General features: G+C 69.6%; 49 protein-coding genes, 2 pseudogenes and 1 riboswitch (1 of these 52 running past the window's edge). Of the genes and pseudogenes, 22 read left to right on the top strand and 29 right to left on the bottom strand.

Going from position 1 to position 57,311, the window contains the following annotated elements:
* A protein-coding gene (gene trpS, locus QMK30_RS21520; RefSeq protein WP_283519910.1) for a tryptophan--tRNA ligase crosses the window boundary here: on the bottom strand, nucleotides 1-523 show its 5' portion. 491 nt of this gene lie to the left of the window's left edge; 523 of the gene's 1,014 nt are visible here — the first part of the coding sequence; its start codon is at nucleotides 521-523; its stop codon lies off the left edge, out of view.
* Between the two features lie 230 nt (nucleotides 524-753).
* On the opposite strand from trpS, the gene QMK30_RS21515 reads away from it, so the two are divergent.
* Nucleotides 754-1,524: a hypothetical protein gene (locus tag QMK30_RS21515; protein WP_283519909.1), complete on the top strand. Its 771-nt coding sequence runs from the start codon at nucleotides 754-756 to the stop codon at nucleotides 1,522-1,524.
* A 134-nt stretch (nucleotides 1,525-1,658) separates the two neighbouring features.
* Nucleotides 1,659-2,867 (top strand): ornithine--oxo-acid transaminase, encoded by a 1,209-nt coding sequence (gene rocD / locus QMK30_RS21510; protein ID WP_283519973.1) that lies wholly within the window; start codon nucleotides 1,659-1,661, stop codon nucleotides 2,865-2,867.
* Between the two features lie 169 nt (nucleotides 2,868-3,036).
* Here the strand turns inward: rocD and QMK30_RS21505 are convergent, their stop codons facing one another.
* Complete coding sequence (locus QMK30_RS21505; protein WP_283519908.1) at nucleotides 3,037-4,233, bottom strand: glutathionylspermidine synthase family protein; 1,197 nt, start codon at nucleotides 4,231-4,233, stop codon at nucleotides 3,037-3,039.
* A gap of 26 nt (nucleotides 4,234-4,259) precedes the next feature.
* Complete coding sequence (locus QMK30_RS21500) at nucleotides 4,260-4,538, bottom strand: hypothetical protein (RefSeq protein ID WP_283519907.1); 279 nt, start codon at nucleotides 4,536-4,538, stop codon at nucleotides 4,260-4,262.
* 127 nt (nucleotides 4,539-4,665) lie between these two features.
* Between QMK30_RS21500 and QMK30_RS21495 the strand changes: the two genes are divergently transcribed.
* The 3 genes and pseudogenes from QMK30_RS21495 to QMK30_RS21485 all read left to right on the top strand — a co-directional run.
* Nucleotides 4,666-5,532, top strand: a complete 867-nt coding sequence (locus tag QMK30_RS21495; RefSeq protein WP_283519972.1) for a DMT family transporter — start codon at nucleotides 4,666-4,668, stop codon at nucleotides 5,530-5,532.
* 216 nt (nucleotides 5,533-5,748) lie between these two features.
* Nucleotides 5,749-6,159 (top strand): STAS domain-containing protein, encoded by a 411-nt coding sequence (locus QMK30_RS21490; RefSeq protein WP_283519906.1) that lies wholly within the window; start codon nucleotides 5,749-5,751, stop codon nucleotides 6,157-6,159.
* 23 nt (nucleotides 6,160-6,182) lie between these two features.
* Nucleotides 6,183-6,308, top strand: a pseudogene (locus tag QMK30_RS21485) (carboxymuconolactone decarboxylase family protein); the annotation flags it as partial.
* A 64-nt stretch (nucleotides 6,309-6,372) separates the two neighbouring features.
* On the opposite strand, the gene QMK30_RS21480 reads toward QMK30_RS21485, so the two are convergent.
* The 7 genes from QMK30_RS21480 to QMK30_RS21450 all read right to left on the bottom strand — a co-directional run bounded on the left by QMK30_RS21480 (nucleotide 6,373) and on the right by QMK30_RS21450 (nucleotide 14,817).
* Nucleotides 6,373-7,329, bottom strand: coding sequence for a glycine betaine ABC transporter substrate-binding protein (locus QMK30_RS21480; protein WP_283519905.1), 957 nt, complete (start codon nucleotides 7,327-7,329; stop codon nucleotides 6,373-6,375).
* Between the two features lie 78 nt (nucleotides 7,330-7,407).
* Nucleotides 7,408-9,435: an ABC transporter permease gene (locus tag QMK30_RS21475; RefSeq protein WP_283519904.1), complete on the bottom strand. Its 2,028-nt coding sequence runs from the start codon at nucleotides 9,433-9,435 to the stop codon at nucleotides 7,408-7,410.
* Entirely contained in the window at nucleotides 9,432-10,544 is a 1,113-nt protein-coding gene (locus QMK30_RS21470; protein WP_283519971.1) for a quaternary amine ABC transporter ATP-binding protein, read from the bottom strand. The genes QMK30_RS21475 and QMK30_RS21470 overlap by 4 nt, the downstream gene beginning before the upstream one ends.
* Before the next feature lie 98 nt (nucleotides 10,545-10,642).
* Nucleotides 10,643-12,175, bottom strand: a complete 1,533-nt coding sequence (locus tag QMK30_RS21465; protein ID WP_283519903.1) for a GMC family oxidoreductase — start codon at nucleotides 12,173-12,175, stop codon at nucleotides 10,643-10,645.
* A 147-nt stretch (nucleotides 12,176-12,322) separates the two neighbouring features.
* Nucleotides 12,323-13,825, bottom strand: a complete 1,503-nt coding sequence (locus QMK30_RS21460; RefSeq protein WP_283519902.1) for an aldehyde dehydrogenase family protein — start codon at nucleotides 13,823-13,825, stop codon at nucleotides 12,323-12,325.
* A 186-nt stretch (nucleotides 13,826-14,011) separates the two neighbouring features.
* Complete coding sequence (locus tag QMK30_RS21455; protein ID WP_283519901.1) at nucleotides 14,012-14,572, bottom strand: hypothetical protein; 561 nt, start codon at nucleotides 14,570-14,572, stop codon at nucleotides 14,012-14,014.
* The gene (locus tag QMK30_RS21450) at nucleotides 14,569-14,817 is read right to left on the bottom strand and encodes a helix-turn-helix transcriptional regulator (protein WP_283519900.1); all 249 of its coding nucleotides are present in this window, start codon (nucleotides 14,815-14,817) and stop codon (nucleotides 14,569-14,571) included. The genes QMK30_RS21455 and QMK30_RS21450 overlap by 4 nt, the downstream gene beginning before the upstream one ends.
* A 415-nt stretch (nucleotides 14,818-15,232) precedes the next feature.
* On the opposite strand from QMK30_RS21450, the gene QMK30_RS21445 reads away from it, so the two are divergent.
* From QMK30_RS21445 to QMK30_RS21425, 5 genes are all read left to right on the top strand, one after another.
* The gene (locus tag QMK30_RS21445; protein WP_283519899.1) at nucleotides 15,233-15,448 is read left to right on the top strand and encodes a hypothetical protein; all 216 of its coding nucleotides are present in this window, start codon (nucleotides 15,233-15,235) and stop codon (nucleotides 15,446-15,448) included.
* Between the two features lie 109 nt (nucleotides 15,449-15,557).
* Nucleotides 15,558-16,001, top strand: coding sequence for a hypothetical protein (locus QMK30_RS21440; RefSeq protein WP_283519898.1), 444 nt, complete (start codon nucleotides 15,558-15,560; stop codon nucleotides 15,999-16,001).
* 7 nt (nucleotides 16,002-16,008) lie between these two features.
* Entirely contained in the window at nucleotides 16,009-17,835 is a 1,827-nt protein-coding gene (locus QMK30_RS21435; protein ID WP_283519897.1) for an alpha/beta hydrolase, read from the top strand.
* Between the two features lie 12 nt (nucleotides 17,836-17,847).
* Entirely contained in the window at nucleotides 17,848-18,378 is a 531-nt protein-coding gene (locus QMK30_RS21430) for a hypothetical protein (protein ID WP_283519896.1), read from the top strand.
* A 482-nt stretch (nucleotides 18,379-18,860) separates the two neighbouring features.
* Nucleotides 18,861-19,391 carry a hypothetical protein gene (locus QMK30_RS21425; RefSeq protein ID WP_283519895.1) on the top strand — a complete coding sequence of 177 codons (531 nt, stop codon included), beginning with the start codon at nucleotides 18,861-18,863 and terminating at the stop codon, nucleotides 19,389-19,391.
* A gap of 91 nt (nucleotides 19,392-19,482) precedes the next feature.
* On the opposite strand, the gene QMK30_RS38845 is transcribed toward QMK30_RS21425, so the two are convergent.
* Complete coding sequence (locus QMK30_RS38845) at nucleotides 19,483-19,632, bottom strand: hypothetical protein (RefSeq protein WP_502963189.1); 150 nt, start codon at nucleotides 19,630-19,632, stop codon at nucleotides 19,483-19,485.
* 15 nt (nucleotides 19,633-19,647) lie between these two features.
* Complete coding sequence (locus QMK30_RS21415) at nucleotides 19,648-19,962, bottom strand: DUF6415 family natural product biosynthesis protein (protein ID WP_283519894.1); 315 nt, start codon at nucleotides 19,960-19,962, stop codon at nucleotides 19,648-19,650.
* Between the two features lie 107 nt (nucleotides 19,963-20,069).
* Between QMK30_RS21415 and QMK30_RS21410 the strand changes: the two genes are divergently transcribed.
* From QMK30_RS21410 to QMK30_RS21400, 3 genes are all read left to right on the top strand, one after another.
* Nucleotides 20,070-20,924: a helix-turn-helix domain-containing protein gene (locus QMK30_RS21410; protein WP_283519893.1), complete on the top strand. Its 855-nt coding sequence runs from the start codon at nucleotides 20,070-20,072 to the stop codon at nucleotides 20,922-20,924.
* Nucleotides 20,921-21,178 carry a DUF397 domain-containing protein gene (locus tag QMK30_RS21405; protein ID WP_283519892.1) on the top strand — a complete coding sequence of 86 codons (258 nt, stop codon included), beginning with the start codon at nucleotides 20,921-20,923 and terminating at the stop codon, nucleotides 21,176-21,178. Before QMK30_RS21410 ends, QMK30_RS21405 begins: the two co-directional genes overlap by 4 nt.
* 324 nt (nucleotides 21,179-21,502) lie before the next feature.
* The gene (locus QMK30_RS21400; protein WP_283519891.1) at nucleotides 21,503-22,300 is read left to right on the top strand and encodes a helix-turn-helix domain-containing protein; all 798 of its coding nucleotides are present in this window, start codon (nucleotides 21,503-21,505) and stop codon (nucleotides 22,298-22,300) included.
* Nucleotides 22,301-22,396: 96 nt separating this feature from the next.
* Here QMK30_RS21400 and QMK30_RS21395 read toward each other — a convergent pair whose 3' ends face one another.
* The 6 genes from QMK30_RS21395 to QMK30_RS21370 form a co-directional block, all read right to left on the bottom strand.
* Nucleotides 22,397-23,386: a malate dehydrogenase gene (locus QMK30_RS21395; RefSeq protein ID WP_283519890.1), complete on the bottom strand. Its 990-nt coding sequence runs from the start codon at nucleotides 23,384-23,386 to the stop codon at nucleotides 22,397-22,399.
* Between the two features lie 356 nt (nucleotides 23,387-23,742).
* Nucleotides 23,743-24,924: a helix-turn-helix domain-containing protein gene (locus tag QMK30_RS21390; RefSeq protein WP_283519889.1), complete on the bottom strand. Its 1,182-nt coding sequence runs from the start codon at nucleotides 24,922-24,924 to the stop codon at nucleotides 23,743-23,745.
* A 499-nt stretch (nucleotides 24,925-25,423) separates the two neighbouring features.
* Nucleotides 25,424-25,804 (bottom strand): VOC family protein, encoded by a 381-nt coding sequence (locus QMK30_RS21385; RefSeq protein WP_283519888.1) that lies wholly within the window; start codon nucleotides 25,802-25,804, stop codon nucleotides 25,424-25,426.
* A gap of 169 nt (nucleotides 25,805-25,973) precedes the next feature.
* Nucleotides 25,974-27,191: an NADP-dependent isocitrate dehydrogenase gene (locus QMK30_RS21380; RefSeq protein ID WP_283519887.1), complete on the bottom strand. Its 1,218-nt coding sequence runs from the start codon at nucleotides 27,189-27,191 to the stop codon at nucleotides 25,974-25,976.
* A gap of 272 nt (nucleotides 27,192-27,463) precedes the next feature.
* The gene (locus tag QMK30_RS21375; RefSeq protein WP_283519886.1) at nucleotides 27,464-28,354 is read right to left on the bottom strand and encodes a DUF3017 domain-containing protein; all 891 of its coding nucleotides are present in this window, start codon (nucleotides 28,352-28,354) and stop codon (nucleotides 27,464-27,466) included.
* A gap of 6 nt (nucleotides 28,355-28,360) precedes the next feature.
* On the bottom strand, nucleotides 28,361-29,230 hold the full coding sequence (locus QMK30_RS21370; protein ID WP_283519885.1) for a bifunctional methylenetetrahydrofolate dehydrogenase/methenyltetrahydrofolate cyclohydrolase: 870 nt from the start codon (nucleotides 29,228-29,230) through the stop codon (nucleotides 28,361-28,363).
* A 241-nt stretch (nucleotides 29,231-29,471) separates the two neighbouring features.
* Here QMK30_RS21370 and QMK30_RS21365 point away from each other — a divergent pair, with 241 nt between their 5' ends.
* Nucleotides 29,472-30,206, top strand: coding sequence for an RDD family protein (locus QMK30_RS21365; RefSeq protein ID WP_283519884.1), 735 nt, complete (start codon nucleotides 29,472-29,474; stop codon nucleotides 30,204-30,206).
* A 125-nt stretch (nucleotides 30,207-30,331) separates the two neighbouring features.
* Here the strand turns inward: QMK30_RS21365 and purH are convergent, their stop codons facing one another.
* Together purH and purN are read right to left on the bottom strand one after the other, a co-directional pair.
* Entirely contained in the window at nucleotides 30,332-31,891 is a 1,560-nt protein-coding gene (gene purH / locus QMK30_RS21360) for a bifunctional phosphoribosylaminoimidazolecarboxamide formyltransferase/IMP cyclohydrolase (protein WP_283519883.1), read from the bottom strand.
* Nucleotides 31,888-32,532 (bottom strand): phosphoribosylglycinamide formyltransferase, encoded by a 645-nt coding sequence (purN, locus tag QMK30_RS21355; RefSeq protein WP_283519882.1) that lies wholly within the window; start codon nucleotides 32,530-32,532, stop codon nucleotides 31,888-31,890. The genes purH and purN overlap by 4 nt, the downstream gene beginning before the upstream one ends.
* Nucleotides 32,533-32,794: 262 nt before the next feature.
* On the opposite strand from purN, the gene QMK30_RS21350 reads away from it, so the two are divergent.
* Nucleotides 32,795-33,694: a hypothetical protein gene (locus tag QMK30_RS21350; RefSeq protein ID WP_283519881.1), complete on the top strand. Its 900-nt coding sequence runs from the start codon at nucleotides 32,795-32,797 to the stop codon at nucleotides 33,692-33,694.
* A 112-nt stretch (nucleotides 33,695-33,806) separates the two neighbouring features.
* Here QMK30_RS21350 and QMK30_RS21345 read toward each other — a convergent pair whose 3' ends face one another.
* Nucleotides 33,807-35,717, bottom strand: a complete 1,911-nt coding sequence (locus QMK30_RS21345) for a cell division protein PerM (protein ID WP_283519880.1) — start codon at nucleotides 35,715-35,717, stop codon at nucleotides 33,807-33,809.
* Between the two features lie 125 nt (nucleotides 35,718-35,842).
* Here QMK30_RS21345 and QMK30_RS38515 point away from each other — a divergent pair.
* Both QMK30_RS38515 and QMK30_RS21340 read left to right on the top strand, forming a co-directional pair.
* Nucleotides 35,843-36,043: pseudogene (locus QMK30_RS38515) on the top strand (helix-turn-helix transcriptional regulator); the annotation flags it as partial.
* A 243-nt stretch (nucleotides 36,044-36,286) separates the two neighbouring features.
* Entirely contained in the window at nucleotides 36,287-37,159 is an 873-nt protein-coding gene (locus QMK30_RS21340; RefSeq protein ID WP_349362104.1) for a sigma factor-like helix-turn-helix DNA-binding protein, read from the top strand.
* Nucleotides 37,160-37,325: 166 nt separating this feature from the next.
* On the opposite strand, the gene sucD is transcribed toward QMK30_RS21340, so the two are convergent.
* The 6 genes from sucD to QMK30_RS21310 all read right to left on the bottom strand — a co-directional run bounded on the left by sucD (nucleotide 37,326) and on the right by QMK30_RS21310 (nucleotide 45,353).
* The gene (sucD, locus tag QMK30_RS21335) at nucleotides 37,326-38,210 is read right to left on the bottom strand and encodes a succinate--CoA ligase subunit alpha (RefSeq protein ID WP_283519878.1); all 885 of its coding nucleotides are present in this window, start codon (nucleotides 38,208-38,210) and stop codon (nucleotides 37,326-37,328) included.
* 21 nt (nucleotides 38,211-38,231) lie between these two features.
* Nucleotides 38,232-39,410: an ADP-forming succinate--CoA ligase subunit beta gene (gene sucC / locus QMK30_RS21330; protein ID WP_283519877.1), complete on the bottom strand. Its 1,179-nt coding sequence runs from the start codon at nucleotides 39,408-39,410 to the stop codon at nucleotides 38,232-38,234.
* A gap of 263 nt (nucleotides 39,411-39,673) precedes the next feature.
* Nucleotides 39,674-40,885 carry a VWA domain-containing protein gene (locus QMK30_RS21325; protein ID WP_283519970.1) on the bottom strand — a complete coding sequence of 404 codons (1,212 nt, stop codon included), beginning with the start codon at nucleotides 40,883-40,885 and terminating at the stop codon, nucleotides 39,674-39,676.
* A 125-nt stretch (nucleotides 40,886-41,010) separates the two neighbouring features.
* Nucleotides 41,011-43,722, bottom strand: coding sequence for a DUF5682 family protein (locus tag QMK30_RS21320; protein ID WP_502963188.1), 2,712 nt, complete (start codon nucleotides 43,720-43,722; stop codon nucleotides 41,011-41,013).
* Nucleotides 43,701-44,822: an ATP-binding protein gene (locus tag QMK30_RS21315; RefSeq protein ID WP_283519876.1), complete on the bottom strand. Its 1,122-nt coding sequence runs from the start codon at nucleotides 44,820-44,822 to the stop codon at nucleotides 43,701-43,703. Before QMK30_RS21315 ends, QMK30_RS21320 begins: the two co-directional genes overlap by 22 nt.
* A 102-nt stretch (nucleotides 44,823-44,924) precedes the next feature.
* Nucleotides 44,925-45,353 carry a hypothetical protein gene (locus QMK30_RS21310; RefSeq protein ID WP_283519875.1) on the bottom strand — a complete coding sequence of 143 codons (429 nt, stop codon included), beginning with the start codon at nucleotides 45,351-45,353 and terminating at the stop codon, nucleotides 44,925-44,927.
* 133 nt (nucleotides 45,354-45,486) lie between these two features.
* Here QMK30_RS21310 and QMK30_RS21305 point away from each other — a divergent pair, with 133 nt between their 5' ends.
* Nucleotides 45,487-47,238 carry a DUF5691 domain-containing protein gene (locus tag QMK30_RS21305; RefSeq protein ID WP_283519874.1) on the top strand — a complete coding sequence of 584 codons (1,752 nt, stop codon included), beginning with the start codon at nucleotides 45,487-45,489 and terminating at the stop codon, nucleotides 47,236-47,238.
* A 347-nt stretch (nucleotides 47,239-47,585) separates the two neighbouring features.
* On the opposite strand, the gene icmB is transcribed toward QMK30_RS21305, so the two are convergent.
* Entirely contained in the window at nucleotides 47,586-47,999 is a 414-nt protein-coding gene (icmB, locus tag QMK30_RS21300) for a coenzyme B12-dependent isobutyryl CoA mutase small subunit (protein WP_283519873.1), read from the bottom strand.
* Nucleotides 48,000-48,351: 352 nt separating this feature from the next.
* Here icmB and QMK30_RS21295 point away from each other — a divergent pair, with 352 nt between their 5' ends.
* Both QMK30_RS21295 and QMK30_RS21290 read left to right on the top strand, forming a co-directional pair.
* On the top strand, nucleotides 48,352-49,200 hold the full coding sequence (locus QMK30_RS21295; RefSeq protein ID WP_283519872.1) for an alpha/beta hydrolase: 849 nt from the start codon (nucleotides 48,352-48,354) through the stop codon (nucleotides 49,198-49,200).
* 276 nt (nucleotides 49,201-49,476) lie between these two features.
* The gene (locus tag QMK30_RS21290; protein WP_283519871.1) at nucleotides 49,477-51,054 is read left to right on the top strand and encodes a M23 family metallopeptidase; all 1,578 of its coding nucleotides are present in this window, start codon (nucleotides 49,477-49,479) and stop codon (nucleotides 51,052-51,054) included.
* A 350-nt stretch (nucleotides 51,055-51,404) separates the two neighbouring features.
* Here QMK30_RS21290 and pcrA read toward each other — a convergent pair whose 3' ends face one another.
* The gene (pcrA, locus tag QMK30_RS21285; protein WP_283519870.1) at nucleotides 51,405-53,894 is read right to left on the bottom strand and encodes a DNA helicase PcrA; all 2,490 of its coding nucleotides are present in this window, start codon (nucleotides 53,892-53,894) and stop codon (nucleotides 51,405-51,407) included.
* Nucleotides 53,895-54,166: 272 nt separating this feature from the next.
* Nucleotides 54,167-54,329: riboswitch (cyclic di-AMP (ydaO/yuaA leader) on the top strand.
* Nucleotides 54,330-54,337: 8 nt separating this feature from the next.
* Between pcrA and QMK30_RS21280 the strand changes: the two genes are divergently transcribed.
* Entirely contained in the window at nucleotides 54,338-55,549 is a 1,212-nt protein-coding gene (locus QMK30_RS21280) for a C40 family peptidase (RefSeq protein ID WP_283519869.1), read from the top strand.
* 583 nt (nucleotides 55,550-56,132) lie between these two features.
* Complete coding sequence (locus QMK30_RS21275; protein WP_283519868.1) at nucleotides 56,133-57,188, top strand: C40 family peptidase; 1,056 nt, start codon at nucleotides 56,133-56,135, stop codon at nucleotides 57,186-57,188.
* Nucleotides 57,189-57,311: the final 123 nt, after the last annotated feature.

The following is a 57,311-nucleotide window of genomic DNA, read 5'->3' as shown; positions in this document are numbered from 1 at the left end:
TCTCGCCGAAGCGGCCGTTGAAGCGCTCGGCGAGGTCGCGGGTCAGCTCGATGTGCTGGCGCTGGTCCTCGCCGACCGGGACCTGATCGGCCTGGTAGAGCAGGATGTCCGCGACCTGGAGGATCGGGTACGTGAAGAGGCCGACGGTGGCGCGGTCGCTGCCCTGCTTGGCGGCCTTGTCCTTGAACTGCGTCATGCGCGAGGCCTCACCGAAACCGGCGATGCAGTTCATGACCCAGCCGAGCTGGGCGTGCTCGGGGACCTGGCTCTGGACGAACAGCGTGCAGCGGTCCGGATCGAGCCCGGCGGCCAGCAGCTGGGCGACCGCGAGCCTGGTGTTGGCGCGCAGCTCGGCGGGGTCCTGCGGAATGGTGATCGCGTGCAGGTCGACCACCATGTAGAAGGCGTCGTGGGATTCCTGCAACGCCACCCACTGGCGCACGGCGCCCAGGTAGTTGCCGAGGTGGAACGAACCTGCGGTGGGCTGGATGCCGGAGAGCACACGAGGACGATCAGAGGCCATGAACCCATTCTCTCAGGTGCGGAACCCGGCTCTGCTCTCGGTGCCCGCCGCACATGGTCGCGAATGAGACGAGAAACACAGCGGGCCCGGTCCGCCCGGTGGCACCGAGCGCCCGGCAGGAGCGGTTTCCGGCAATGGAGTGCGATACGCGACACTCGCGCGGCCCGGACGGTGTACCAACGGGGTCACGGCCGTGCGGGCAGTCCGCACGGGCGTCCGATGGGGGGAACATGCGACTGTTACGACGACTGGCCGTCGCCTGCGGGGCCGCGCTCGCGACGGCGCTGCTGTGCGCACCACCGGCAGCGGCGGCCGACCCGACCAGCCTCCTGCTGACCTCGCCCGTCAGCGGCGAGGCGCACGCGGTCCACCGGTCGAGCGGCACGTACGCGGAGTTGGAGAAGCACCTGGGCACCGGGGAGCCCGGCGGGGTGCCGAAGCGCCCGCCGGTCGTCGACAAACCGGCCGACGAGGGCGGGACATGGCGCAGGATCACGGTCACCTGGCTGGTGCACGACGTGTCCGTGTGGCGGGTCGACCGGATCCATGTGCCGAAGTCCGGCGGGCCGGTCTGGGTCAGCACGGTGACGGACTCCGGCTCCCCGGCCGTGGAGCGCTGGCACCTGGCCGACGCCCCGGCGCGGCTCCACTCCCTGCTGGGCAGGCTCGGCGTCCTGGGCAGGGCGAAGGGCGACCCGGCGGCCACCGGCAACTACGTGGGCGAGGCGGACCACCCGCCGGACTTCGCCTCCCCCGGGGTGCCGGGACCGGCCGCGGTCGCCCCGGGGGACCCCGCGCCCGTCCCGGGGCCTCCGTCGTCCGCGTCGCCCGCCGCCACCGCGCCGGCCGGGTCCGGCGGCGGTACGAGCCGCTGGTGGGCGGTGCCGGGGCTGGCGGCCGGGATCCTGACGGGGCTCGCCGGTGCCACCCTGTTCCGGCGCAGGCGGGCCCCCCGGGGGTCGGGCCCGCCGGAGCCGCGCGGTCAACTCATCGACCTCTGAACGCGGAGAGCCGCGGAACCGGCGGTCGGGCGCGCCACGCCACAAGGTTTCTTCGCCGTCCGAGCGAGCGACGATAGAAAGGGGCACCATCCATGCCCCTCACCGGATGGATTGTCTCGACGATCGGAGACCCCGTGTCGACCACCACTGCTGCCATCGCCTCCGCGGAAGCGCACAGCGCGCACAACTACCACCCCCTGCCCATCGTCGTCGCCTCGGCGGAGGGTGCCTGGATGACCGACATCGAGGGCCGCCGCTACCTCGACATGCTCGCCGGGTACTCGGCGCTCAACTTCGGTCACGGCAACCGCCGTCTGATCGACGCGGCCAAGGCCCAGCTGGACAGAGTCACGCTGACCTCCCGCGCCTTCCACCACGACCGGTTCGCCGACTTCTGTACGCAGCTCGCCGAGTTGTGCGGCATGGAGATGGTGCTCCCGATGAACACCGGTGCGGAGGCGGTGGAGACGGCCGTGAAGACCGCCCGCAAGTGGGGATACCGGATCAAGGGCGTGCCGGACGGCCGGGCCAAGATCATTGTGGCGGGCGGCAATTTCCACGGCCGTACGACCACCATCGTCAGCTTCTCGACCGATCCCGAGGCGCGGGCCGACTTCGGCCCGTACACACCGGGCTTCGAGATCGTCCCGTACGGGGACCTGACGGCGCTCGACGCGGCGATGACCGAGAACACCGTGGCCGTCCTGCTTGAGCCGATCCAGGGCGAGGCCGGGGTGCTCGTGCCGCCTGCCGGGTATCTCGCGGGCGTGCGGGAGCTGACGCGTGCGCGCAACGTGCTCTTCGTCGCGGACGAGATCCAGTCGGGGCTCGGCAGGACGGGCCGGACCTTCGCCTGCGAGCACGAGGACGTCGTGCCGGACATGTATCTGCTGGGCAAGGCGCTGGGCGGCGGGGTCGTGCCGGTGTCCGCCGTGGTGTCGTCGGCCGAGGTGCTCGGCGTGTACCGGCCGGGCGAGCACGGTTCGACCTTCGGCGGGAACCCGCTGGCCTGCGCGGTCGCGCTGGAGGTCGTGGCGATGCTGCGCACCGGCGAGTTCCAGCAGCGCGCCACCGAGCTCGGCGACCACCTCCACCACGAGCTGGGGCTGCTGGTCGGCGGCGGCGCGGTCGACGCGGTGCGCGGCCGGGGGCTGTGGGCGGGCATCGACATCGTCCCGTCGCACGGCACCGGCCGGCAGATCTCCGAGCGGCTGATGGGGCGGGGTGTGCTGGCCAAGGACACCCATGGGTCGACGATCCGGATCGCCCCGCCGCTGGTGATCAGCAAGGAGGACCTGGACTGGGGCCTCGACCAGCTCAAGGGGGTACTGGCCCAGCAGTGACGGGCTCCCAGGGGGTGTCCGGCCGATCTCCGTGGGTGAAGGAGCGGGGGCTGGTGCGTGGAGCCGCGAGGCGCAGGAGGGAGTCGACGCGGAGCGTCGGCGACCGACGACAACGCCGCGGATGTGCGTGCCGGACCCCGCGACGCCACGGAGACCGGCCGGACACCCCCTAGAGGATCACATGCGGGAGAAAGCGGGCGTACTCGTCCGTGATCAGGCCCGCCGACTCCCGGATGCCGAGCCCCGCCGCCTCACTCTCGACGACCCACGCGCCGAGCACCACGCGGTTGCCGTCGAAGTCGGGCAGCGGGGCCAACTCCTGGTAGCAGACGGGTGCGTCGGTCACCGCGCGGGCGACCGGCGCCCAGCCCGCCTCGTGGATCGTGACGCCCGCGCCCTCCCGGCCGAGCAGTGGCTTGGCGACGTACCCGGGACCGTCGGTCGCGGCCAGCTCGCGCGGGCCGTCGAGATACGCGGCGAGCAGGTTCGGGTGGCCGGGGTAGAGCTCCCAAAGGATCGCCAGGAGCGCCTTGTTGGAGAGCAGCATCTTCCAGGCCGGCTCGATCCAGCAGGTGGCGCCGGTGCCGCCGCCGTTGTCGAGGGTGCTCAGGACGTGCGGCCCGAAGCGGTCGGTGGTCAGCCACTCCCAGGGGTAGAGCTTGAAGCAGCTGCGGATGAAGCGCAGCTTCTCGTCGACGAAGCGGCGCGACAGCCGGTCCCAGCCGATCCGTTCGACGGACAGTGCCTCGGTGGTGATCCCGGCCTGTTGGGCGGTCTCGCGCAGATACGCGACCGTCATCAGGTCCTCGCCCAGCTCGTCGCCGTCCGAGTGGACGAAGTACAGCGGGCCAGGCGGCAGCAGCGGGGCCTGCCGCTTCCACGCGTCGACGAGCCGCTCGTGCAGGGAGTTCCACTGGTCGGCGCCGGGGAAGCGCTCCTCCATCCAGAACCACTGCGGGCTGGCCGCCTCCACCAGCGAGGTGGGGGTGTCCGCGTTGTACTCCAGCATCTTGGCCGGGCCCGTGCCGTCGTAGCGCAGGTCGAACCGGCCGTATAGGGAGGGGAGTTCGGCGCGCCTGCGCCAGGCCTCGGAGATCCGTGAGACGAGTCGCGGGTCGGTGATGCCGAGGTCGGCGAAGCGGCTGCGCTCGACGATGTGCGCGGCGGCGGCCAGGCACATGGTGTGCAGTTCCTCGACGACCTCCTCCATCGCCTCGACCTCGGGCAGCGAGAACTCGTAGTACGCGCTCTCGTCCCAGTACGGGCGCAGCGAGCCGTCCGGGTAGCGGGTCAGGGGGTAGATGCAGCCCTGTTCCTCGACGGTCTGCTGCCAGCCGGGGCGCGGTTCGATCGTGTGGCGCTTCATCGCTCCGCGATCCGTTCCGTGATCCGTCAGCCGCCGCTGGAGCCGGAGGACCCGAAGCCGCCGCTGTCGACCGCCGACTTGTCGAAGCTGCCGTCGGAGACCTTGCCGCTGCTGACGCGGCCCCCGTAGTAGTGCGTGCCGTTCCCGTCGTCGTCGCACTCGTAGTCGGGCAGGACCTCGTGAGTGACCCGGTGCACGCACCGCTCGTCCGGCTCCGAACCACAGGCCGTGAGGGTCGCCGCGAGGACCCCCATGCCGCCGAGCAGCACCGTGCCCGACCTCATTTTGCGCCGTGTTGCCGCCATGTCCTGGCCCCTACCCCGTTGTTCGAACAAACTCTCCAGACCGTCGGACAGACTAGATGGCCCGATACCGCTGCCGGAACCCGGTGCACGATCCCTCCCCAACTAGAGTCCCTTTGTGCTCCTTGGGATGTTTTGCGCGCTCTGTTCAGCCGTCTGCATCGGCACCGCCTCGGTCCTCCAGGCCGTCGCGGCCCGCGCCGCGCAGCCCGGCACCGGCAGCGGCGTCGACGTGACCCTGCTGCTGCGCGCCCTGCGCCAGTGGCGGTACGTCGCCGGGCTCGCCCTCGACCTGATCGGCTTCGTCCTCCAGATCCTCGCACTGCTCACCATCCCGATCTACGCCGTCGAGGCGGCCCAGGCCGGCAGCCTCGCCGTCACGGCGGTGGTCGCCGCCCGCGTGCTGGGAATCCCCCTCAGCCGCACCGAGTGGGGCGCGGTCGCGGTGGTCTGTGCGGGCCTGGCGATGCTCGGGCTCTCCTCGGGCCCGGAGGGCACGGAGAACGGTCCGAGCGCGCTGCCGTACGCCCTGCTCGGCGTCGCGTGCGCGGTGGTCGTCACGGGCGCGCTGGCGGGGCGGCTCCGCGACCCGGCCCGGTCGCTGGTCCTCGGCTTCGGCGCCGGGACCGGTTTCGGGGTGGTGTCGGTTTCGGTGCGGCTGATCGACGATCCGGCGCCGGAGGTGCTGTTCGCCAACCCCGCCCTGTACGCACTGCTGCTCGGCGGCGGCGCGGCGTTCCTGCTGTTCACCTCGGCGCTCCAGCGCGGCTCGGTGACCACCGCGACGGCCGGTCTGGTGATCGGCGAGACACTCGGCCCCGCCGTCGTGGGGGTGGTCTGGCTCGGTGACCGTACGCGCGAGGGCCTGGCCTGGGTGGCGGTGCTCGGTTTCGCGGTGGCGGTGGCGGGCGCGCTGGCCCTGGCGCGGTTCGGTGCGGCGCCGGTCGCAGCGGCGGCCGACAACGAGACCGAGAAGGGGGCCGGGACCACCTGTTAAACCTCTGAGGGGTCGCTGCCGAAAAAAGTTTCAGCGGCCGGGAACCCGGCGGAGTGGTTGACCGTTCATATTTATGTAGGCTTTCAGACCTGCACCCACAGACTGCCCCGGTCGGTCCCCCCGTCCGGCCGGGGCTCCCCCGTTTGCTCCCGTCCGAGAGAGTGATCAACGGCCCGCGCCGGTACCCGCGCGCCACGTTTCCTCGTTGCAGACGGCGTGAACACTGCGAGCCCGTCCCACATACTGCCCACCCTCACCCGGACCGTTTCCGGCCCTCGTGACGACGCCGCTACGAGCGGCCAGACGCAGATCGTGACCGCTTGCCGCACGCACGGGGACACCCTGGTGATTGCCCTCCAGGGCGAGATCGACCGCTTCACCGCCGCTCCCCTGCACGCGCTGCTGACCTCCGCGGCCGCGTTCGGGCACACCCGTCTCGTCATTGACGCGACCCGCATCACATTCTGCGACTGCGGCTTCCTCAACGCCGTGCTCGGCTGGCGGCGCCGGGGCCGCAGGCTGTGCCTCGCGGCCTGCTCCCCCGCCGTGGAGCGGCTGCTGAACGCCGTCCACGCCACCGGCGACCGCCTCGCCAGGACCGCCACACTGGAGGAAGCGCTGATGTAGAGGCCCGCGGGACGCCATCCCCGCACTTCGACGAGACCGAGCTGGCCCAACTGATCTCCGTGATCATGGTCATCAACTCCTGGAACCGCATCGCGGTGACCACCCGCATGGTCCCGGACCACTACACGCCGGGCGCGGCCAAGGCCTGACGCAAGGGTGCCGGGCACCCCGTCCTGGGGCGCCCGGCACCTGCTGTTCGCTACGCGTCGCGCACTACTTCTTGGGGAGCCAGGCCTCCCAGACGGCCTTGTTCTCCTTGACCCACTTCTCGGCCGCGGCCGGGCCGGTCAGCTTGTCCTTGGCGATCGCCTTGGCGACGACGTTCTGCTGGTCGGTCGTCCACTTGAAGTTCTTCAGGAACTCGGCGGAGTCACCGCCGTCCTTCGCGAAGTCCGCGTTCAGGTACTTCTGCAGCGGGGTGTCGGCGTAGGCGCAGTCCGTCTTGGTGTCCGGGGCGTTGCAGCCTTCCTTGAACTCCGGCAGCTTCACCTCGACCAGGTCGATGTCGGCGTTCAGCCACTGCGGCTCCCACCAGTAGGTGATGAACGGCTTCTTGTCCTGGTACTTCTGCTGGATTTCCTTGATCTGGGCGGCCTCGTTGCCGGTCTCCTTGATGTGGAGATCAAGCTTGAGGTTCTTGATGAGGGGCTCGTCGTACGTCGTGTACGACGGAGCCGCGCCCAGGAACTCGCCCTTGCCCTCGCCACTGCCGGCGGTCGAGAAGTCCTTGGCGAGCTTGTTGATGCCCTTCCAGGTCTTGATCTCCGGGTGGGCGTCCGCGTAGTACTTCGGCACGAACCAGCCGATGTGGCCCTCGACGCCGAGGTCGCCGCCCTTGACGACGGTCTTCTTCTCGTCCAGGTAGAGCTGGGCCTTCTTGGGCGAGCCGCCCCAGTCCTCCATGATCGCGTCGGCCTTGCCGTTGTTCAGCGCGTCCCACGCGACCGGCTCGTCCAGCTGGAGGAGCTTGACCTTGACGTCCAGCTCCTTCTCCATGATCACCTTGGCGACCTCGGCGTTGGCGCGGGCGCCGACCCAGGAAGGCACGGTGAGGGTGACCTCGTCGGACGCCTCCTTCTTGGTGTCCGCGGCGCAGGAGCTGAGGGCGAGCATGCCGAGGATGCCGACTCCGGCGACGGAGGTGTTGCGTATCCGCTTGCTGAGCTTCACGAGAACGACTTCTTTCGTTGACAGAAGATCTGAGAGAAACGACAGAAACTGTGGGAGGCCGAAGCCTGTGGGGCCTGATCAGACCTGGTCGCGCGCCTTCGCGGCGGCGCCGGTCTGGGTGATCCGGTCGAGCAGCAGGCCGAGGCAGACGATCGCGAGACCGGCCGTCATGCCGAGCCCCAGATCACCCTTGGCGAGGCCCTTGACCACGTCGACGCCGAGCGCGCCGCCGCCGATCATGCCGCCGATGACCACGAGCGCGAGGACCAGGACAACGCCCTGGTTGACGGCGAGCTGCAGTGCGGGCCGGGCCAGCGGCAGCTGCACCTGGAAGAGCTGCTGACGCGTATTGGCGCCGAGCGAGCGCGCCGCTTCGAGCGCCGCCGGGTCGACCTGCTTGATCCCCTGCGCGGTGATGCGTACGACGGCGGGCAGTGCGTACACCACCGCCGCGCCGATGGCGGCCGTACGGCCGCCGCTGAACAGGGCGATCATCGGAATCAGATAGATGAACTGCGGCATCGTCTGCATGATGTCGAGCACCGGCCTGATGAGCCGCTCCGCGCGCTCCACGCGCGCGGCCAGCACACCGATCGCGAAGCCGAGCAGCAGCGTCACCACGAGCGCGGCGATCACCTGCGAGAGCGTGTCCATCGAGCGGGTCCACAGACCCATCGCGCCGATGGCGCCCAGCGATGCCACGACGGTGATGGCGGCCCGCCAGCGGCCCGCGAGGAAGCCCAGGACACCGGCGACCAGCACCAGCGACCACCACGGGGTGGTCTGGAGCAGGTCGCGCACCGGGTTGATCACCCAGCTGGCGAAGCCTTCGGACCAGGTGAGGGTGCCACCCAGGACGGGGACGCCGGAGCCGAGTTCGTCCTCGATGAAGTCGACCACGGTGTTGACCGGGCCACTGATCGCGACGACCCAGCCCTCGGGCCACTCCTGCTTGTCGAGGGCCCGGCCGAGCAGGGCGCCGCCGACCGTGACGGCCGCCAGGACCGGCCAGAGAATCCACGGGGTCTTCCGCTCGGCGGCCGACGGGTCGTCCAGTTGTTCACCTGCCGCCGCGGTTGTCCGGTCCAGCCAGACGGCGATCAGGACGACGGCGATACCGGCAGGCAGGGCGAGTCCGACATCGACCGTGGACAGCGCGGTGAAGATTTCGTCGCCGAGCCCCTCCGCGCCGATCATCGACGCGAGGACGACCATCGACAGACACATCATGATCGTCTGGTTGAGGCCGAGCAGCATCTGCTTGCGGGCCAGCGGCAGCCGCGCCGTCAGCAGCTGCTGACGGGCGTTCGCGCCGAGCGAGGCGGATGCTTCCAGCGCGGCGGCGTCCGCGCCGCGCAGGCCCAGCGAGGTGAGGCGGGCCATCGGCGGGGCGGCGTAGATCACTGTCGCGACGAACACCGACGGGGTGCCGATGTCGAAGAGCAGCACGAAGGGCAGCAGGTACGAGAAGGCCGGCAGCACCTGCATGGTGTCGAACACCGGGCGCAGCAGGCGCTCGCAGCGGTCGGACAGTCCGGCGGCGAGGCCGAGCAGCGCTCCGACGACGGCCGCGGCGGTCACCGTGACGATCATCAGGGCCAGCGTTTCCATCGCCGGTTCCCACATGCCGAGCAGGCCGATCGCCAGGAAGGTGCCGAGCGCGGTGCCCGCGGTGCGCAGTGCGCGGCGGCGCAGTCCGGCGCCTCCCGCGTACCAGGCGACCAGTACGGCGGCGACGGTCACACCGATGAAGCCGAGGCCTTCGAGCAGGCTGAGCACACCGTCGACGGAGCCCTCGGCCGCGTTGCTGATGTGCAGCAGGAAGTAGAGGAAGAGCGGGTGGGTGGTCCGGTTGTCGACCAGCCAGCGGTTCAGGTCGTCGAGCGGGGAGCGGATGTCGACCGTGAGGTCGGCGGGCCACGCTCCGCCGCCGGACGTCACGACGGCGCTGACGACCGCGACGAGGAGGACGGCGAGCAGCAGCATCGCCCGGGGGTTCCCGGCGATCCTGGCCAGCGGGCCAGGGGCGCCCTTCTCGGTATCGAGCGTGTCGGGCACGTCGGGCGCGTCGCGCTTGTCGAGGACGGAATTCGGGGCGGCACTCATACGGCCGCCACCTCCTTGTCCTGGGTATCGCCGTTCGCCGTGTCGTCGATACCGGCGACGACGGCGAGCAGCCGCTCGTGATCCACGACGCCGATGGTGCGCCCGGCGTCGACCACGCGGCAGTGGCCGCCACTGCGGGCGACGGCCTCGATCGCGTTGACGACGAGCGTGTCGGGGGTCAGCGCGGCGCCGGTCTCGGCCTCGCCGGCCTCGGCGGGCCGCATCGCGCGGCGTACGGAGATGACCTGCTCGCGCGGGACGTCGCGGACGAAGTCGCTTACGTAGTCGTCGGCCGGGTTGGAGACGATCTCCTCCGGCGTGCCGAGCTGCACGATGGCGCCGTTGCGCATCAGGGCGATGCGGTCGCCGAGGCGCAGTGCCTCGTTCAGGTCGTGGGTGATGAAGACCATCGTGCGGCCCTCTTCGCGGTGCAGGCGCATGACTTCTTCCTGCATGTCCCGCCGGATCAGCGGGTCGAGCGCACTGAACGGTTCGTCGAAGAGGAGCACTTCGGGGTCGACGGCGAGGGCGCGGGCGAGGCCGACGCGCTGCTGCTGGCCGCCGGACAGCTGTCCGGGCCTGCGCAGCTCCATGCCTTCGAGGCCGACCTTGGTGACGATCTCCTGGGCCCTGGCGCGGCGCTCGGTGCGGCCGACGCCCTGGATCTCCAGGCCGTACGCGACATTGTCGAGGACGGTGCGGTGCGGCAGCAGCCCGAAGTGCTGGAAGACCATCGCGGCGCGGTGCTTGCGCAGTTCACGCAGCCGGTTCTTGTCCATGCCGATCACGTCCTCGCCGTCGAAGGCGAGGGATCCGGCGGTGGGCTCGATGAGCCGGGTCAGGCAGCGTACGAGCGTGGACTTGCCCGAGCCGGAGAGGCCCATGACGACGAAAACCTCGCCCTTCCGCACATCGAAGCTCACGTCGCGCACGGCGGCGGTGCAGCCGGTGCGCGCGGTGAGCTCTTCGGCGGGCAGTGCGGCGAGCTCTTCGTCGCCGGGTATGCGGTCGGCCTTCGGGCCGAACACCTTCCACAGATTGCGTACGGAGAAGACCGGTTCGGCGGCGTTCGCCTCGGTGTTCGTCGCGGCGCTCCTGTCGTCGTTCATGCCGTCGGCCGGGTTGTCACTCGTTCCGTCGTTCGTTCCGTCGTTCATGCCGTCGTTCATGCCGTCGATTATTTCGGTGCTCTTCTTGAGGTCGGTCATCACGCATCACCTCCCGGTGCAGTGGTTCCAGCAAGCATTTCGGCGCACTTCTCCCCGACCATGAGGACCCCGATCATCGGGTTCACAGAGGGCATCGTGGGGAAGACGGATGCGTCGGCGATACGGATGCCTTCGAGGCCGCGAATTTTCAAGTCCGGCGTCACTACGGCCAGTTCATCACCGGAAGCACCCATTCGGCAGGTCCCTGCCGGGTGGTACACGGTGTGCGCGACCTTGCGCGCGTACTCGCTGATGTCCTCGTCGGACGTGACGTCGGGCCCCGGGCAGACCTCGCGCTTGAGCCAGTGGGCCAGCGGCTCGGACTTGGCGATCTCCCGGGCGATCTTGATGCCGTCGACCAGCGTCCGGCCGTCGTAGTCGTCCTCGTCCGTGAAGTAGCGGAAGTCCAGCGCGGGCTTGTCGGCCGGGTCCGCGCTGGTGAGGAAGAGCCGGCCGCGGCTGCGCGGCTTGGGGATGTTCGGGGTCATCGACACCCCGTGCGGGGGGCGTTCGTAGCCCAGGCGCTCCGGGTTGTCGGTGAACGGGATTTGGTAGAAGTGGAACATCAGGTCCGGGCCCTCGGACTCGGGGTCCCTGCGCACGAACAGACCCGCGTCGGAGTCCATCGCGGAGTTCTCCGGGATCGGCCCGTCCGTCTCCCAGACGATGACCGACTCGGGGTGGTCGAGCAGGTTCTCGCCGACGCCCGGCAGGTCGACGACCACGGGGATGCCGAGCGCTTCGAGGTCGGCGCGGGGGCCGATGCCGGAGTGCATGAGCAGCCGCGGGGTGTCCACCGCGCCCGCGCAGACCAGGACTTCGCGGCTGGCCTCGACGAGGATTTCCTCGCCGTCCTTGGTCCTGACGTGCACACCGGTGGCCCGGCCGCCGTCGAGCTCCAGCTTGTACGCCCAGGTCTCCAGCATGATGTGGAGGTTCGGCCGGTCCAGGAACGGGTGCAGGTACGCGACCGACGCGGACGAGCGCTTGTTGTTCTCCGGGTGGTACGCGAGGTCGAAGAAGCCGACGCCCTCGTGGAAGGGCTTCTTGTTGAAGCCCTCGATACGCGGCACGTCGAGCGCGGCCTGCGCCGCGTCGACGAAGTCGCGGGCGATGGCGTTACGGTCCTTCTCGTCGACCGGCACGATGTTGTTGCGCAGCTTGTGGAAGTACGGGCCCATGGCCTCGGCGTCCCAGCCGTCGGCCCCGGCCGCCGCCCACTCGTCCCAGTCGGAGGGCAGCGGCTGGAAGGCGATGAGGGTGTTGTGCGAGGAGCAGCCGCCCAGCACGCGGGCGCGGCTGTGCCGGATGTGGGAGTTGCCGCGGGGCTGCTCGGTGGTGGGGTAGTCGTAGTCGAGCTCCCCGCCGAGCAGGCCCATCCAGCGGCGCAGGGTGAGGACTTCCGGACGGTCGACGTCGGAAGGACCGCCCTCGATGACGGCGACGCGGACGGAGGGGTCCTCGGTGAGACGGGATGCGATCACCGATCCTGCGGTGCCGCCCCCGACGACGACGTAGTCGTATACGGGCATGGGTTGCTGCTCCTCTTTTCGTGCGGCCACGGTTACGGCCGGTCCAGCGTGTTCAGCGCGCCCCAGCAAAATTCAGCCCGTCCGGCGTTTGAGGACCGGGGCCTGGGGCGGAGCCCCAGTTCGGGAAGGGGCGGGTAGGGGAAAAACTCAGCCCGCAAACCACCGCACCGGCTGCGGATTCAGGTTCTGATAGATGTGCTTCGCCTCTCGGTACTCCGCGAGCCCTGCAGGACCCAGCTCGCGCCCCACACCCGACTTGCCGAAGCCGCCCCACTCCGCCTGCGGCAGGTAGGGGTGGAAGTCGTTGATCCACACCGTGCCGTGCCGCAGCCGTCCCGCGACGCGACGCGCGCGCCCCGCGTCCGCCGTCCACACGCCGCCGGCCAGACCGTACTCGGTGTCGTTGGCGAGCGTGACGGCCTCGTCCTCGGTGCGGAAGGTCTCCACCGTCAGGACGGGGCCGAAGACCTCCTCGCGTACGACGCGCATCTCGCGGTGGCACTGGTCGAGGACGGTCGGCGCGTAGAAGTAGCCCTCGGCGGGGCGTACGTCGGACGGCTCGGGGCGGGCGCCGCCGGAGCGGAGCACCGCGCCTTCCTCCAGGGCGGAGGCGACGTACATCTCGGTCTTCGCCAGCTGCTGCGCGGAGACGAGAGGGCCGCACTCGACGCCGTCGGCGGTGCCGCGGCCGAGGCGGACCCTGGATGCGCGCCGTGCGAGTTCGGCGACGAAGCGCTCGCGCACCGACTCCTCGATGATGAGGCGCGAGCCGGCCGAGCAGACCTGGCCGCTGTGGATGAAGGCGGCGTTCAGTGCCTGGTCGACGGCGGTGTCGAAGCCCTCTTCGGTGGCGCAGGCGTCGGCGAAGACGACGTTGGGGTTCTTGCCGCCGAGTTCGAGGGCGACCTTCTTCACGGTGACGGCCGCGGCCTGCATCACCTTGGTGCCGCTGGTGAGTCCGCCGGTGAACGACACGAGGTCGACGTCGGGGTGCTCGGACATCCGCGCGCCCACGGGGTCGCCCGCGCCGGTCACGATGTTGGCGACACCGGCCGGAAGACCGGCTTCGACCAGCAGCTCAATGAGCGCGACGGTCGTCAGCGGGGTGATCTCGCTGGGCTTGATCACAAAAGTATTGCCTGCGGCCAGAGCCGGGGCAATCTTCCAACTGGCCTGCAACAGCGGATAGTTCCAGGGGGCGATCAGCGAACAGACACCGACCGGTTCGTGTACGACGACGCTGTGGATCTCGGGAGATCCGGCGTCCACCACCCGCCCGCCGCTCTCGTTCATCACAAGGTCGGCGAAGTAGTTGAAGGCGTCGCTCACGCAGTCGACGTCGACCCGGCCCTCTTCGAGGGTCTTTCCGGCGTCGCGGCTCTCCAGGAGACCTATTTCCTCACGGTCCCGCTGGAGCAGCTCGGCGACACGGCGCAGCAGCGCGGCACGCTCGGCCACCGGGGTGCGGGGCCACTCGCCCTCGTCGAACGCCGTACGGGCGGCTGCCACCGCGGCATCGACGTCCGCGACCCCGCCTTCGGCGACAACGGCGAACGGCATGGCGTCCGCGGGGTCGAGGATGTCACGCGTGGCGCCGGAGGCGGCTGCTTGCCACTTCCCGCCCACATGGATGGTCTTTTGTGCCGACACGTCGTGTTTAGCCTTCCGTTCCCGATTTATTCCCGGCTGGTTCCTGACTGGCAAGAACCAGCAACCCGGGCCCCTCCCCCGAGGGGCGGAAACCATGCGTAACTCGTGGCTGAAAGTGCCCCGCATCACGCGGCATTACGGAACTTAAGTATCAGATAAGGACGAATTGATCCGCTATCGAAGTCGTCACAGACTGTCATTTTCCTCACCGGGCTCGTCCTCCACCCGCAGTCCCGCCACCCAAAGCGGCAACAGGAAGTGCAGGACGAGGAGGGAGATCAGCACGGGCGCGACGAGCGCCTCGACCCGCAGGTCCCCGAGCCAGCCGGCCGCTCCGGTACCGAGGGCGGCGACCAGCAGCACCCCTGTCATCAGGCGGTGCGAGCGGGCGTGGACATGGTCACGCTCGGCGAGCTGACGCTCGTCCAGGACATGGCGGCGCAGCTCCAGGAGGCCACGGGTCGCACTGTTGAGCACACCGGTCGCGAGGACCCAGGGGAACAGCGCCACGACCATGGTGACGAGCGCCCACATCCGGTCGTCGAAGACCATCGCGAGCCAGGACGCCACCATGACGACGGACAGCACGGCATGGACCCCGACGACGGCCCTCCGACGCGCGGCGGTGGCATGCATGGACTTCGCCTCTTCGCGGTTCATCAGCGCGAACATGGCCCGGTCGTAGCGCACACCCCGCGCCGCCCGCCCGTCCGACTGCCCGTCCGCCCGCTGCTCCATAGCCCTCATGACTGCTTCCTCCCGTAGACCTCGTCGGTGAGCGATCGCATCGGCCGCAGGGAGAACAGCGCCTCCGCCGGCAGCTCGAAGAACTCGGCGATCTTCAGGGCGAGATCGAGGCTCGGGTTGTACTGCCCGCGCTCGATGTACCCGATGGTCTGGTAATGCGCCCCGACAGCCTCGGCGAGGGCCTGACGGGACACCTTGCGCTCCGCCCGGACCATCGCCAGCCTGTTGTGCACCTGCTCGCTCATGTATAAGAAGTACTACATTCCACAGCGGGAGTGCAACCAGAGTGGCTGTCATAGTGAGTCGGCTGAGGGTGTGGGGGTCGGGTCCGGGACCCTTCGGACCCCGTAAGTGCGCCGACCCGAATCGTGCCGACTCTGCCGTGGATCGTGGATGACGGCTTGTGGGCACTGATCGAGCCACTGCTGGCACCTGGCCACAGCGACCGCCGGGGCCGAAGCCGGTGGACGACCGGCGGCACCCGCGAAATCCACGGCGCCTACGTCTCGTTGGGCGGCGCCGTGTGGGGCGCCGAAGCAGCTGGGAAGATTGCAGGGTTGGCGTCACCGTCGCCGCCGCACTGGCCGCCTCCGGCGCGCTGACCTCTACGACCGCGGCCGAATCCGTGCCCCATGCTGACCGAGTGCTCTCCCCGATGGTGTGCACACCGAGATCCCGAACAACTCGTCCTACGCGAACGACTTGACGTCGGGCATCGACGAATCCCCCGCGACGACCTCGAACTTCGCGGACCTCGCCGGCAGCATCAACGAGACCGGGAAGAACTTCCTTGGTTCAGGTGGACGGCACACGGCTGACATCCCGCACAGTCCCTCGATGACCACGAGCGAAGCCCCAACCGTCAACCAGAACTAACGCAGCGGGCACGCCCGAGGACGCCGTATCGTACGTGTCGATCATCGCAACGTTGCGTTAGCACACGCATGTGGTCGGGTGGCGCAGCACGGAGAACGGGGAGGCACGCATGGCATGGGAGGAGTGGGAGCAGCTCAAGGCCGCGACAGCCGAGCAGCACACCACACGAATACAACTGAACCAGGCTGAGCCCGACTTTGGGGGCGACACCGGAACTCTGCTGTCGAACAAGGCGGCCTGGGCCAAGGCGGGCCAGGACATCGGCTCGTTGCAAGAGGGCATAGGCAAGGCGCTCGGGAAGCTCTCCGACGGCCAGAACGGCTTGGGAGCGGACACTGGTTGCCAGACTGCGGGCGCCCAGAGGGAAGTTCACGGATCCTGGGAGAGCTACGTCAAGAGCGTGAACCGACGGTGCGGACAGCTCGCGAGTCTGCTGGAGAAGATCGGCAACGACCAACTGAAGACCGACGAAGCGATCATGGTCGAAATCGGCAACCTGAAGGTGGCTTACGGCGACACTCCCGCAGCCGGCGAACCCGGCAAGGGACGGTAGGAACGTCATGGATCTTGCGACACTCAAGGCCCTCAAGCCGACGGAGTACGCGGAGGCGGCCACCGGATACCGCAGCGCCTCCGACATGGCGAGTGCGGCCAAAGACCGCATCGAGAATCAGATCTCCGCAGCCATGCGGAAGTCGTTGAAGGGCGAGGCCGCGACGGCGGCGATCGGCCAGCTCACGGAGCTGGGGAAGAACTTTCGCTACATCCAGACCGAGTGCGGCCTCGTCGGCTCGGCCCTGGTCGCGTTCTCGTACGAGATGGAAGCGGCCAAGAAGAAGCTCGACGGGGCTCTGGCGGACGCGAAGGCCGGGGGCCTCACCGTGAACGCCGACGGCTCGGTCAGCTATCCCCCGGGCGGGGAGCCGGGTAAGGACGGCAAGACCCCGGAGGGCGGCCAGTCCGCCAATCTGACGGATGACACCGCCTCCGCCATCGGCCGCCAGGCGGCCAACTTCAACCCCAACCCCAAGGCCCGCCTCGCCCAGGACTGCGCGGACAGGATCTCAACGGCCCTCACGGAAGCGACTGAGGTCGACGCGAAGTGGGCCCCGAAGCTGCGGGCGCTGAAGGCGGACGACGATCTGACCGTCAGCGACCGGGACTGGGCCGACGTCTCGTCGGACACCAAGGGTGTGCAGGCGGCGGGCAAGCAGTACGTCGACTCGCTGCCGCAGCCGCCCGAAAAGGGCGACCCGAAGGCCAACGCGGAGTGGTGGAAGGGCCTTGACGCCGACGAGCAGGCAGCGTGGATCTCCATGCGGGCGGACTCCGTGGGCAACCTTGACGGGCTGCCGTCCACGGTCCGGGACGAGGCGAACCGAATGGTGCTCGCCGAGGCCCGAGGCACCGCGCAGGTCGAGTACGAAGCGTGGCTCAAGAAGAATCCGGAGCCGACGCGGCAGACGGATTACCTCAACCCCATGACCGGCACCACCATGAAGGGCGTCAAGGTGGACAGCGTGGCGTGGAAGAAGTGGGAAGAAGCACGCAAGGGCGCCCACAAATCCATCGACGGCATGGACGCGATTCAGAACCGCTTCGACCAGACCGGCGCGAAAGGACTGCCCGAGGCCTATCTGCTGGGCTTCAGCACCGAGGGCGACGGCCGCGCGATCCTCGCCAACGGAAACCCGGACACCGCGGACCACCAGGCGGTTTACGTGCCGGGGACGACAGCGGAGCTCGGAACGGTCAAGGGCGACATCAACCGCATGGTCAATGTGTGGAACGTGGCCGACGCCAAAGCCGGCGGCGAGTCCGTCTCCACCATCACCTGGCTCGGATACGACGCGCCTGATTCCATCCCCAAGGACGCCCCGTTCGAGCACTACGCGTACGACGGCGCACCAGCGCTCAACGGGTTCTTGGACAGCTTGGAAGCATCACACACCGGCGATGCGGCACCGCACCGCACCGTGATCAGCCATTCGTACGGGACGACCCTGGTCGGCGCAGCGGCCGAGACAGGGAACCTCAACGCCGATGACGTCGTTTTCGCGGGCAGCCCCGGTGTCAAGGTGTCGGGTGCCGATGAGATGGACGTCCCCAAGGGGCATGTGTGGAACGCGGAAGCCGAGGGGGACGTGGTCCCGGATCTCGGCCGCTATGGACACGGCGGGGACGGCATCAACTTCAGAATTCCCAGCGACGAGCAATTCGGTGCCAACCAGATGACCACGGACACCGAGGGCCACAGCGGTTACTGGGATGAGGGGTCCAGAAGTCTGATTAATCAGGGCCTGGTGGTAGCGGGGAAGGATGATGAAGTGCGATTGAAGCCGCCGCCCAACCCATTGACGAGTGAAGAAGTAATGCGTTCGAAGTAGGAGAGCTCAGACGTGAAGACCAGAACGCGTGCCTCTGCGCTCGCCGTACCCCTTGCACTCATTGTCCTGACAGGATGTGGCATGACTGAAGAAAAGAGCGATGGCGTCCCGTTCGCCGGTACGAGCGCCTCGCTCGACGCCGCCGACGCGATGGAAAAGGTCTCCAGCGAGATCTATGATCTGTTGGGCGTGAAGGGAAAGGCGTCAGAGAACTCTCCGGGAGTAATGGGCTGTTCAGGAAAGGACACAGAGACATACTTCCGCATATTCCATCCGTGGGCCTTCACCCCTGCTTCGGCGAAAGACCTCGACAAAGCGATGGAGCGACTCAAGAGAGAACTGCCCAAGCACGGGTGGAAGATCGTTGAATACGGACCGAATACCAGCAGGAACAAAAGCATCACCTTGACCGCCGACAACGACAAGAAGAAGGTCAGCGTCGAGGTCACCAACATGGCGAAGAGCGACCCGCCGATGCTGAGCCTGGACCTGGTGTCCGGTTGCTACAAGGTCCCGGACGGCAAAGAGGTCGAACGCTTCTGAGAGGCCTTACGCCGGGCGACCGTTGGAGCTCGTGACGCGATCCTTGCCGGTACAAGTGATGGACCACTGGATTTGGCCGTCCAACTCCCCGCGATACCGGCTGGCGCGGAGCGCCGTGTCCGTCGCAGATCAGGCGGTATCTGCTACCCGTTTTCGCGCGGACAGAGGAGCCATCCACGCACGCACGGGACCAGCCGAGTTGGCCGGCTGCATTCAGTTCAGTGCGCAGGACGCGGTGCAGCCGGTCGAAGACGCCAGCCTGCTGCCACCGCTTCAGTCGCGTCGCCGGCCGGATCGGGGCGCCCGCACGGCCGCCCCGACTTCCTGTCGAAGGCCCCAGCACTTAATGGGATGAGGAGACAGAAAGCCTGAAGGATCAGGCCCCGGTGGTACCGGGGAGGGGCGATGAAGCGTAATTGAAGCCGCCGTCCAACCCATTGACGAGTGAAGAAGTATTGCGGTCCAAGTAGGAGAGCTCAGACGTGAACACCAGAATGCGTGCCTTCGCGCTCGCCGTACCGCTTGCACTCACCGTCCTGACAGGATGTGGCATGACTGACGACAAGAGCGATGGCATCCCGTTCGCAGGCACGAGCACCTCACTTGACGCCGCCGACACCATGGAAAAGGTCTCCAGCGGAATCTACGACCTGGTGGGCGTGAAGGGAAAGACGTCAGAGAACTCTCCGGGAGTGATGGACTGCTCAGGCAAGGACACAAACACATACTTCCGCATCTTCCACCCGTGGGCCTTCACCCCCGCTTCGGCAAGCGACCTCGACAAAGCGATGGAGCGACTCAGGGCAGAACTGCCCAAGCACGGGTGGAAGATCGTTGAATACGGACCGAATACCAGCAAGAACAAAAACGTCACCTTGACCGCCGACAACGACAAGAAGAAGGTCAGCGCCAAGGTCACCAACATGGCGAAGAACGACCCGCCGAAGCTGAGCCTGTTCCTGCTGTCCGGTTGCTACAAAGTCCCGCACGGCAAAGAGGTCGAACGCTTCTGAGAGGCCGTACGCCGGACGACCGTTGGAGCTCGTAGCCGTCCAAACTCCTCGCGAGGCTTGAGGGATGGGTACGCCACCTAGCACCCGAACCTCAAGGGGCCTGGGAAAGCGCCGTTACATCGCCGGGCGGGCCTTCGCCTTGCTCCACCAATTCCCGCGACTCGCCGTACGCCGGGAACGGCGTCCCGAACTCCACGACGTACTCACCTTTGTTGGCCTGCAGCCTGATCTGCTGGCCCACTTCCCAACTGACGCCTCAGCGCCGTCGCTCGGCCGCCGCCAGTTCCTCCCAGTGATGGATCAACGCGCGGCACACCCGCCCCAGTTGCTCCGCGCGATACGCCGCCCCTGTCCCCGCCGTCGCACCCGCGCGCAGCTTGCGGCGGGCCTCGGCGACCGAAGCGAGGGCCAGACAGCGGCCCTGCTCGCCCTGCGGCAGGCTCAGTGCCAGCGCTTCGACCTCCGGGGCGAGCAGTCCGATGTGTGTACGCAGCAGCAGGACGGTCTCCTCGGCCGTCGCAACTCGCGTGCTGTGCACGTCACTTCGTTCGTGTGGGGTTTCCTCGTTCATGTCTCGAATGTGCCCTGTTCAGGGCTAGCTTTGCGAGCCTGACGCGGCGTACGGGTCTGCTGTACGGGCCGTCGCCGATTCCGTACGAGGTGGCGAGGGGTGTCGGTGTGACCGACGATCGCAACAACCATCAGAACCAGAATCCGAATCAGTACGACGAGAACGTCCCCGTGAGCCTGCGCATCCTCAGCACCCAGATGCGGGCGTTGCGCGAGGGCGCGGAGCTGACGCAGCGGGAGCTCGGTGACCGGGCCGGGTTCTCGGAGTCCCAGATCGGGAGTGTGGAGCAGGGGCGGCGGCCGCTGAGGATGGACCTGGCGGAGCAGCTGGAGCGGGTCTTCAAGGTGCCGAAGGTGTTCACGTCGGTCGTGAACGAGCAGCTCAAGGAACCGCATCCTTCGTGGTTCCAGCCGTTCGCGGCGGCGGAAGCGGAGGCGGTTGCCCTGTCCGTCTACGGCAACCAGTTGGTCAACGGGCTACTTCAGACCGAGGCGTACGCCCGTGCTGTGTACGTCGAGTTCCGGCCTGCCCTCGACGACGAGGAAATCTCGCGCCGCCTGGCGGCCCGCTTGGCCCGCCAACAGCTCCTGTCCCGCACACCGGCACCGCACCTCAGCTTCATTCTTGAAGAGGTGACCCTGCTCCGCCCCATTGGTGGAACGGAGGTGATGCGCGAGCTTCGGCAACACTTGCTGGAGCTCAGCCTTTTTCGCAACGTTGAAATCCAGGTGATGCCCACCAACCGGAGAGGTCATGCGGGGCTCAGCGGTCCATTCACCCTGGTCGAGACGCCCGAGGCGGGCCTATGCGTCTACCTCGAAGTGCAGAGCACCGGTCGAATGATCACCGAGCGCCGGACAGTGAACCAGCACGCCAGACGGTATGGAATCCTCCAAAGTCAGGCCCTTTCCCCCGAGGATTCGGTCGCTTACATCGAGCAGTTGACTAAGGGAGATCGATGAGTAATCTGACGTGGTTTAAGTCCACTTACAGCGGCGATGGCGGCCAGGACTGCATCGAAGTCGCTTACAACTGGCGCAAGTCCAGCTACAGCGACGGCGGGGGCGGCGAGTGCATCGAAGTCTCCGCGCACCCCACCACCATCCACATCCGCGACTCCAAGAACACTCCCGCCACCGGCCCCATACTCGACGTCGCCCCCGCGCCCTGGGCGGCCTTCGTCGCGTACGCGTCCTCGCAGGTCAGCGGGGCGTAACGCCGGGAAGTCGTCCCCTCGGCCCGCCGGATCGTGGTTCGCCGCGACTCGGCGGGCCGCTTCGCGGGTGTGCTCGCGCCCCTAAGGACTCGGGGAAAGAAACTTTCCAACCTCCCCCTCCAACTCCCCCATCCGCTGAGGCGATTGGCATGTCACCCGATCGGGTGACGGGGTGGCATATTCCGGGATCGGCGCGGTACGTTCGCGCCAGAGCAACCCCACGCGTCGCCTACGCGGCGCCCACAACACCACACAGAATCGGCCCCCGGCGGGACGGCAATCCCGGTCCGAGGGCCTGATCATCAGGAAGGAATCCACTTCCCCATGACTTCAGGCAAGTCTAGCCCCGCGCCCGCTTCCAGCGGCGGCGTAACGCATGTCAGGCACCGGCACGAGACGCACTTCACCGTCGTCGGCAACCACCTCGCCCAGCACCGTTCGCTGTCCGCCATCGCGATCGGTCTCGCCGTGCACATCCAGTCGCTGCCGGACGGCGCGTCGGTCGGCATCAAGGCGCTGGCGGCGCGGTTTCCGGAGAGCGAGTACCGGATCGCCGCCGCTCTCAAGGAACTTGAGGCCGCCGGGTATCTCCAGCGCGCGAAGCACCGCACCGCAGGTCAGCGGATCGTGACCAGGACGACGTACTACGAGCGGCCGGGTGTGAAGCCCGTCGCCGTACGCCGGGTCAGTCTGGTGAAGCGACCGCGCGCGCCCGCGACCGCGCTCTCGCCCGAGGAGGAGGAACGGCAGCGGCCCGCTGTCGCCCTGCTGGCCGCATTGCGGTTCCGCGACCCCCGGCTGACCCTGTCGGTACGCGATGCCCACGCGCTCGCCCCGGCCGTCACCACCTGGCTGGACCTCGGAATCCCGGATGCCCAGGTGACGCACGCGCTCATCGGCGGGCTTCCCCGGGAGCCGCTCGCGCGTCCGGCCGGGCTGCTCGCGTACCGGCTTGCGAACTGGCAGCCGCCCGAGCCGCCTTCCGCGCCGCCGACGATCGGGCCCGACCGGGTGGCCGTCGTGCCGCTCCAGGACTGCGACGGGTGCGAGCGCGTCTTCAGATCGCACGAGCCGGGGCAGTGCGCCGACTGCCGCCCGCAGGAGCCGTACGCCGCCGCCTGACGCACCGCCGCCCCCGGCGGCCGGTCGATCGGCTGCCGGGGGCGGGGATGCGTACGTACAGAGGCGGACGCACAAAGACGGACGTACGAGACGGACTCAGATGAGGCCGAGCTCGCGGACCGCGTCGCGCTCTTCCTTGAGCTCCTGCACCGACGCGTCGATGCGGGTGCGGGAGAAGTCGCTGATGTCCAGGCCCTGGACGATCTCGTATGTGCCGTTCGCCGTGGTGACCGGGAACGACGAGATGAGGCCCTCGGGGACGCCGTAGGAGCCGTCCGACGGGATGCCCATCGAGGTCCAGTTGCCGGCGGCCGTGCCGTTGACCCACGTGTGGACGTGGTCGATGGCGGCGTTGGCGGCCGAGGCGGCCGAGGACGCGCCACGGGCCTCGATGATCGCCGCGCCGCGCTTGGCGACGGTCGGGATGAAGGTGTCGGCGAGCCACTGCTCGTCGTTGACGACCTCGGCGGCGTTCTTGCCGGCGACCTCGGCGTGGAAGATGTCGGGGTACTGGGTCGCGGAGTGGTTGCCCCAGATCGTGAGCTTCTTGATCTCGGAGACCGGTACGCCGGTCTTCTTCGAGAGCTGCGAGAGCGCACGGTTGTGGTCGAGGCGGGTCATCGCGGTGAAGCGCTCGGCCGGTACGTCCGGGGCCGCGGCCTGCGCGATGAGCGCGTTGGTGTTGGCCGGGTTACCGACGACGAGGACCTTGATGTCGTCCGCGGCGTTGTCGTTGATGGCCTTGCCCTGCGGCTTGAAGATGCCGCCGTTGGCGGACAGCAGGTCGCCGCGCTCCATCCCCTTGGTGCGGGGGCGGGCGCCGACGAGGAGGGCGACGTTCGCGCCGTCGAAGCCGACGTTCGGGTCGTCGGTGATCTCGATGCCCTGGAGCAGCGGGAAGGCGCAGTCGTCGAGCTCCATGGCGGTGCCCTCGGCGGCCTTCAGGCCCTGCGGGATCTCCAGGAGACGCAGCTTGACCGGCACATCCGCGCCGAGCAGGTGACCGGAGGCGATACGGAAGAGCAGCGCGTAGCCGATCTGTCCGGCCGCGCCGGTGACGGTGACATTCACGGGAGTGCGGGTCATGGCGATCTCCGTAAGACAGCTGGCGGTGGGGGGCCCTGCCCCTAGTTTCCGGATATCTCTCCGGTGAATCTTGATGTGAAGAGAAATCCAGCGGTCAGGCTATCGGACCTTGGGAGCGCCGGTTCCCCGGCCCCGTGTGGTGGCGCGCACATCCGCGTCCCGCACCGCGTGTCATCGCGGGTCTCCGCCTGCCCCCGCACACAGGCAGCGGCCGCCGGCGCGGGAGGGGGGATGCGCCGACGGCCGCCACCCGGGTGCTGTGCACCCGTGGGGGGGGGATGTCTCTCGCGTGCCCCCGTTCCGCGCGGGCATGCCCCCTCATTCGCAACTTTTTTCATCTCCCGCTCCGCCCCGGTCTACTCCGGCGTGGTGCAGCCCTTGACCCCGGTCGTGAGCGTCGCGCACGCCTTCGCGTCGGTGGCCTCGGCCACGGCGAGCATAGGGGTGTACGCGTCCTTGTCCGCGTCCACCGTGCCGTCCTGGCCCGCGCCCGGACTTGTTCCGGCCTTGGCGCCGGAGGTGATCTCTATGGTGTCGCCGGCCGTGGCCTGGGTGATACGGGCCCACGCCGCCCCGCACGTCTTGCTGTACCGGACCTCGACGACGGCGGTGCCGATGGTCGCGGTGGCCGTGGTCCTCGCGAAGTCGCCGCCGCAGCCCATGTTCTCCGGGTCCTTGCCCGTGCAGTCGTCGCCGGCGCATTCCACACCGGCCGGCAACTTGGGCGCCGAAGTCGTCGGGGTCGCGGACGGCTTGTCGTCCGCGGTCGGCTGCTTGTCCTTGCCGCCGAGGTCGGTCAGCAGCACGACGGCCGCGATCAGCAGGAGCGAGCCCACGACACCGGCGAGGAACATCGTCACCTTCCGGCGGCGGCGCTGCTGGTCGGGCGAGCCGCTGTCGCCGTGCGGCGGCTGCGGCGGCTGCGCAGCACCGAAGCCCTGCGGAGGCGCGGCGGACGGCGGGCCGACTGGGGCCGCGCCCATGCCTGGGCCTGCGCCCGTACCGGCGCCCGCGCCCCTGCCCGTACCGGCGGCGGGTCCCACGCCCCCGGCATGACCGGGTCCCGCCGCCGGGGCGGAGGGGCCTGGTGCGGGGCTGCGACCGGGCCCGGACGCGTGACCGGAGCGGGCGCCCTGGCCCGGACCCGAGGCGGCACGCTTGCCCGGCTTGCTGTTCTTCACCGGCGTCTGCGTCTGACCGAACTCGCCCAGCGCGGCCCGCGCCTGCGAGATCCTGATCGCTTCCATGGTCATGTCGTGGCGCATCTCGGAGCGGCTCCAGGCGCGCTCCGCGAGCTCCCACATGGTGGTGAGGTGACCCGCGTTCGTGCCGGTCACCTCGGCCAGCGCGACCACCGCACCCTTGGGCGCGAGCAGTCGGCCGTTCAGATAGCGCTCCCAGGACGTCTTGCTGTACCCGGTCCGGTCCGCCACCGCCGCGATGCTGAGCCCGCTTCGGTCGACGAGCCTGCGCAGCTGGTTCGTGAACTCCGTGACCTGAGGATCCAGCTCCTCGGGCAGCGCCTTCCAACGAGGCATTACGCCTCCCCCTTTTCCCCCCGTACGTACCTGATGTACCCCGCGTCCACGTGCCACCGCCGTGCCCTTCGTGATCCGTGATCCGGACTACCCACAGGGATGCGCAAACCCAGGATGTCAGTTCCGGGGGTGGCGGCGCACGGGAGCGTTTCGGGACACCGACGCGCACCTTGCGCGCCCCGTCCCAGATCCTCGGCCAGTGTCCCACCTGTGCGGCGCGTTCTGTTGCGCAGTGATCGCACCGTGGCGGAATGGTCACTTCCATGACACGGGGACCAGGCAACTCTTGATCGGTTTTGGCGCGTCCATGACTCTTAAGCGCAGGCAGCGCGGGGGCAGGAACCGCGGGGCCGCAAAGTAGGGACGGCGCTCGTCCTCCCACGGGGGAGAGGACGAGCGCCGTCGTATGCGCCGTCGTATGCGCTGTGGCGCGAGCCGTCGCAGGTGGCGTGGTGCGAGCCGTCGCGTGAGCGGTTGCCCGCGCACATGCGGCCGGTCACTACCGGGAGTAGGGACGGGTGATGATCTCCATGTTGTGGCCGTTCGGGTCGTCGAAGTACGCGCCACGACCACCGAAGAGCCGGTTGATCTGGCCGGGTTCGGTGTGGTCGGGGTCGGCGTAATAGGTGACTCCGGCCGCTTCGATCCGGCCGATCATGGTGTCGAATTCCTCATCGGGGACCAGGAACGCGTAGTGCTGCGACGCGAGTGTGGCCTCGACGTTGGTGTAGTAGTCGAGCGTCACACCGTTGGTGACGTCGACCGGGATGAACGGCCCGAACGGGGCGCCCACTTCCAGTCCCAGGATGTCGGCGATGAATTCGGCCGAGGCCTGCTTGTCCTCGGCGAAAACAACGGTGTGGTTCAGTTCAGCGGCCATCGCGGCCCTCCTTCGGGGTTGGGTGACGCGGTCCTGGAAACCGTATGCGGCAGGCCGCGCGTCGGCAGGTCCTTTTGTTCCGCGCCGGCCGGGTGGTCAATGTTTCTGGCCGTACGGCCACTTCGGCCCACCCGGCCTGCCTGTCCCCCGGCACCCATCACGCCCTCCCTCAGGCGGACATCTTCTTCCTGAGGTTCTCTTCGAGCGCGTCCAGGAACTGCTCCGTGGTCAGCCACGGCGCGTCCTCGGACACGAGCAGCGCAAGATCCTTTGTCATCAGGCCGCTCTCGACGGCCTCGACGCAGACCTGCTCCAGGGTCTGCGCGAACGCGGTGACGTCGGGGGTGCCATCCAGCCTGCCCCGGTGGGCGAGACCGCGGGTCCAGGCGAAGATCGACGCGATCGGGTTCGTCGATGTCGCCTCGCCGCGCTGGTGCCGCCGGAAATGCCGGGTGACCGACCCGTGGGCCGCCTCCGCCTCGACCGTACGGCCGTCGGGGGACATGAGGACCGAGGTCATCAGGCCGAGCGAGCCGAAGCCCTGCGCGACGATGTCGGACTGGACGTCGCCGTCATAGTTCTTGCACGCCCAGACGTAACCGCCCTCCCACTTCAGGGCCGAGGCGACCATGTCGTCGATGAGCCGGTGCTCGTAGGTGAGACCGGCCCGGTCGAAGTCCGCCTTGAACTCGGCCTCGAAGACCTCCTGGAAGATGTCCTTGAAGCGACCGTCGTACGTCTTGAGGACCGTGTTCTTCGTGGACAGGTAGACCGGGAAGTCCCGGTTCAGGCCGTACGCGAACGAGGCGCGCGCGAAGTCGCGGATCGACGAGTCCAGGTTGTACATCGACAGGGCTACCCCGGCGCCCGGGAACTCGTACACCTCCAGCTCGACCGGCTCGGAGCCGTCCTTCGGTGTGAACGTCATGGTGAGAGTGCCCTCGCCGGGCACCTTGAGGTCGGTCGCGCGGTACTGGTCGCCGAAGGCGTGCCGGCCGACGATGATCGGCTTGGTCCAGCCGGGCACCAGACGCGGGACGTTCGCCATGATGATCGGCTCACGGAAGATGACACCGCCGAGGATGTTACGGATGGTGGCGTTCGGCGAGCGGTACATCGCCTTGAGGCCGAACTCCTCGACCCGCGCCTCGTCCGGCGTGATCGTCGCGCACTTCACCCCGACGCCGTACTCCTTGATGGCGTGGGCCGCGTCGATCGTGACCTGGTCGTTGGTGGCGTCGCGGTGCTCCAGGCCCAAGTCGTAGTACTTCAGCTCGACATCGAGGTACGGAAGGATCAGCTTGTCCTTGATGAAGGACCAGATGACGCGGGTCATCTCGTCGCCGTCGAGCTCGACAACGGGGTTGGCTGCCTTGATCTTGACCATGAAGTGACACGTCCCTCTCACGTGCGCACGCGTACGTGCATGCTCCTTCTCGCGCTCGTACGCATGCCGCGGCTCGTCGTTTTATCTCGTCATCAAGATACTTGACATCGAGATGAAATGGCAGCCTTTTGTCGCATGCGAGAGCGGCGCAGCGCTCAGGGGGAGTTCAGCGCATCGTGGCAGCGGACATGAGCGCACATGGCAGCGCGCCTCAGCGCACCGCGCAGCGACTTCAGCCCGGCGTGAAGGACCTCAGCGCACTCTGAAGGACCTCAGCGAACCGTGAAGCGGACCACTGCCTCCAGGAAAGGGATCTCCAGCCAGGGCTTGGGCTGTGCCATCAGCGCGAGCAGGGAGATGACCACGCCCAACAGCCCGTACGTGACCATGTCGGTGAAGCGCGAACGCACCGCCAGCATCCCCACCGAGTGGATCAGCCGACGCATCACGGCGCCGCCGATCAGGGACAGGCCGATCAGCAGGGTGCCGAGCCGGAAGCCGATCTCGAAGGGGTCGACTGCGACCAGCAGCAGCCCGAACGCCGTCGCGCCCATGACCGCGAGGAACGGCCACTGCCGGACCGGGGCGGCAGCGCCACCGGGAGCCGCCCGGCCGCCGCCCTCGGGACGCGCGGTGTCCCGAGTGAGGAGAGGGAAGCGCCGCGTGGAACGGACGGGCCCCTCCGGGCTCGGGACGCTGACCACGCCCTTGCTCTCCGGCTCGGCGAGGTCCGCCTCGACGTCCCTCGTGGACTCCGGGGCGGCCTCTCCGGCGGGGTCCGGGGAGGAACCGGCGGGGTCCGGGGAGGAACCGGCAGGGTCCGGGGAGCCCGAGGAGGTGGCCGCGGCGTCCAGGGACGTGGCCGCGGCGTCCGGGGACGTGCCCGGAGAGTCCGGGGAGGTGCCTGCGGGGTCCCGGGAGGAACCGGCGGTGATTTCGCCCTCGGAGGCCTCGGCGGGGCCGTCGGCGTCAGCCGGGGAACCCGCCGCGGTGGCCCGGTCGCCGGGAGCCGCATCCGGAGTTACGTCCGCACCCGCGCCCGAAGCCACGTCCGGAGTCACCTCCGCACCCCCACCCGCACCCGAAGTCGCGTCGGGGGCTTTGCCCGGCGTCGCGTCCCTGCTCGTACCCGCGCCCATGGGCAACGCTTCCCTCTCGCTCACTCCCGCTCAGCTCGCGGCAGCGTCGGCGGCGGCGCGCTCGGCGGCCTCGACCACGTTCACCAGCAGCTGGGCACGGGTCATCGGACCGACACCGCCCGGGTTGGGTGCGACCCAGCCGGCCACCTCCGCCACGCCCGGGTGGACATCGCCGACGATCTTGCCGTTCTCGTCGCGGCTGACGCCGACGTCGAGCACCGCCGCGCCCGGCTTCACGTCCTCGGGCTTGATGAGGTGCGGCACACCGGCGGCTGCGACGATGATGTCGGCCTGCCTGAGGTGCGAGGACAGATCACGCGTACCGGTGTGGCACTGCGTCACGGTCGCGTTCTCGGACTTGCGGGTCAGGACCAGCGGCATCGGGCGGCCGATGGTGATGCCGCGTCCGACGACCACGACATGCGCGCCGTTGATCTCGACGCCGTGGTGGCGCAGCAACTGGACGATGCCGTACGGAGTGCAGGGCAGCGGGCCCTTCTCGCCCAGCACAAGCCGGCCGAGGCTCATCGGGTGCAGGCCGTCGGCGTCCTTGGCCGGGTCCATCAGCTCCAGGACTCGGTTGGTGTCGATGCCCTTGGGGAGCGGGAGTTGGACGATGTAACCCGTGCATTCGGGGTTGTCGTTGAGCTCCCGTACGACCGCCTCGATCTCCTCCTGGGAGGCGGTGTCGGGCAGCTCGCGCTGGAGGGAGGCGAGCCCGACCTGGGCGCAGTCGCGGTGCTTGCCCGCGACGTACCACTTACTGCCCGGGTCGTCGCCGACCAGCAGGGTCCCGAGTCCGGGGACGATGCCCTGGGACTTCAGAGTCGCCACGCGAGCGGTCAGATCGGACTTGATCGCGGCTGCGGTGGCCTTGCCATCGAGAATCTGGGCGGTCATGCCCCCATCCTCGCGGATGGACCCGCCATGGTTCCAATCCGCCGTGCGTCCGAGGCCCGTCGTGCCAGGCCAGGTTGCACTTACACAACGCATACGACAATCGACTGGACAAAAAGACGACCGTACTACGACGATGATCCGCGCAGTGCCGCGGAGAGCGGCGGGGGGCTGACCGCTTGATTTGTGATGTTCCTCCGCTCGGGCCGCGACGTCCCCAGCATTTCAACGGAGGAACCCCGCCATGAGTTTCGGCGACTCGAACAACCCGTACGGCAAGCAGGGCCAGCCCGGTCAGCCCCCGCAGGGTCAGCCCCCGCAGGGTCAGCCCGGTTACGGCTACCCGCAGGCGCCGCAGGGCGTGCCCCCGCAGCAGGGTTACGGCTACCCGCAGGGTGCCCCGCAGCAGGGTCAGCCCGGCTACGGCTACCCGCAGGCGCCGCCGCCCGGCACGCTCCAGGCCAACAGCGGTTACATAACCATCCCGGTGCTTGGCACTGTCCAGGTCGCCACCATGGGCCGCCGCTTCGGCGCGCGTTGCCTCGACGGCCTCGTGATCGGTGTCATCTACGGCATCTTCAGTGCCATTGGGCTTGCGGGCGCGATGGGCGCGGCCAAGAGCGCCGAGGACTGCACCACGCAGTCCTGTGTCGACGAGGCCAGCGCCGGCATCATCGCCACGATGTTCGGCATGATCCTGGTCTTCGGTCTCATCACGCTGCTCTACGAGTGGCTGATGATCGCCTTCGTCGGCGCGACCCTGGGCAAGATGGTCCTCGGCCTGAAGGTCGTCAAGGAGAACACGGGTCAGGTCCCGGGCATCGGCGGCGGTTTCATCCGCTGGATCCTTCCGATGGTCGGCGCGCTCCTCTGCGGCATCGGCCAGATCCTGGTCTACCTGTCGCCGTTCTTCGACAACTCCGGGAAGCTGCAGGGCTGGCACGACCGTGCCGCCGGCACCCTGGTGATCAAGAAGTAAGCAGCGGTACGCAGTTGGCAATGAGCAGTTAGCGGTAGGCGTTAAGCGGTACGCAGTAGTACGGCCGAAGGCCGCAACCCCGGCGGGTTGCGGCCTTCGGCCGTACGTATGCGGCGCTCAGGCGCTCAGTGGAAGAAGTGGCGCGTGCCCGTGAAGTACATCGTCGCGCCCGCCTTCTCCGCGGCCTCCACGACCTGCTCGTCACGGACCGAACCGCCCGGCTGCACCACGGCCTTGATGCCCGCGTTCAGCAGGATCTCCAGGCCGTCGGGGAACGGGAAGAACGCGTCCGAAGCCGCGTACGCCCCCCGCGCGCGCTCCTCGCCCGCGCGCTCCACCGCGAGCTTCGCGGAGTCGACGCGGTTGACCTGTCCCATGCCGACGCCGACGGACGCGCCGCCCTTGGCGAGCAGGATCGCGTTGGACTTCACGGCGCGGCAGGCGCGCCAGGCGAAGGCGAGTTCGGTGAGCTCGTCGGCGGACAGTGCCTCGCCGCTGGCGAGCGTCCAGTTCGCCGGGTCGTCGCCGTCGGCCTGGAGAACGTCCTTGACCTGGGCGAGCCCACCGCCGTCGATCGGCTTGAACTCGGCCGGGGGCTGGGGCCCTTCGGCGCAGCGCAGCACCCGGATGTTCTTCTTCCGGGAGAGGATCTCGACGGCGCCGTCCTCGTAGTCGGGGGCGACGATGACCTCGGTGAAGATCTCCGCGACCTGCTCGGCCATCGCCGCCGACACCGGCCGGTTGACGGCGATCACGCCGCCGAAGGCGGACAGCGGGTCGCAGGCGTGGGCCTTGCGGTGCGCGTCGGCGACGTCGTCACCGATCGCGATGCCGCACGGGTTGGCGTGCTTGATGATCGCGACGCAGGGGGCGGAGTGGTCGTACGCGGCCCGGCGCGCGGCGTCGGTGTCCGTGTAGTTGTTGTAAGACATCTCCTTGCCGTGCAGCTGCTCGGCCTCCGCGAGGCCCCCGCAGCCGCCGGTGTAGAGAGCGGCGCCCTGGTGCGGGTTCTCGCCGTAGCGCAGGACGTTCTTGCGCGCGTACGTGACACCGATGAAGGACGGGAAGTCCTCACCGTCACCGGCGTAGTCGCCCGCGAACCAGCCCGCGACGGCCACGTCGTACTCGGCGGTGTGCCGGAACGCCTCCGCCGCGAGGCGCTTGCGTGCCGTGAGGTCGAACCCGCCGCTCTGCGCGGCGGTGAGCACGTCCGCGTACCGCTCGGGGCTGGTGACGACCGCGACCGAGGGGTGGTTCTTGGCGGCTGCGCGGACCATCGAGGGGCCGCCGATGTCGATCTGCTCGACACACTCGTCCGGGGTGGCGCCGGAGTCGACCGTCTGCTGGAACGGGTAGAGGTTCACGACGACGAGGTCGAAGGGCTCGACGCCCAGCTCGGCCAGCTGCTCACGGTGCGAGTCGAGCCGCAGGTCGGCGAGGATGCCGGCGTGCACGCGCGGGTGCAGTGTCTTCACCCGGCCGTCCAGGCACTCGGGGAAGCCGGTGAGCTCCTCGACCTTGGTGACGGGCACCCCGGCAGCGGCGATCTTCCCCGCGGTGGAGCCGGTGGAGACCAGCGTGACGCCCGCCTCGTGCAGACCGCGGGCCAGGTCCTCCAGACCCGTCTTGTCATAGACGCTGACCAGCGCGCGGCGGATGGGCCGCTTCGTACCTTCGGCGGTCACTGGATAACTACCTTTCGTCCCTCAATGCGGTAGCCGTTACGGGCCAAGCGCCCCACGACATCGACGAGCAGCCGTCGCTCGACTTCCTTGATGCGCTCATGGAGAGCGACACCGTGGTCTTCGTAGTCCTGCTCCCGGACCTCGACCACGCCCTGCGCGATGATCGGACCGGTGTCGACGCCGTCGTCGACGAAGTGGACGGTGCATCCGGTGACCCGCGCGCCGTACGCGAGCGCGTCGCGTACGCCGTGGGCTCCGGGAAAACTGGGCAGCAGGGCGGGGTGGGTGTTCACGCACCGGCCGCCGAAACGGGCGAGGAATTCCTTGCCCACGATCTTCATGAAGCCGGCCGAGACCACCAGGTCCGGTTCGTACGCGGCGGTCGCCTCGGCCAGGGCCGCGTCCCACTCCTCGCGGCTGTCGTGGTCCTGCACGCGGCAGACGAAGGTCGGCAGTCCGGCGCGCTCGGCGCGCTCAAGACCTGCGGTCCCGTTCCGGTCGGCTCCGACGGCCACGACGCGGGCGCCGTACGCGGCGGGGTTCTCGTCGATGGCGTCGAGCAGGGCCTGAAGGTTCGTACCGGAACCGGAGACCAGAACGACAAGGCGGGCCGGTGTACGGGAGGGGGGCGGGGAGGCCACAGCGGGTCTCTTTCTCGCAGATGGTGCGGCTTGTGTGGTCGTACGAACAGATCGCGTCCCCTGTTAGGGGAACTCTACGAAGGCGCCGACCGTCAGCAACGATACCGGCACACCGGCCCGCCCCCACGGGACGGGTGCGCGGCCGGGAGGTAGCGTCAGGGGACAGGTTCCGTCTTCGGACGCGAACAATCCGTCTCCGGACGGGAACAGACGACACAAGACCCTTCGCAACACAGGGGTCTGAGGGGAAGACGTTCACCAGATGACGGACCGACGCCGCCGCGCGGCTCTCCGCCTGCCGCACTCCGGGGCACACCTCGGGACATTCACCAATGTCGGGGAGCGCGGCCCCCAGTCGCTGCTGCGGGACCGCCAGTCCTCGTCGACCCCGCCCCAGCCGCCGCAGGGGGACGACAACCCGTTCGCACCGCCGCCCGAGGACAGGCCGGACCAGCCCTGGAAGCCGCGCAGGCCGAAGGCCGGGGACACCTCCGGCTCCGACTCCGGCTCTTCCGACCCCGGCTCCGGTGGGTCGTCGGCGCCGGAGGACCGGCCGCGCTCCGCGTGGGGCAGCAAGTGGAGCAGCCGCCAGCCCGGACAGCAGGGCGGCGGTTTCGGCGGGCCCGGCGGACGACAGGGCGGCCCCGAGGGGCAGGGCGGCCCCGAGAACAAGGGCACGGGCCTGCGCTGGGACCCGACGGACCCCGCGCAGCGACGGGCCCGTTACGCGCTGCTCGCCGGCATGTGGGCCTTCTTCTGCGCGCTCTTCGACCTTCCCGAGATCGCGCTGCTGCTCGGGGCGCTCGCGCTCTACTGGGGCATCAGCGCCCTGCGCGGCGTGAAGCCGGCCGACCGTCCGAACCCGATGGCCGACCCGACGACGCCCCCTCCGCCCCCGGTGGCCACGAGCGGCCCGCCCGCGGTCGGCGGGATCGGCGCCGGAGGCGCAACGCCCGGCAGCAAGCCGCTCACGACGGCGGCGGTGAGCGGCCTGGTCACGGCGACGCTCGCGCTGGCGATCGTCGCGGCGACGTTCACGGTGCAGATCGTTTACCGCGACTACTACACGTGCGTGCAGGACTCGCTGACCCAGTCGGCACAGGTGACGTGCAACGACTTGCTGCCGAAGTCGCTACGGCCGGTGTTCGGGGTTAAGGAGTAGGGGAGCGAGGGAGCGGGGAGGCCGCGGGCGGGGGCGCGGGGAGGCCGCGGGGCGCAGGAGAGGCCACGGGCAGCGGCGCGGGGGGGCTGCGGGCAGCGGCGTCTGCAGCGGCCTACCGTTCCCCGGGCGCCGGTGGCGTCGGTGACGGTGACGGTGACGGTGACACCGGGTGTTGAGGATCCGGCGGGATGTCCGCCATCAGTCCACCCGACGCCTCCTTGACCGCCGCCCACCGCGCTTCCCGCACCCCACTGTCGTGCCACACCGCACCCGGATCATCCGCGGGCAGGAAGTCGTACGACACCTCCTCGTCCTCCTGTTGTGCAGAGCCAGCCTCGCTCTGAGCCCGGGCTCGGTCCCGACGCGACCGACGCCACCAACGCCGGCCCGAGTCCGCCACGCCCTCATCACCGGCACCGGCACCACCGGCCGCGCCGTCGTCCGACGTACCGCCAACGCTGTCACCACCGCTTACGTCGTCCCCGCTCAGCCCACCGGGCCGCCACCAGGGCACCGATTCCGCTCCGGCCGGCTCGGCGGCGGCAACCGCCTCCACCCCGCCCTCGGCTCCGCCCGACGCCCCACCGCGCCGCCACCAGCGCGCGGACTTCACCGGCACAGCCGCGACGGCCTCGCCTCCCGCACCTTCGCCACCGCCACCGCGTGACGCACGCCGCCACCACTTCCGCTTCGCGGCATCCACCTCGACAGCCTGACCGGCGCCCGCTTCCGCAACGGGCACCGCGCGACCGCGCCACGACCGAGGCGACCGTTCCCGCAGCCGCCACGCGCGCAGGAGCACCGCACCCGGGACACCGAGCACGACCGTCCACACCAGCGCCGCCACGCCCGCACGCCACCACGAGGGGCCGAACGCCGACAGGTCCCCGGTGCCCAGCGGCCCGCCAGCCAACGCCGCGAGCATCGCCGTCGCCACCGCGCACCCGGCGCCCGCCAGCGCCGCGGTGAGCGCCGTCTCGCGGCGGCTCCAGGCCTCCTCCCGTACCGCGAAGGCGGGCGCCGCCCTGCGTACGGTGAACCACGCGATCACCACCGCCGCGAGGACCGGCACGGCGAACGCGGCCAGACTCCCGGGCATCCCCCGCCCCTCGGCGGGCAGCGCCGCGAGCAGCGGGAAGTGCGGCAGCGCGGGGCTCCCCGCAACGGCCATGGGCGTGGCCGTCGCGCCCGCGCCCATGGCGAATCCGGGTCCGAGTCCGTACGCGGCCCCCCACACCGCCGCGTTCGGCACCAACGCGACGGCGAGCATGAGCACCGCGAACCGTCCCGACCACACCCCCGTGAGCTGAAGAAACGCACCCTGCGCCGACCCCGCGTGCCACACCAGCGAGATCGCGACCAGCAGGGCGCCGCCGCCCACCAGGACCATGACGCCGGCGGCGGCGGCCCGGAGTGCGACCAGCAGCCGGGGGCGCACGAGGGCATCCCGCACGCCCCCTGGAATCCAGCCGGGCAGCGGCCCGTACGGTCGTCCGTTCGCCGTCCACACCCCGGCTGCGGCCGCCGCCATCGTGACGACGGGCAGATGGAAGGCGGCGCTGAGCGGTGCGGCGGGCAGGGGCCCACCCGAGGCGTAGAGCAGCGCGGCGGTGCCGATCAGCAGATAGCCGATCGTGACGCCCCAGAAGGCGCTGCGGGTGGACGGCCGCGGACGCTCCTGATCGGGATCCAGGGCATCCCGCGCGGCCCGGTGCGCGAGCCACACCGGCAGGGCGATCAGCAGCAGCGGGGCCAGTCCGACCGGGGCGGGGACGCCGGAGAGGGTGTCGTGCCGGACGAGTTCCGTGCCGTGGGCGAGCAGCCACAGCCCGGCGGCGACGTGCAGCGCCCCGGCAGGACCGCTGTCCGGATACGGGGAACTGATCCACAGCACCATCACCAGCACGGCTAGCGAGCCCAGGCCGAGCCCCGCGGCGATCACCCCCCGCGCCACGCAGGCGGCCTGCGCCGAGGAACGACTGTGCACGGACGACAACCACGGGGCGCGTTCGCGTTCGGTCACTTGAGTCACCCGGCCATGCTGCCAACGACACGCGCTTATTCCGCGTAACAGGCGAATAACTGCCGTGTCGCTCAATATACATTTATGTACTTTTTCGTCTGGCGCGGCGCTGTGGGGAGTCCTTCATGACGCAGAGCACCCGAACAGTCTCGACCTCCTCCCTGCCCTCCCCCAAGGAGCGGCGCAGGCTGCGCGAAGCGAAATCGCTGTCCCATGAGCAGATCGCCACCGCCATAGGGGTCACGCGCGAGACGGTGCGGTCATGGGAATCGGGGCGCACCAGCCCCAAGGGGCGCAAACGCGAGGCGTACGCGAAGCTGCTCGGCGCAGCGGAGGCCACGAACCCCCGGAAGCCGGAGCGAAAGCCCGACCCCGACCCCGATCTCACCGTCGCACCGGCACCGGCACCGGCACCGGCAGCGGCACCGGCATTGGCACCTGTGTTGGCACCTGTGTTGGCATCCGCGGCGGCCTCGACATCGGCACCTGAATCCGAATCTGAAGCCGAGCCTGAACCCACGGCTGTACCCGACCCCGCCCCCGAGACCGACGCCGCAACGGCAACGGCAATGGCGGCTGAGCCTGATCCCGCCGAGGTCCCGGACGCGACCCCCGCTCCCGACCTCACGCCCGCCGAGGCCTTCGACGCCCTGTACACGCACAGCGCCCCGGCCATACTGCGCCAGGCCTACCTCCTCACCGGACGTCAGCGGCTCTCCCAGGAGTCCGTGCGGCACGCCTTCCACCTCGCCTGGCAGCGCTGGCCCGAGGTGGCGACCGACCGGGATCCGGCGGGCTGGGTGCGTGCGGCGGCGTACGAGTACGCCATGTCCCCCTGGCACCGACTGCGGCGCGGCAACAGAAATCCCGATCGGGTCCCCGCACCGCCCGACCGGCGCGAACTGCTCAACGCTCTGCTCGACCTGCCGCCCGCGTACCGCCGCACCCTGCTGCTCTACGACGGCCTCGGCCTCGACCTGCCGGAGACGGCGGCCGAGACGGAGGCAAGCACCCCGGCCACCGCGAACCGCCTGGTCAACGCGCGCGCCGCCGTAGTGCAACGGCTGCCGGAGCTGGCCCGGGCGAGCACCCCCGCGGAGCAGTCGGCCCTGTTGCAGCAGCGCCTCAGCACCCTGTCCGACATCGAACCCGTCGCCAAGCTGCCGCCGGGCCGCGCCGTACGGACGGGCAGCGAGCGCAAGACGCAGTTCTGGACGCGGGCGGCCATCGCCCTCACCGTGTTGATCATCGGCGCGGCCGCGTTCACGCTCGTCACCGCCCCCACGCGGTACGAGCCCCCGCGCGCCCCGGGCGAAACGGTCAACGGCGTCCCCGTCCGCGGCGGCCCGCTCAAGCTGTCGCAGGAGGACATCGAACTCCGCGACAGACTCCGGGCCGAGCCCATGAACGGTCCGGAGCGCCTGGTCCCCCTGGCCCGCTGAAAACCCACCGGACACGTCCCCCCACACGCGGGCGGGCCCGCACCCCCTCGAAGGGGGATGCGGGCCCGCACCGTAAAACGTCGCGCAAACACCTGGTCGGAGACCAGCGATCACACAGCCGGCGATCACACGGCCAATGGCCACGCGATCAGGTCAGGCGATCAGGTCAGGCGGCGAGGATCTCGCGCGCCAGCTTGGCCGTCTCGGTCGGCGTCTTGCCGACCTTGACGCCCGCGGCCTCAAGGGCCTCCTTCTTCGCCTGGGCGGTGCCCGAAGAGCCGGAGACGATGGCGCCGGCGTGGCCCATGGTCTTGCCCTCCGGCGCGGTGAAGCCCGCGACGTAACCGACGACCGGCTTCGTGACGTTCTTCGCGATGTAGTCGGCCGCGCGCTCTTCCGCGTCGCCGCCGATCTCGCCGATCATCACGATCAGGTCGGTCTCGGGGTCGGCCTCGAACGCCTGGAGGGCGTCGATGTGCGTCGTACCGATGACCGGGTCGCCACCGATGCCGACGGCCGACGAGAAGCCGAGGTCACGGAGCTCGTACATCATCTGGTAGGTCAGCGTGCCGGACTTGGACACGAGACCGATGCGGCCGGGCTTGGTGATGTCGCCCGGGATGATGCCGGCGTTGGACTGGCCCGGGGTGATGAGACCGGGGCAGTTCGGGCCGATGATCCGGGTCTTGTTGCCCTTCGAGACCGCGTGCGCCCAGAAGGCGGCGGAGTCGTGGACGGCAATGCCCTCGGTGATCACGACGGCGAGACCGATCTCGGCGTCGATCGCCTCGACGACGGCGGCCTTGGCGAAGGCCGGCGGCACGAAGACGACGGAGACATCGGCGCCGGTCTTCTCGATCGCCTCGGCGACGGAGCCGAAGACCGGGACGGACGTGCCGTCGAAGTCGACGGACGTACCGGCCTTGCGCGGGTTCACGCCGCCGACGATGTTGGTGCCGTCAGCCAGCATGAGCTTGGTGTGCTTCATGCCCGTGGCGCCGGTCATCCCCTGGACGATGACCTTGCTGTCCTTGGTGAGGAAGATAGCCATGGTTGTGGTGTCCCTCGTCCCTTACTTCGCAGCCGCGGCGAGCTCGGCGGCCTTGTCGGCCGCGCCGTCCATGGTGTCCACGCGCTGTACGAGCGGGTGGTTGGCGTCGGACAGGATCTTGCGACCCAGCTCCGCGTTGTTGCCGTCGAGGCGCACGACCAGCGGCTTGTTGACCGCTTCGCCCTTCGACTTGAGCAGGGCCAGGGCCTGAATGATGCCGTTGGCGACCTCGTCGCAGGCGGTGATGCCACCGAAGACATTGACGAACACGGACTCGACGTCCGGGTCGCCGAGAATGATCTCCAGGCCGTTCGCCATGACCTCGGCGGAGGCGCCGCCACCGATGTCGAGGAAGTTGGCGGGCTTCACGTTGTCGTGCTTCTCACCGGCGTACGCGACGACGTCGAGGGTGCTCATGACGAGACCCGCGCCGTTGCCGATGATGCCGACCGAGCCGTCGAGCTTGACGTAGTTGAGGTTCTTGGCCTTGGCAGCAGCCTCGAGCGGGTTGGCTGCGGCCTTGTCCTCAAGCGCCTCGTGCTCCGGCTGGCGGAAGTCGGCGTTCTCGTCGAGAGACACTTTGCCGTCCAGCGCGATGATCTTGCCGTCGCCCGACTTGATCAGCGGGTTGACCTCAACGAGGAGAGCGTCCTCCTTGATGAAGACGACCCACAGCTTCTGCAGGACGTCGGCCACCTGGTCGGCGATCTCCGCCGGGAACTTCGCGGCGGCGACGATCTCTGCGGCCTTCTCCGGAGTACAGCCCTCGTTGGCGTCGACCGGAATCTTGGCCAGCGCGTCGGGGTTCTCCTCCGCGACGACCTCGATCTCCACGCCGCCCTCTACGGACGCCATGGCGAGGAAAGTGCGGTTGGTGCGGTCAAGGAGGAAGGAGACGTAGTACTCCTCCGCGATGTCCGCGGTCTCGGCCAGCATCACCTTGTGGACCGTGTGGCCCTTGATGTCCATGCCGAGAATGACGTCGGACTTGGCAACAGCGTCGGCGGGGCTGGAGGCCAGCTTCACGCCGCCGGCCTTACCTCGGCCACCGACCTTGACCTGCGCCTTGACGACAGCCTTGCCGCCCAGGCGCTCGGTTGCAGCGCGGGCCGCCTCGGGCGTGTCGATGACTTCACCGGCCAGCACCGGTACACCGTGCTTGGCGAAGAGATCCCTCGCCTGGTACTCGAACAGGTCCACGCGCGTCCGTCCCTTTTCGTGTGATCGCGGTTCGTTGCATTGTCTGCAATGGGCGTGCCGCAAAGGGCAACGTGACGGCGCTGTCACAAGGGAGGCGTACACGGTGTCCGGTACGCGGCATGTCCGTCTCGCAGGTTATCCCCGAGGGCCGTAGGTCCCTAAATCGCAGATCACACCTGAGCGGTGATACCGGTCACAGATTGCACCTGTGACCTCCCCGGGAGGCCTTGGGAAGCCTCGGGAGTGGCCGTCGTGCCCTTGCCTCACTGGTGCGGCGCCGTGTCCGGTATGGGGAGGGGCCGCTTCTCGATGGCCGCCGCCATTACTTCGGGGAAGAGCTCGGGCGTACAGGCGAAGGCGGGCGCCCCGAGGGCGGCGAGGGCAGCCGCGTGCTCCCTGTCATACGCCGGCGCGCCCTCGTCGGACAAGGCGAGCAACGCCACAAACTGCACCCCCGACGCCTTCATCGCCGCGACCCGCTTGAGCATCTCGTCCCGTATCCCGCCCTCGTAGAGATCGCTGATGAGGACGACCACGGTGTCGGCAGGGCGGGTGATCTGCGACTGGCAGTACGCGAGGGCCCGGTTGATGTCCGTGCCGCCGCCCAACTGGGTGCCGAAGAGGACGTCGACCGGATCGTCCAACTGGTCGGTGAGGTCGACGACGGCGGTGTCGAAGACGACGAGGCGGGTCGCGATCGAACGCATGGAGGCCAGCACCGCGCCGAACACCGACGCGTAGACGACGGAGGCGGCCATCGACCCCGACTGGTCGATGCACAGAACGACCTCCTTCTTCACGGACTGCGAAGCCCGTCCATACCCGATGAGCCGTTCGGGAACGATGCTCCGGTATTCGGGCAGGTAGTTCTTGAGGTTGGCCCGGATCGTACGGTCCCAGTCGATGTCCCGGTGTCGGGGGCGGTTGATGCGGGCGCTGCGGTCGAGGGCGCCGGTGAGCGTGGCCCTGGTGCGGGTGACGAGGCGCTTCTCCAAGTCGTCGACGACCTTGCGTACGACCATCCGGGCGGTCTCCTTGGTCGTCTCCGGCATCACCTTGTTCAGGGAGAGCAGCGTCCCGACCAGGTGAACATCCGCCTCGACGGCCTCCAGCATCTCCGGCTCCAGCAGAAGCGCGGAGAGACCGAGGCGGTCGATCGCGTCGCGCTGCATGACCTGCACGACGGAGCTGGGGAAATACGTTCGGATGTCGCCGAGCCAGCGCGCGACGGACGGCGCGGAGGCACCGAGCCCGGCCGACCGGTTGCTGCCGCGGGGCCCCTTGGCTGCCCCGCCGCCGTAGAGCGCGGTCAGGGCTCCGTCCATCGCGGCATCCTGCCCGCCGAGCACGCACCCGGTCCCGTCGGCGTCCTGCCCACCCAGCACGAGGCGCCAGCGCCTGAGCCGCTCGCCACCGGCGGATTCCCCGGCGAGATCGGCCGTAGCGGAGCCGGCCGTCGTCGTCGTAGCGCCCATCGTCGTCCTGGAGCCGGCCGCCGTCGTGGAGCCGGCCGTCGTCGTCGTCGTAGCGCCCATCGTCGTCCTGGAGCCGGCCGCCGTCCTGGAGCCGGCCGCCGCGTCCACATCATTGCCGTACGTGCTCATCGGGCCTCCTCCGTCAGGACTTTCGGCTGGTTGTCGCCGTGGCTGTCGTGGCTGCGGCTGTCTTGGTGGTGGCTGTTGTGGCTGCGGGTGTCCTGGTGGTGACTGTCGCTGTCGTGGTGGTGGCTCCCTCCCCTGTCCGTCGTGTCCGTGCCGAGCAGCAGCGCCAGCACCGGCATCACGGCTTCGGCCCGCTTCTCATCCAGGCCGGGACCGAAACCGGGTGCTCCGGATTCCGTCCGGGCAGGTCCGGCCGCGGTCGGCCCGCGCCTGACCAGCTCGCCCAGGGTGCGTCGCACTCCCGGCTCGTACGCCGCGAACGTGCGGCGCAACAGCGGCAGTACGTCGGTGAACGCCTGGTCGGGGACACCGGCCAGCCAGGTATCGACCAGGCCCAGAAGGCGCGCGTCGTGCACCAGGAGCATCCCCCCGCCCGAGGCACCGCCGACGAAGCCCTCGATCCAGGCCGCCGCGTCGGCGGGCGGGGTGCCGGGTGACAGCGCGAGCCCCATGAGCCGCGCCGCTTCGTTCTCCGCGAGCCGCCCGTCGTCCAGCAGCAGCCGCACGGCCCGCCCCCGGATGACGCCTCCGACCGAATCCCGGTCCGCGAGCTGGCGCAGCACGGCGGCCCAACGCCCGCGCAGTCCAACGGAGGTGCCGGAAATGCCGGAGGCCCGACCGGGGTCACCGACGCGCCCGGCACTCTCCGCCCCGCTGCCCGGCGCGGGTATGCGCACTGCCGCGGGTGCGTGCGCATCGCGGTCGCGCGCATCGCGGTCGCGCACGTCCGGGGTGTGTGGAGCGGTCTCCGCCAGAAGGCCGATCGCTGTCTGGACCGCGTCGAGGTGGCGGCGCATCTCCGCGGCGCCGTCCGCGTCGAGGCCCGTACAGGCGGGCGGCAGTCCCACGCAGATCCGCTCGGCGAGGCCGGCCGCCACCTCGCCGAGCGCGACCGTGTCCGTGCCGCGTACGTCGCCGTACCGCAGGGAGCGGGCAAGGGCGGGCAGCGCCTGGGCCAGATTGCCGACGTCCGCGTCCAGCGCGGCGCGGTCCGCGAGGGCCCGCATCACCACTGGCAGGGCGTCCGGAAGGTCGGCCAGGAGGCACCGCTCGGCGAGCGCGGTGACATCGGCGAGGGCGGTTGCCGAAATGGCTTCGGACTCGGCCTTGGCCGTGGCTGCGGAGAGCACGGTGGTGCCCCACACCCCGGCCTCCGCGACCCGCACGGCCAGCTCGGGCTCCCAGCGAAGCAGCCAGCTCTCCCTGAACGTGCCGGTGCTGCCCCGCCCCGCGGCGGGCCCGCCCCAGTCGATGGACAGCAACCTCAGTCGGTGCAGCAGCCGGCTGCGCGCCGTGTCGGTCTCCTTGCGGAGGTCCAGCTCCAACTCCCGATCCAGCGGACCGGGTTTGAGCCGCAGCGTGCGCTGCGCCCGGGTCAGGTCGCGCTGCAGCGGCACGGCGGGCGCCGCGTCCGGGACATCGCCGAGCACATCACCGACGACGAGCCGGTCATGGATGAGCGCGAGTGGCACGTCGGAGCCCTCGCACATCACGGCGCGAACGGCGTCGGTCGTCTCGGTCAGCCCCGCGAGAGGCCGCCCGCGCATGGCGGCCAAGGTCTCGGCGAGCCGGACGGCCTCGATGACATGGGCGGATGACACCATCCGGTCCTCGTCCCGCAGCAGCCCTGCGACCTTGGTCATCCAGCGCTCGACCGGCCGGTCCCTGGCGCCGAACAGGTGCCCGTACCAACCGGGAGAGTCGATCCCCGCGCCGTATCCGCTGTGCCGGGCGAGCCTGCGGTGCGTCCAGGGCACCCAGGTCATCTCGGTCCTGACCTTGGGCAGCCCCTTGAGCAGCGCCCGGTCGGCGGTAGCCGTGGCGGCCTTCTCGTGCAACGCCGGAAGGTGCCATGCCCCGCAGACGACGGCAATGTCATCGCCGAACTCCCTGCGCGCGGACCGCAGTCGGGTCCGCATATAGGCCTCACGCACACGGTCACGGGCGTACCCGCCGTCCCCGTACTCCTCCCGCAGCGCTTCCATGGCCTCGGCGATCGCGTCGAACGGTGCGAGGGCGGCCTCCCGCTCCGCGTCTCCGGCAGTCGGGCCGCGATGCTCGACGACGTCCTCCCACCAGCGCTCGGGATCGTCGTACCCGGCAGCCTCCGCGAGGACCGCGATCGGATCGATCCGCAGGTCACCGGGGACGGACGAACCGTCTTCCTGCCGAACCCCGTTACCGTCACCGCCCGTGGAGTCGGCGTCCTCGTCCGGTGCCCCCGCACCGCCCGGCGCCGCGCTCTCCCCCTCGCCCTTTCCCATTCCTCCCTCTCCCTCTCCCCCTTCCCCTTCCCGTTCCCCTTCTGCGAGTGCCAGCGAATGCGCCGCCGGGAGATCGATGAAGCGCACCGGGACACCGCGCCCGAGCGCCCAGCGGATCGCGACCCATTCCGGCGAGAACTCGGCCAGCGGCCAGAACGCGGCCCGGCCGGGGTCGTCCGTGACATGCGCGAGCAGGGCTACGGGCGGGCGCATCTGCTCGTCCGCCGCGAGCGACAGCAGCGCGTCCCCCTCGGGCGGCCCCTCGATCAGCACGGCCCGGGGCCCCACCGCGTCGAGCGCACTCCGCACCGCGCGGGCCGAGCCGGGCCCGTGGTGGCGCACACCCAGCAGCACCGGGCCCGCCGTCATGCCGAGACCTCCCGGCATGCGCGGTAGAAGTCCTTCCAGCCGTCCCGCTCGCGGACCACCGTCTCCAGGTACTCCTGCCAGATCACGCGGTCCGCGGCGGGATCGCGCACGACAGCGCCGAGCAGGCCGGCGGCCACGTCACCGGGGCGCAGCACACCGTCCCCGAAGTGCGCGGCGAGCGCGAGACCGCTGGTGACGACGGAGATCGCCTCGGCCGTGGACAGTGTCCCCGAGGGGGACTTGATCTTCGTGCGGCCGTCGGAGGTGATGCCGTCGCGCAGCTCGCGGAAGACCGTGACCACCCGTCGGATCTCGTCGATCCCGTCCGGTGTGGTCGGCAGGTCGAGCGAGCGGCCCAGCTGGTCGACGCGTCGCGACACGATGTCGACCTCCGCGTCAGCGGTCGCGGGCAGCGGCAGTACAACCGTGTTGAAGCGGCGGCGCAGCGCGCTGGAGAGGTCGTTCACCCCGCGGTCGCGGTCGTTGGCGGTGGCGATGACGTTGAACCCTCGGACGGCCTGTGTCTCCAGGCCCAACTCCGGGATCGGCAGGGTCTTTTCCGACAGGATCGTGATCAGGCTGTCCTGCACGTCCGCCGGGATACGGGTCAGCTCCTCGACCCGCGCGGTCATGCCCTCGGCCATGGCGCGCATGACCGGGCTGGGAACGAGCGCGGCGCGGCTCGGCCCGTTCGCGAGCAGCTCAGCGTAGTTCCAGCCGTAGCGGATGGCTTCCTCGGGCGTCCCCGCCGTGCCCTGTACGAGCAGGGTGGAGTCGCCGCTCACGGCGGCGGCGAGGTGCTCGGAGACCCAGGTCTTGGCGGTGCCGGGGACTCCGAGCAGGAGCAGCGCACGGTCGGTGGCGAGGGTGGTGACGGCGACTTCGACGATCCGACGCGGCCCCACGTACTTCGGCGTGATCACCGTGCCGTCCGGCAGGGTCCCGCCGAGCAGGTAGGTGGCGACGGCCCACGGCGACAGCAGCCACCGGGCGGGCCGCGGCCGGTCGTCGGCCGCGGCGAGCGCCTTGAGCTCGTCGGCGAACGCGTCCTCGGCGTGCGGCCGCAGAGCCTCACCGCTCGCCGCACTGCCGACAGTCTTGGTTTCGGGCACGGTCATGGATCCCCCTCCAGATTTCCCGGATGTGGGATCTACCGTGCACCACGCCACTGACAATCAGCCATCACCGCAGGTCAGAGAGCAAGTGGCGGCACATGGGAGCTACTTGGCGATGGGTGAGATCGCGATGCAGCCGCCCACCATGACCTTCTCCCCCTTGGCCTCCTTGATGGTCTTACCCTTGTAGACAACCTTGCAGCTCAGGTCGGCGGCGCCCTCAATGGCCATCGGCGACACGGCGGGCGGCATGATTCCGCGCAGGGTGACCGTCTTCGTCCACGGCAGCTTGGGCTTGGCGACGGATTCCATCTTGGGGTTCATGGCCGTGCCCTCGCCACCCGCGAACTCGATGGAATCGACACTCTTGCCGGTGACCTCGTACGTGACCTCGTAGGTCTCGTCGACGGCCTTGTCGACCTGGTCCACGGCCTTGTCCTTGGCTGCCTCGGTCGTCTCGGCGCAGGCGCCGAGACCGAAGGCGAGGCCGGTGACGGCGGCGGCACAGACGGCGGTGCGGATGATGCGGTTCATGTGGGATCCCCCCGGATTGTGAGTTGCGGATCTCGCACCCAAGCGCAAAGGAGGGGCAAGGTCAAATAGTTAACGATCGGACAAAACCGCAGCTCGGAGCCCATTGTCAGTGGTGCCGCGTAGCGTCGTTGGCATGAATCAGCTGGGGGTGCGCTGGACTGCGGATCAGGTGCTGGCACTGGCTCCTGATGATGCGTCGCGCAAGGCGGGAAGCAGGCTCGGCACGGCCGGGCCGTGGTCGGAGACGGGGAGCAGCGGCTCGGGGGCCGCGTGGGGCTTGTGCAAGGGCAGCGGCGGCAAGCCGTACCGGACCGTGGTCGACATGGCGGGCAGCAGCCCCGCCTACAAGTGCAGTTGCCCGAGCCGGAAGTTCCCCTGCAAGCACGCGCTGGGGCTGTTGCTGCTCCAGGCCGCGGACGAGCGGGGGCTCCAGGCAGCCGCGTCGGGCGCGGCTGCGCCCGACTGGGCCCAGAAGTGGCTGGCGGCACGCCGGGAGAGCGCCGCCGGGAAGAGGGGGCAGGAGAGGTGGGAGTGGGGCGTAGAGGGCGGACCAGAAGGAGAGTTGGGGTCTTCCGGGACGACGGTCGATCCCGAGGCGGCCAGGCGCAGGGCCGAGCGCCGGGCCGAGCGGATCAGCGCGGGGGCCACGGAGCTGGACCAGCGGCTGACCGACCTGCTGCGCGGCGGCCTGGCCACGGCCGAGCAGACGGGGTACCAGCTGTGGGAGGAGACGGCCGCGGAGCGGGTCGGGCTGCTCGCCTCCGTGCGGGCGCGTGAGCCCGGCGCCGCGCTCACGCTGCTCACCGCGACGTGGCCCACCGAGCGTGCCGAGGACCGGCTGATGTTCCTCGACTCCCTGCGCACGGGCTTGTCCGACAGCGACGAGCCCTTCCTGGAGCAAGCTCTGTCCGACCGCAGCCGCAATGTGCGTTCCACTGCCGCCGAGCTGCTCTCCGCGCTGCCGAGGTCGGCCCTGGCCTCCCGGATGGCGAGCCGCGCCACGACCTGCGTCAGCCTGGACCGCAGCGACCGGACGGGCGACGGGGAGCGCATCACCGTCGAGGCCCCGCACGAATGCGACGCGGACATGCAACGCGACGGCATATCACCCAAGCCCCCGGCCGGGCGGGGCGAACGGTCCTGGTGGCTCAGCCAGTTGGTGGAGTGCACCCCGCTGGCCGCCTGGACGCGCAGGCTCGGCGGTCGTACGGCACGGGAGATCGTCGCGCTGCCCGTGAGCGACGACTGGCAGGAGGAGCTGCAGGCCGCCTGGTGCCGCGCGGCGGTGCGGCAGCAGGACGCCGACTGGTCACGGGCCCTGCTCGGCACGCCTTCCGCGCCGCCGACCTCCGGGCCCGGCACCTCGTCGCTCGCCGAGCGATCGAACCTGCTGGCCACCCTGCCGGACGGTGAACGCGCTGACTGGGTGGCCGAGTTCATAGCTGCACACGGACTGTCCGAGGCCTTTCAGCTGCTCGGGGTCTGCACCGTGCCGTGGGCGGCGCCGCTCGGCCGTTCGGTGGTGGACGCACTCGACATCGCGCGCGAGGCGGGGAGTTACCCGTGGAGTTTCAGCGGGGTCATGGGGCTGGCGGAGCGATGTCTGCACCCCGGCGAAGCGAGCCGTCTCGAAATCCTCACGACGACTCCCGACGAGCAGGAGGACGCGTCGCCCGGCGCGGGCGGCTACTGGTCGGAGGCCTTCCAGCGCCTCGTTGGCACCCTCCGTCTCAGGGCGGCGATGCTCACCGAATTGTCGCAACCCGAGGCGCCGCCGTCGGCGTCTCACACCGCACAACTGCCGGAGCCGACCGAACGGCCGGAACGGCCGGGCTCCCCGGAGGCATCGGGGTCGCCCGAGCCGCCGGACCGGCCGAAGGAGTAACGACCTCCCCCGCGGTAGGGAGTGGATCGGTGAGCGGCGTCCGGTGGCTGCGATTGCGGGGCGGAGGAGGGAATCGACGCGGAGCGTCGTTGACCGACGACAACGCCGCGAGCGGGGTCGCAGGACGCCGGGAGCCCGCTCCGTATCGCGGGGGAGGTCGTAACGACCTCACCTCGGCGTCGGTACCGGCACCAGCCCCCACCTCGGCGTCGACGTCGGCGTCGGCGTCGGCGTCGGCGTCGGCGTCGGCACCGGCCCCCACCGTCACCTCAGCGTCGGCGTCGGCGTCGGCCCCCGGTGCCACTGCCACCTCGGCACCGGGACCGGCACCCGCCCCGACCACTGCGTCAGGCCTGGGCCGCCTGGCGGACGTTGGCGTTGACCCAGTCGACGATGGACTGTGTCGTCGCGCCCGGGGTGAAGATCTCCGCGACACCCTTCTCCTTCAGCGGTGCGATGTCCGCCTCCGGAATGATGCCGCCTCCGAAGACCTTGATGTCTTCCGCGTCGCGCTGCTTGAGCAGGTCGATGACCTTCGCGAAGAGCGTGTTGTGCGCACCGGAGAGAATCGACAGGCCGATCGCGTCGGCGTCCTCCTGGATGGCGGTGTCCACGATCTGCTCGGGCGTCTGATGAAGCCCGGTGTAGATGACCTCCATACCGGCGTCGCGCAGCGCCCGCGCGATGACCTTTGCCCCACGGTCGTGCCCGTCGAGGCCCGGCTTGGCGACCACCACGCGGATCGGTCCGGTCACACCCATCACTGCCTCCATGTACCGACTGCGCCGTCATTGGCACGCGTCCCCGCTCCGGAAAGGACGGGGAAGTGAACGAACGTTATCTACAGCATCCCGCAAGCGCTCGTTTCACGGTGGACAGGGAGGGGGAAATCACACGTGGGACATGTTCGCTATGCGTCGTTCCCGCCTCAGCAGGCGCTACTGCCGCAGCGCCGGGAACGATCGCCTGGGGAGCCGCAACGAGGTCGCCTCATCCCCATGCCGTCAACCGCACGGCACGGGGGCGCGGCATGCCGACCGCCTCAGCACGGCGCCCCATGAGGGCACACGGGGGACGGAGCTGTCTCCCCACGTGCCGTTCGGGAGGTCGGCCATGAAGGTTCTGCCCTTCTTCTTCGTTTTTCCGCCGTGTCTGCGCCAGTTGCAGCTGTCGGCCGCGCTCCTGCGGGCCACCGCCCTGGAGCTGGCCATCCTCGCCGGGCACCTCTGCCTCTATCCGTCGGGCATCGCCCAGGAGCGCCGCCGGGACCCGGTCGGTGAAACAGTCGTCCTGCCGGAGACGTCCCGGCTGCCCACGACCGGCCGGCCCCACCCGCCGGTCGTGCTGCTGCACGGCTTCGTGGACAACCGGTCGGTGTTCGTCCTGCTGCGCCGCTCCCTGACCCGGCACGGCTGGCACCATCTGGAATCCCTCAACTACTCTCCGCTCACCTGCGACATCCGCACCGCCGCCGAGCTGCTCGGCCGCCATGTCGAGGAGATCTGCGACCGCACGGGACACGCCGAGGTCGACATCGTCGGCCACAGCCTCGGCGGCCTGATCGCCCGCTATTACGTGCAGCGCCTCGGCGGCGACACGCGCGTACGCACCCTGGTCACTCTCGGCACTCCGCACAGCGGCACCCGCGTCGCCCCGCCCATGAGCGCTCACCCGATCGTGCGACAGATGCGCCCGGGTTCCGATGTGATCGAGGAGCTGCGCGAGCCCGCGCCCGGCTGCCGGACCAAGTTCGTAAGTTTTTGGAGCGATCTCGATCAGCTGATGCTCCCTCTCGAAACGGCGTGCGTCACCCATGAGGATCTGATCGCCCAGAACATACGAGTGACTGGAATCGGCCATCTGGCTCTACCGGTCCATCCGGCCGTCGCCGCCGGGATCCGACAGGCACTCCAGGCCCAGGACGCGGCGCCGGGTGTGTCCGGGGCGGCATCGGTGGCCTGATCCCCACCCCTGACCTGGCCGCCCCCACCCCTCCCCCACTCGCCCCGGATCGAACACGCGTCGAACGTAAGGCCAAGGCTGTGCCCGGCGTCCACCCAAAGGCGGCCGAATGCCCGTTTCCGGAGCGCCGGGAACCTGCCGAAGATTGTCGTCTCCGCATACCGCCGGGTACAGTCGCGCCACTGTTTGCCTTTGGGGCTCCCGTACTTCCAGGGGCTCAAGTTTCTCCAGGGACCCCAGACCTCAGGTCCTGTTGTCGAGGCGAGAGAGAAGTTGGTGGACGACCAGCACGCCCACGCCGGGTACGACGGCTACTCCACCGGCAGTTTCGACACCGATCCACTTTTCGGCACACTTCCGGGACCGGGAAGCCCCTACGGGGTGGACAAGAGCGGCCAGTACGACTCCTCCGAGTGGGACACCACGGGCGCCCACCAGGCGGTCGGGTACGACACCTACGGCGCGCAGCAGCATCAGCAACATCAGCAGTACGAAACCACCTCATGGCCTGCCGCCGGATATCAGACAGCGGCGGACATCCCCGCACAGACCACGGGCCAGTGGGACGCCAACGCCTGGAACCAGGCAGGGCAGCTCGGCACAGAAAAGCTCGACACGGGCCAGTTCATCCCGGGACAGTGCGACTCCGGACAGACCGGCCAGTACGCGGCCCCGCAGTTCGCCCAGGCCGCCGACGCCACCGGGCAGTGGAGCACAGCATCGGGGTACAACAACGGCGCGTACGACACCGGCGCCTGGAACGTCGGCGTCCACACCGGGGCCCACCCCGTCGCCGCGCCCGAGGAAGTCCTCTACGCCACGGCCCAGTTCTCGGTCGCGGACCTGGCCGAGGCCCCGCAGGCGTTCACGACACCCGAGGCGCCCGAAGCACCCACGCCGTACGAGGCCTATGACCCGTACGAACCGTACGAACGTTACGAAGTCTCGCCCGACTACAGGCAGTACGACGCCGACACCGATGTCGCCCCCAGCACCGGCACCAATGACATCGGCATCGACTCCACCGACGTCGCCCCCTCCCCCGCGCCGGACCCGGATCACGAGCCCGTCGCAGCAACCGCCGCCGTCGGCCCCCGCCGCTCCGCGAGCCGAGGCCGTCGACGCACCCCCGCCAGGCGCTCCGCGCTCCTCACCGTCGCCGTCCCCTCCGCCTGTGTGATGGGGGTCGCCGGCATCGCCGCGGCCTCGGTCGGCGGAGTCGGCAGCTCCGAGGAGCCGAAGGACGGCACCACCACGGTCGCCGCCCCCGACGCCGGCTCGGTGAAGCCGGTCACCGTCAACAACAAGCTGGACACCCAGCTCGCCAACCTCAGCGCGGACGCCGATGACTTCGCCGACCGTGCCAGCCGTACGCAGGAGCGCATCGACCTCAAGGCCCGCCAGATCGCCGAGAAGAAGCGCAGGGTCGCGGAGGCCGCCCGCAAGGAGGCCGAGCGCCCCAAGTTCGTCCTGCCGGTGGCGCAGCAGGGACTCAGCGCCTACTACGGTCAGGCCGGGGTCAACTGGATGTCGCAGCACTCCGGCATCGACTTCCCCGTCGGGTACGGCACTCCCGTGATGGCCGCGACCGACGGCACGGTCCGCACGCAGTACAACAGCGCCTACGGAAACATGGCCATAGTGACCGCCGCCGACGGCACTGAGACCTGGTACTGCCACCTCAGCACCAACAAGCTCCGGTCCGGCTCGGTCCAGGCCGGCGACACCATCGCGTACTCGGGCGACTCCGGCAACTCCACCGGGCCGCACCTGCACTTCGAGGTACGTCCCGGCGGCGGCGCGGCGGTCGACCCGCTGTCGTGGCTCCGCAGCCACAACCTCGACCCGACGTGAGTCCCTGGCCCGTAACCCCGACCCCGTAAAAGCCCAGGGCGCAAGCCAAGGCGCCATGCGAACAAGCCCAGCGCCGCCCCGGGCCGACAAGCCGCAGCCCCCAGCCGCGACGGGCTCCGCTCCCTGCCCCGCGCCTGTCCGCCGCGCCCGGCCGGCCAAGCGCGCGGGCCCACCCGGCCGCCGCGCCCGGCCGGCCCACCCGACCAGTTGTCGCGCCCGGGGCCGGACGCCCCCTAGGAGGCCGATGAAGATCTTGCTCCGGCCGCCCGGATCACCCCGGATTGCCAGCAAATGCCAATCCCGTCGAACTGGTGCAATACGGGCGTGATTTCAACATCTTCAGGACGCCCCTAGAGCTTCTGAACCGGCGCGTACCGCAGCAGCAGCTTCTTCGGCCGCTCGTCGCCGAAGTCGATCGTCGCCTGGGCGTCCGAGCCCGTCCCCGTCACGGTCACGACCGTGCCGAGGCCGAACTGGTCGTGCGTGACCCGGTCCCCGATCGTCAGCGCGATCACCGGCTTGTCCGAGGACCGTCGCGTGGCGAAGCCCGAAGGACCGGACCGCCCGCCGCCACCGGCGCCCCCGCTCCGCGTGGACGTGGAGAACGACGAGGTGAGCGAGGAGGAGGACGAGCGCGAGGAGCCGATGCCCGAGACCGGGCCCGCCGGAATCTGCGCCCCCGTCCGCTTCCACGTCAGGTGCTCCTCCGGGATCTCCTCCAGGAACCGCGACGGCGGGTTGTACGAGGGCTGTCCCCACGCGCTGCGCATCGTCGACCGCGTCAGATAGAGCCGCTCACGCGCGCGCGTGATCCCCACGTACGCCAGCCGCCGCTCCTCCTCCAGCTCCTTGGTCTGTCCGAGCGCGCGCATGTGCGGGAAGACCCCGTCCTCCATGCCCGTCACGAACACCACGGGGAACTCAAGGCCCTTGGCCGTGTGCAGCGTCATCAGCGTGATGACGCCGGAACCGTCCTCGTCCTCGTCCGGGATCTGGTCGGAGTCGGCGACGAGCGCCACCTTCTCCAGGAACTCCGCCAGCGTCCCCGGCGTCTCCTCGTCGGCGCGCTCCTGCTCGAACTCCAGGGCGACCGCGGCCAGTTCCTGAAGGTTCTCGATGCGCGTCTCGTCCTGCGGGTCGGTCGAGGCCTGCAGCTCGGCGAGGTAGCCCGTGCGTTCGAAGACGGCCTCCAGCACCGTGGCCGGGCCTGCGCCCGCCTCGACGATCGTGCGCAGCTCCTCCATCAGCGTGTTGAACCGCTTCACGGCGTTGGTGGAGCGGGCCGCCATGCCGTACGCCTCGTCCACCCGCTGGAGCGCCTGCGGGAAGCTGATCTTCTCTCGCAGTGACAGCGCGTCGATCATCGCCTCGGCGCGGTCACCGATGCCCCGCTTCGGTACGTTCAGAATGCGGCGCAGTGGGACGGTGTCCTCGGGGTTCGACAGGACGCGCAGATACGCAAGGACGTCCCGGACCTCCTTGCGCTCGTAGAAGCGGACGCCGCCGACGACCTTGTACGGCAGGCCGACCCGGATGAAGATCTCTTCGAAGACGCGGGACTGTGCGTTCGTACGGTAGAAGATCGCGATGTCGCCGGCCTTCGCGTCGCCCGCGTCGGTCAGCCGGTCGATCTCCTCGGCGATGAACTGCGCCTCGTCGTGCTCGGTGTCCGCGACATAGCCGGTGATCAGGGCACCCGCTCCGGCGTCCGTCCACAGATTCTTCGGCCGGCGGTTCTCGTTGCGCTCGATCACCGCGTTGGCGGCGGTGAGGATCGTCTGCGTGGAGCGGTAGTTCTGCTCCAGCATGATCGTCTTCGCGTTGGGGTAGTCCTCCTCGAACTGGAGGATGTTACGAATGGTGGCGCCGCGGAAGGCGTAGATCGACTGGTCGGCGTCACCGACGACGCACAGCTCGGCCGGGGCCTTGTCCTCACCGGACGGTCCCACCAGCTCGCGCACGAGGGTGTACTGCGCGTGGTTGGTGTCCTGATACTCGTCAACCATGACGTGCCGGAAGCGCAGCCGGTAGTGCTCGGCGACGTCCGGGAACGCCTGGAGCAGGTGCACCGCGGTCATGATGATGTCGTCGAAGTCCAGGGCGTTGGCCTCGCGCAGCCGCGCCTGGTACAGCACGTACGCCTCGGCCAGCATCTTCTCGAAGCCGTCGGCGGCCTGACCGGCGAAGGTCTCCTCGTCGATCAGCTCATTCTTCAGGTTCGACACTTTGGCGCTGAAGGCCTTCGGCGGGAACTTCTTCGGGTCGAGATCCAGGTCGCGGCAGACGAGCGCCATCAGGCGCTTCGAGTCCGCGGCGTCGTAGATCGAGAACGAGGAAGTGAAGCCGAGCTTCTTCGATTCGCGGCGCAGGATGCGGACGCACGCGCTGTGGAAGGTCGAGACCCACATCGCACCCGCGCGCGGGCCGACGAGCTCCTCGACGCGCTCCTTCATCTCGCCCGCGGCCTTGTTGGTGAAGGTGATCGCGAGGATCTGGCCGGGGTGCACGCCCCGGTTGGCCAGGAGATACGCGATCCGGTGGGTCAGCACCCTGGTCTTGCCCGAGCCGGCCCCCGCCACGATGAGCAGCGGCGATCCGGCGTGCACGACAGCGGCGCGCTGCTCCTCGTTCAGCCCGTCGAGCAGCGCGGCGACGTCCGTCACGGGGCGCGGTGCGCCGCCCCGGTAGTACGCGTCCCTGGGCGCCGGGGGCGCCGCGAAGGCGCCCTCGAAGAGGTCGTGCGGAACCTCCTCCGGGGCGTGCCCCTCGGGGGGCGGCGGAGTCGCCTCCGCCGTGGGCTGGAGGTCGGCCAGGAAGCTGTCGTCAAAGAGGCTGCTCATCGTTCACCAAGCTTAGGCGGGCCCACTGACACCCCGCCCCGGAATGCCCGTGAATCCCGTCGGCGACGGCCGTACCGGGCCGCGCCGACCACTTCGCCAACCGCCTTCGCCCGTGACCTCCGCCACATCTTCACCCCTCTCACGCCGCCTCTACATCCAGGTAACGAAAACGTATCGGGCATATCGAACATCGGACTTCCCAGCGGTCACACGCATTGGCTAGCGTGCTGACTCGGGCGGCTTGTACCTCCACCGGCGATCGGCGCCGGACCGGGCCGCCCACGCCGAATTCGCACTGCCTCACGGCAGTTCGGAACCGGGGACCCACACGCACCACTGGGGTGAATCGGTCCGAGTTCCCCACGGACCGTAGGGCAGCCTTCCGTTCCGCCCGAACCCGACAGCTAACCCGGTAGGCGGTCCACGGAAGGAAAATGCCGACCTTGGCATCGCATCGCAAATCGCGCACCCGGATTCGCACCACCGCGCCCGCCGTCGGCATGACGACGGCCGCCATCGCCTCCATCAGCCTCCTGGGGCAGAGCGCCCAGGCCGCGCCGACCGAGCCGAGCCCCAACCCGACCGTCGAGGAAGTGCAGAAGAAGGTCGACGACCTCTACCGGCAGGCCGGAACCTCCACCCAGAGCTACAACAAGGCGAAGGAAGCCACCGACGGCCAGCGCAAGTCGGTGGACGGGCTGCTCGACAACGTCGCCAAGCGCACCGAGAAGCTCAACGACGCGCGGCGCAAGCTCGGCAGCTTCGCAGCCGCGCAGTACCGGTCGGGCACGGTCACCCCGACCGCTGCGCTGCTGCTCGCGGACAGCCCGCAGCAGTACTTCGACCAGAACCAGCTGATGGACCGCATGACGGAACGTCAGAAGTCGTACATCACCGACTACGAGCAGAAGCAGGACGAAGCCGCCAAGGAACGCGCCGAGGCGACCCGCAGCCTGGAGAAACTCACCGAGTCGCAGGCCGCGCTCAAGGCCTCCAAGCGGAGCGTCCAGAAGAAGCTCGCCAAAGCGCGCGAAATGCTGTCGGACCTCACCGCCGAGGAAAAGGCGCGGCTCGCGGCGCTGGAGAAGAAACGGGAGGCCGAAGCCACCCGCAAGGCCGAGGAGAAGGCGAAGGCAGAGGCGAAGGCAGAGGCGAAGGACAGGGCGGACGCCGAGCGCAAGCGCCAGGAGGAAGCAACCCAGCGGGAGGACGGCACGGGCAGCGGCGCGGGTACGGGCGCCGGGACGGGCTCGGGCACCCCCGGCGCGGGCACGGGCGGCGGCGGCGAGTCCGGTGGCGCGTACGCGGCCAAGGCCGAGAAGGTTCTCGCCTTCGCCCGCGCCCAGATCGGCAAGCCGTACGTGTGGGGCGCCGCGGGCCCGAGTTCGTACGACTGCTCCGGTCTGACCCAGGGTGCCTGGAAGGCCGCGGGCGTCGATCTGCCGCGGACCACCTGGGACCAGGTGAAGGTCGGCACGCGGATCGCGACCGACCACCTAAAGCCGGGTGACCTGGTCTTTTTCTACGACGACATCAGCCATGTCGGCGTCTACATCGGCGACGGCAAGATGATCCACGCGCCCAAGCCCGGCGCGTACGTCCGCGAGGAGTCGATCTACTACATGCCGATCTACGGCAGCGTGCGCCCGGCGTAACGCACGGCGGGCCGATGCCGGGCGGGCCGGGAAAACCAGGCCCCGTCCGGCAGGATCCAACCGCACACAGCGTCCCACCGAAGCCTCAAGTACCTCACCGGAGCGTCGGCAGTCCCGCCGCGAGCGCAGCCGGCGAGCGCCGCGGCGTCGGAACTCCCTCCCCCTCAGCGGTTGATCAGCCGCCGCAGCACGGCCTCGGCCGGGCCGCGGATCGCCCGACCAAAGGATGAAGCCGCGCCGACCAACGTCGGCCGCCCCTCGACGCCCTGTAGCAGGCCCGGCCCATGAGGCGCCTCCGTGCCCCCACATCGGTCGCAGCCGATCGGAATGCTCAATTCCGGGTCATTCCATCGCTCACCGGCGGTCACTTCATCACCGAATTCGGGCACTGTCAGTCATTCCGGTGCTTCCCCGTGACCCGCAGGTTTAGCGTCCTCCCTCAGGTGGCCGACTCCCCACCGCCGCACCTCCCCGGAGCGGCCGGTCGGCCATCACCGCCGAAAATCCGGTGGCGGCCCGACCCCCTGTGCGGGCCGCCACCGGACGCGGTACCGACGGACGACCGAAGGACGTGGACGCCCTCGTGGCAGCGCATCGCAAGCCCAAACAGCGCACGCTCACCGGCAGTACCGCCCGCACCGCCTTCACCCTCGCCCTCGCCGGAGCCGCGAGCGCCACAGCCTTTGAAGGAACCAGCGTCGCGGAGCCCGCCCTCACCCCCGCTCAGGTGAAGGCCAAGGTCGACCAGCTCTACCACGACGCCGAGGTCGCCACCGAGAAGTACAACGGCGTACGGGAGACGGTGGGCGACACCCGCGAGTCCCTGGGCGAGCTGCGCGACGAGGCCGCCCGCAGGACCGAGCGCCTCAACGCCTCACGCAACGCGCTCGGTTCGCTCGCCGCCGCCCAGTACCGCACCGGCGCGGTGGACCCGGCCGTGCAGATCGCACTCAGCTCCGACCCGGACCAGTACCTGGAGCGGGCCGCGAGGGCCGACCGGGCGGGTGACCGGCACGCCGCCGCCATCACCGGTGTCCGGCAGCAGCTCGGCGCCATCGACCAGTTGCGCAGCGAGGCCGACACCAAGCTCGCGAACCTCACATCGCAGCAGAGCGACCTGAAGAAGCACAAGTCGAAGATCCAGGGCAAGATCGCCGACGCCGAGGCCCTGCTGTCCCGCCTCACCGCCGAGGACCGTGCGCGGTACGCCGAGCAGGACGGCCACGGCGCAGCGGCGGCCCCCCGCGCGAACCGCGAAGCCCCGCGCGGCGGCGCGGCCACGGCGCCCAACGCGCGCGCCGCGCAGGCCGTTTCCTTCGCCCGGGGCGCCCTCGGCGCGCCCTACGTCTGGGGCGCGACCGGCCCCTCGTCCTTCGACTGCTCGGGGCTCACCCAGGCGGCCTGGCGCGCGGCGGGCGTCTCGCTGCCCCGTACGACGTACACCCAGATCAACGCGGGCAGCCGCGTCCCCCGCTCCCAACTCGCCCCTGGTGACCTGGTGTTCTTCTACTCGGGCATCAGCCACGTGGGTCTCTACATCGGCGACGGCCAGATGATCCACGCCCCACGCCCCGGCGCCCCCGTCCGCGTGGCCCCGATCGACCAGATGCCCTTCGCGGGCGCGAGCCGGCCCGCTTAGGGCTCGCAGAGATTCAACGTGTTGCTTCCGGCGATTTGGCTCGTTGACGTGGTATGGGAATACCTCATGAGATTCGGGATCGACTCGCCTTGAAGTTCGGGGTGTTGTTCCCGCACCTGGACG

The organism is Streptomyces sp. H27-C3 (genome assembly GCF_030063415.1).
Classification (GTDB): Bacteria; Actinomycetota; Actinomycetes; order Streptomycetales; family Streptomycetaceae; genus Streptomyces.
Note: the sequence above shows the minus strand (reverse complement) of the source record. Positions and strands in the feature narration are given on the sequence as shown.

Coding starts and splice junctions, on each gene's coding strand:
- QMK30_RS21495 (WP_283519972.1), top strand. CDS start 4,666: ATGTTTTGCGCGCTCTGTTCAGCCGTCTGCATCGGCACCGCCTCGGTC.
- QMK30_RS21340 (WP_349362104.1), top strand. CDS start 36,287: ATGGCGGCTGAGCCTGATCCCGCCGAGGTCCCGGACGCGACCCCCGCT.
- QMK30_RS21450 (WP_283519900.1), bottom strand. CDS start 14,817: ATGAGCGAGCAGGTGCACAACAGGCTGGCGATGGTCCGGGCGGAGCGC.
- QMK30_RS21440 (WP_283519898.1), top strand. CDS start 15,558: ATGGCATGGGAGGAGTGGGAGCAGCTCAAGGCCGCGACAGCCGAGCAG.
- QMK30_RS21470 (WP_283519971.1), bottom strand. CDS start 10,544: ATGAACGACGACAGGAGCGCCGCGACGAACACCGAGGCGAACGCCGCC.
- QMK30_RS21400 (WP_283519891.1), top strand. CDS start 21,503: ATGACTTCAGGCAAGTCTAGCCCCGCGCCCGCTTCCAGCGGCGGCGTA.
- QMK30_RS21310 (WP_283519875.1), bottom strand. CDS start 45,353: ATGAACCGCATCATCCGCACCGCCGTCTGTGCCGCCGCCGTCACCGGC.
- QMK30_RS21455 (WP_283519901.1), bottom strand. CDS start 14,572: ATGAGGGCTATGGAGCAGCGGGCGGACGGGCAGTCGGACGGGCGGGCG.
- QMK30_RS21435 (WP_283519897.1), top strand. CDS start 16,009: ATGGATCTTGCGACACTCAAGGCCCTCAAGCCGACGGAGTACGCGGAG.
- icmB (WP_283519873.1), bottom strand. CDS start 47,999: ATGGGTGTGACCGGACCGATCCGCGTGGTGGTCGCCAAGCCGGGCCTC.
- QMK30_RS21365 (WP_283519884.1), top strand. CDS start 29,472: ATGAGTTTCGGCGACTCGAACAACCCGTACGGCAAGCAGGGCCAGCCC.
- pcrA (WP_283519870.1), bottom strand. CDS start 53,894: ATGAGCAGCCTCTTTGACGACAGCTTCCTGGCCGACCTCCAGCCCACG.
- QMK30_RS21395 (WP_283519890.1), bottom strand. CDS start 23,386: ATGACCCGCACTCCCGTGAATGTCACCGTCACCGGCGCGGCCGGACAG.
- QMK30_RS21380 (WP_283519887.1), bottom strand. CDS start 27,191: ATGGTCAAGATCAAGGCAGCCAACCCCGTTGTCGAGCTCGACGGCGAC.
- QMK30_RS21465 (WP_283519903.1), bottom strand. CDS start 12,175: ATGCCCGTATACGACTACGTCGTCGTCGGGGGCGGCACCGCAGGATCG.
- QMK30_RS21370 (WP_283519885.1), bottom strand. CDS start 29,230: ATGACCGCCCAGATTCTCGATGGCAAGGCCACCGCAGCCGCGATCAAG.
- QMK30_RS21320 (WP_502963188.1), bottom strand. CDS start 43,722: ATGCCGGGAGGTCTCGGCATGACGGCGGGCCCGGTGCTGCTGGGTGTG.
- QMK30_RS21505 (WP_283519908.1), bottom strand. CDS start 4,233: ATGAAGCGCCACACGATCGAACCGCGCCCCGGCTGGCAGCAGACCGTC.
- QMK30_RS21390 (WP_283519889.1), bottom strand. CDS start 24,924: ATGCCTCGTTGGAAGGCGCTGCCCGAGGAGCTGGATCCTCAGGTCACG.
- QMK30_RS21405 (WP_283519892.1), top strand. CDS start 20,921: ATGAGTAATCTGACGTGGTTTAAGTCCACTTACAGCGGCGATGGCGGC.
- QMK30_RS21295 (WP_283519872.1), top strand. CDS start 48,352: ATGAAGGTTCTGCCCTTCTTCTTCGTTTTTCCGCCGTGTCTGCGCCAG.
- QMK30_RS21305 (WP_283519874.1), top strand. CDS start 45,487: ATGAATCAGCTGGGGGTGCGCTGGACTGCGGATCAGGTGCTGGCACTG.
- QMK30_RS21385 (WP_283519888.1), bottom strand. CDS start 25,804: ATGGCCGCTGAACTGAACCACACCGTTGTTTTCGCCGAGGACAAGCAG.
- sucD (WP_283519878.1), bottom strand. CDS start 38,210: ATGGCTATCTTCCTCACCAAGGACAGCAAGGTCATCGTCCAGGGGATG.
- QMK30_RS21500 (WP_283519907.1), bottom strand. CDS start 4,538: ATGGCGGCAACACGGCGCAAAATGAGGTCGGGCACGGTGCTGCTCGGC.
- QMK30_RS21415 (WP_283519894.1), bottom strand. CDS start 19,962: ATGAACGAGGAAACCCCACACGAACGAAGTGACGTGCACAGCACGCGA.
- QMK30_RS21475 (WP_283519904.1), bottom strand. CDS start 9,435: ATGAGTGCCGCCCCGAATTCCGTCCTCGACAAGCGCGACGCGCCCGAC.
- QMK30_RS21325 (WP_283519970.1), bottom strand. CDS start 40,885: ATGGGCGCTACGACGACGACGGCCGGCTCCGCTACGGCCGATCTCGCC.
- QMK30_RS21315 (WP_283519876.1), bottom strand. CDS start 44,822: ATGACCGTGCCCGAAACCAAGACTGTCGGCAGTGCGGCGAGCGGTGAG.
- QMK30_RS21350 (WP_283519881.1), top strand. CDS start 32,795: ATGACGGACCGACGCCGCCGCGCGGCTCTCCGCCTGCCGCACTCCGGG.
- QMK30_RS21515 (WP_283519909.1), top strand. CDS start 754: ATGCGACTGTTACGACGACTGGCCGTCGCCTGCGGGGCCGCGCTCGCG.